This is a genomic window from Methylobacterium sp. 285MFTsu5.1, from assembly GCF_000383455.1.
GTDB lineage: Bacteria > Pseudomonadota > Alphaproteobacteria > Rhizobiales > Beijerinckiaceae > Methylobacterium.
In genome coordinates, this window is the sequence record NZ_KB911275.1 from 168,855 (window position 1) to 224,609 (window position 55,755).

General features: G+C 71.1%; 51 protein-coding genes (2 of these 51 running past the window's edge). 24 read left to right on the top strand and 27 right to left on the bottom strand.

The genetic code is table 11. From position 1 onward, the window contains the following. From H288_RS0112430 to fliI, 3 genes are all read right to left on the bottom strand, one after another. Positions 1-140, bottom strand: partial view of a lysylphosphatidylglycerol synthase domain-containing protein gene (locus H288_RS0112430; protein WP_020092903.1) — the 5' end (the start) only. Its footprint begins 928 nt before the window's first position; only the first 140 of its 1,068 coding nucleotides appear in the window; its start codon is at positions 138-140; its stop codon lies beyond the left edge, outside the window. A gap of 143 nt (positions 141-283) precedes the next feature. Further along, positions 284-691: a flagellar export protein FliJ gene (gene fliJ, locus H288_RS0112435; protein WP_012322462.1), complete on the bottom strand. Its 408-nt coding sequence runs from the start codon at positions 689-691 to the stop codon at positions 284-286. Between the two features lie 149 nt (positions 692-840). Further along, entirely contained in the window at positions 841-2,193 is a 1,353-nt protein-coding gene (gene fliI / locus H288_RS0112440) for a flagellar protein export ATPase FliI (protein WP_020092905.1), read from the bottom strand. A 419-nt stretch (positions 2,194-2,612) separates the two neighbouring features. On the opposite strand from fliI, the gene H288_RS0112445 reads away from it, so the two are divergent. Next, a complete protein-coding gene (locus H288_RS0112445; RefSeq protein WP_010683835.1) occupies positions 2,613-3,314 on the top strand; it encodes a response regulator transcription factor CtrA in 702 nt (233 codons plus the stop codon). An 82-nt stretch (positions 3,315-3,396) separates the two neighbouring features. Here the strand turns inward: H288_RS0112445 and H288_RS0112450 are convergent, their stop codons facing one another. Both H288_RS0112450 and cysS read right to left on the bottom strand, forming a co-directional pair. After that, complete coding sequence (locus H288_RS0112450) at positions 3,397-4,188, bottom strand: trypsin-like serine protease (RefSeq protein WP_020092907.1); 792 nt, start codon at positions 4,186-4,188, stop codon at positions 3,397-3,399. A 119-nt stretch (positions 4,189-4,307) separates the two neighbouring features. Beyond that, entirely contained in the window at positions 4,308-5,705 is a 1,398-nt protein-coding gene (gene cysS / locus H288_RS0112455; protein ID WP_020092908.1) for a cysteine--tRNA ligase, read from the bottom strand. Positions 5,706-6,015: 310 nt separating this feature from the next. Here cysS and H288_RS0112460 point away from each other — a divergent pair, with 310 nt between their 5' ends. Beyond that, positions 6,016-6,363 carry a hypothetical protein gene (locus H288_RS0112460; RefSeq protein ID WP_020092909.1) on the top strand — a complete coding sequence of 116 codons (348 nt, stop codon included), beginning with the start codon at positions 6,016-6,018 and terminating at the stop codon, positions 6,361-6,363. 62 nt (positions 6,364-6,425) lie between these two features. Here the strand turns inward: H288_RS0112460 and H288_RS0112465 are convergent, their stop codons facing one another. Next, positions 6,426-6,938: a CreA family protein gene (locus H288_RS0112465; protein WP_020092910.1), complete on the bottom strand. Its 513-nt coding sequence runs from the start codon at positions 6,936-6,938 to the stop codon at positions 6,426-6,428. 160 nt (positions 6,939-7,098) lie between these two features. Between H288_RS0112465 and H288_RS0112470 the strand changes: the two genes are divergently transcribed. The 4 genes from H288_RS0112470 (at position 7,099) to H288_RS0112485 (ending at position 12,495) form a co-directional block, all read left to right on the top strand. After that, the gene (locus H288_RS0112470; protein WP_020092911.1) at positions 7,099-8,190 is read left to right on the top strand and encodes a DUF2865 domain-containing protein; all 1,092 of its coding nucleotides are present in this window, start codon (positions 7,099-7,101) and stop codon (positions 8,188-8,190) included. 79 nt (positions 8,191-8,269) lie between these two features. After that, complete coding sequence (locus H288_RS0112475; protein WP_020092912.1) at positions 8,270-10,402, top strand: OmpA family protein; 2,133 nt, start codon at positions 8,270-8,272, stop codon at positions 10,400-10,402. A gap of 91 nt (positions 10,403-10,493) precedes the next feature. After that, positions 10,494-11,702 (top strand): MFS transporter, encoded by a 1,209-nt coding sequence (locus H288_RS0112480; protein WP_020092913.1) that lies wholly within the window; start codon positions 10,494-10,496, stop codon positions 11,700-11,702. A gap of 16 nt (positions 11,703-11,718) precedes the next feature. Further along, the gene (locus H288_RS0112485; RefSeq protein ID WP_020092914.1) at positions 11,719-12,495 is read left to right on the top strand and encodes a class I SAM-dependent methyltransferase; all 777 of its coding nucleotides are present in this window, start codon (positions 11,719-11,721) and stop codon (positions 12,493-12,495) included. A gap of 4 nt (positions 12,496-12,499) precedes the next feature. On the opposite strand, the gene H288_RS0112490 is transcribed toward H288_RS0112485, so the two are convergent. Further along, entirely contained in the window at positions 12,500-13,840 is a 1,341-nt protein-coding gene (locus H288_RS0112490; RefSeq protein ID WP_020092915.1) for a glutamate--tRNA ligase, read from the bottom strand. Between the two features lie 147 nt (positions 13,841-13,987). Between H288_RS0112490 and H288_RS0112495 the strand changes: the two genes are divergently transcribed. Continuing rightward, positions 13,988-15,265 (top strand): FAD-binding oxidoreductase, encoded by a 1,278-nt coding sequence (locus tag H288_RS0112495; protein WP_020092916.1) that lies wholly within the window; start codon positions 13,988-13,990, stop codon positions 15,263-15,265. Between the two features lie 12 nt (positions 15,266-15,277). On the opposite strand, the gene H288_RS0112500 is transcribed toward H288_RS0112495, so the two are convergent. Continuing rightward, positions 15,278-15,748 carry a hypothetical protein gene (locus tag H288_RS0112500; protein ID WP_026604891.1) on the bottom strand — a complete coding sequence of 157 codons (471 nt, stop codon included), beginning with the start codon at positions 15,746-15,748 and terminating at the stop codon, positions 15,278-15,280. Then, positions 15,745-16,155: a hypothetical protein gene (locus H288_RS0112505; protein ID WP_020092918.1), complete on the bottom strand. Its 411-nt coding sequence runs from the start codon at positions 16,153-16,155 to the stop codon at positions 15,745-15,747. Before H288_RS0112505 ends, H288_RS0112500 begins: the two co-directional genes overlap by 4 nt. A 237-nt stretch (positions 16,156-16,392) precedes the next feature. Between H288_RS0112505 and H288_RS0112510 the strand changes: the two genes are divergently transcribed. The 3 genes from H288_RS0112510 to H288_RS0112520 are packed head-to-tail and all read left to right on the top strand — an operon-like array spanning position 16,393 to position 19,344. Next, positions 16,393-17,004: a TadE/TadG family type IV pilus assembly protein gene (locus tag H288_RS0112510; RefSeq protein ID WP_020092919.1), complete on the top strand. Its 612-nt coding sequence runs from the start codon at positions 16,393-16,395 to the stop codon at positions 17,002-17,004. After that, entirely contained in the window at positions 16,983-17,648 is a 666-nt protein-coding gene (locus H288_RS0112515) for a TadE/TadG family type IV pilus assembly protein (RefSeq protein WP_020092920.1), read from the top strand. The genes H288_RS0112510 and H288_RS0112515 overlap by 22 nt, the downstream gene beginning before the upstream one ends. Continuing rightward, entirely contained in the window at positions 17,620-19,344 is a 1,725-nt protein-coding gene (locus tag H288_RS0112520; RefSeq protein WP_081636474.1) for a pilus assembly protein TadG-related protein, read from the top strand. Before H288_RS0112515 ends, H288_RS0112520 begins: the two co-directional genes overlap by 29 nt. A gap of 47 nt (positions 19,345-19,391) precedes the next feature. On the opposite strand, the gene dksA is transcribed toward H288_RS0112520, so the two are convergent. The 4 genes from dksA to H288_RS0112540 form a co-directional block, all read right to left on the bottom strand. Beyond that, positions 19,392-19,811, bottom strand: a complete 420-nt coding sequence (gene dksA / locus H288_RS0112525; RefSeq protein WP_012322444.1) for an RNA polymerase-binding protein DksA — start codon at positions 19,809-19,811, stop codon at positions 19,392-19,394. Between the two features lie 182 nt (positions 19,812-19,993). Beyond that, positions 19,994-21,001, bottom strand: a complete 1,008-nt coding sequence (locus H288_RS0112530) for a hypothetical protein (protein WP_020092922.1) — start codon at positions 20,999-21,001, stop codon at positions 19,994-19,996. Between the two features lie 2 nt (positions 21,002-21,003). Further along, entirely contained in the window at positions 21,004-22,377 is a 1,374-nt protein-coding gene (locus tag H288_RS0112535; protein ID WP_020092923.1) for an MBOAT family O-acyltransferase, read from the bottom strand. A gap of 127 nt (positions 22,378-22,504) precedes the next feature. After that, positions 22,505-23,752 (bottom strand): Hsp70 family protein, encoded by a 1,248-nt coding sequence (locus H288_RS0112540; RefSeq protein WP_020092924.1) that lies wholly within the window; start codon positions 23,750-23,752, stop codon positions 22,505-22,507. A 244-nt stretch (positions 23,753-23,996) separates the two neighbouring features. Here H288_RS0112540 and H288_RS0112545 point away from each other — a divergent pair, with 244 nt between their 5' ends. After that, positions 23,997-25,493 carry an ATP-binding protein gene (locus tag H288_RS0112545; RefSeq protein WP_020092925.1) on the top strand — a complete coding sequence of 499 codons (1,497 nt, stop codon included), beginning with the start codon at positions 23,997-23,999 and terminating at the stop codon, positions 25,491-25,493. 63 nt (positions 25,494-25,556) lie between these two features. On the opposite strand, the gene H288_RS0112550 is transcribed toward H288_RS0112545, so the two are convergent. Next, on the bottom strand, positions 25,557-25,985 hold the full coding sequence (locus H288_RS0112550; protein WP_020092926.1) for a flagellar assembly protein FliX: 429 nt from the start codon (positions 25,983-25,985) through the stop codon (positions 25,557-25,559). Positions 25,986-26,225: 240 nt separating this feature from the next. Between H288_RS0112550 and H288_RS0112555 the strand changes: the two genes are divergently transcribed. The 3 genes from H288_RS0112555 to H288_RS0112565 are packed head-to-tail and all read left to right on the top strand — an operon-like array spanning position 26,226 to position 28,207. Beyond that, positions 26,226-27,362: a flagellar basal body P-ring protein FlgI gene (locus H288_RS0112555; RefSeq protein WP_020092927.1), complete on the top strand. Its 1,137-nt coding sequence runs from the start codon at positions 26,226-26,228 to the stop codon at positions 27,360-27,362. A gap of 25 nt (positions 27,363-27,387) precedes the next feature. Next, the gene (locus H288_RS0112560; RefSeq protein WP_020092928.1) at positions 27,388-27,747 is read left to right on the top strand and encodes a rod-binding protein; all 360 of its coding nucleotides are present in this window, start codon (positions 27,388-27,390) and stop codon (positions 27,745-27,747) included. Then, complete coding sequence (locus H288_RS0112565) at positions 27,734-28,207, top strand: hypothetical protein (protein WP_020092929.1); 474 nt, start codon at positions 27,734-27,736, stop codon at positions 28,205-28,207. Before H288_RS0112560 ends, H288_RS0112565 begins: the two co-directional genes overlap by 14 nt. Here H288_RS0112565 and H288_RS0112570 read toward each other — a convergent pair. The 5 genes from H288_RS0112570 to H288_RS0112590 all read right to left on the bottom strand — a co-directional run bounded on the left by H288_RS0112570 (position 28,204) and on the right by H288_RS0112590 (position 33,862). Continuing rightward, entirely contained in the window at positions 28,204-28,539 is a 336-nt protein-coding gene (locus H288_RS0112570; RefSeq protein ID WP_020092930.1) for a hypothetical protein, read from the bottom strand. The two genes, H288_RS0112565 and H288_RS0112570, sit on opposite strands and share 4 nt — an antisense overlap. Before the next feature lies 1 nt (position 28,540). Then, positions 28,541-28,801 (bottom strand): hypothetical protein, encoded by a 261-nt coding sequence (locus tag H288_RS0112575; protein WP_020092931.1) that lies wholly within the window; start codon positions 28,799-28,801, stop codon positions 28,541-28,543. A gap of 147 nt (positions 28,802-28,948) precedes the next feature. Then, positions 28,949-30,556 (bottom strand): hypothetical protein, encoded by a 1,608-nt coding sequence (locus tag H288_RS0112580; RefSeq protein ID WP_020092932.1) that lies wholly within the window; start codon positions 30,554-30,556, stop codon positions 28,949-28,951. Between the two features lie 2 nt (positions 30,557-30,558). Beyond that, complete coding sequence (gene flgK, locus H288_RS0112585) at positions 30,559-32,442, bottom strand: flagellar hook-associated protein FlgK (RefSeq protein ID WP_020092933.1); 1,884 nt, start codon at positions 32,440-32,442, stop codon at positions 30,559-30,561. Positions 32,443-32,476: 34 nt separating this feature from the next. Continuing rightward, a complete protein-coding gene (locus H288_RS0112590; protein ID WP_020092934.1) occupies positions 32,477-33,862 on the bottom strand; it encodes a flagellar hook-basal body complex protein in 1,386 nt (461 codons plus the stop codon). Between the two features lie 310 nt (positions 33,863-34,172). On the opposite strand from H288_RS0112590, the gene H288_RS0112595 reads away from it, so the two are divergent. Both H288_RS0112595 and H288_RS0112600 read left to right on the top strand, forming a co-directional pair. Next, positions 34,173-34,640, top strand: coding sequence for a BLUF domain-containing protein (locus H288_RS0112595; protein WP_020092935.1), 468 nt, complete (start codon positions 34,173-34,175; stop codon positions 34,638-34,640). 7 nt (positions 34,641-34,647) lie between these two features. Further along, complete coding sequence (locus tag H288_RS0112600; RefSeq protein ID WP_020092936.1) at positions 34,648-35,106, top strand: response regulator; 459 nt, start codon at positions 34,648-34,650, stop codon at positions 35,104-35,106. Between the two features lie 51 nt (positions 35,107-35,157). Here the strand turns inward: H288_RS0112600 and H288_RS0112605 are convergent, their stop codons facing one another. Then, entirely contained in the window at positions 35,158-36,771 is a 1,614-nt protein-coding gene (locus H288_RS0112605; protein ID WP_020092937.1) for a peptide chain release factor 3, read from the bottom strand. Between the two features lie 185 nt (positions 36,772-36,956). On the opposite strand from H288_RS0112605, the gene H288_RS0112610 reads away from it, so the two are divergent. Then, positions 36,957-38,486, top strand: coding sequence for a DUF1800 domain-containing protein (locus H288_RS0112610; protein WP_020092938.1), 1,530 nt, complete (start codon positions 36,957-36,959; stop codon positions 38,484-38,486). Continuing rightward, a complete protein-coding gene (locus tag H288_RS0112615) occupies positions 38,483-39,670 on the top strand; it encodes a DUF1501 domain-containing protein (protein ID WP_020092939.1) in 1,188 nt (395 codons plus the stop codon). Before H288_RS0112610 ends, H288_RS0112615 begins: the two co-directional genes overlap by 4 nt. Positions 39,671-39,929: 259 nt before the next feature. Here the strand turns inward: H288_RS0112615 and H288_RS0112620 are convergent, their stop codons facing one another. Then, a complete protein-coding gene (locus H288_RS0112620; RefSeq protein ID WP_020092940.1) occupies positions 39,930-40,976 on the bottom strand; it encodes a low specificity L-threonine aldolase in 1,047 nt (348 codons plus the stop codon). A 222-nt stretch (positions 40,977-41,198) separates the two neighbouring features. Here H288_RS0112620 and rpsU point away from each other — a divergent pair, with 222 nt between their 5' ends. Continuing rightward, positions 41,199-41,534 (top strand): 30S ribosomal protein S21, encoded by a 336-nt coding sequence (gene rpsU, locus H288_RS0112625; RefSeq protein ID WP_012322424.1) that lies wholly within the window; start codon positions 41,199-41,201, stop codon positions 41,532-41,534. Positions 41,535-41,819: 285 nt separating this feature from the next. On the opposite strand, the gene H288_RS0112630 is transcribed toward rpsU, so the two are convergent. After that, positions 41,820-42,212: a response regulator gene (locus tag H288_RS0112630; protein WP_026604893.1), complete on the bottom strand. Its 393-nt coding sequence runs from the start codon at positions 42,210-42,212 to the stop codon at positions 41,820-41,822. A gap of 320 nt (positions 42,213-42,532) precedes the next feature. Here H288_RS0112630 and H288_RS0112635 point away from each other — a divergent pair, with 320 nt between their 5' ends. Beyond that, entirely contained in the window at positions 42,533-43,318 is a 786-nt protein-coding gene (locus H288_RS0112635) for a class II glutamine amidotransferase (protein ID WP_020092942.1), read from the top strand. 101 nt (positions 43,319-43,419) lie between these two features. After that, the gene (locus H288_RS0112640; RefSeq protein ID WP_020092943.1) at positions 43,420-44,853 is read left to right on the top strand and encodes an NAD-dependent succinate-semialdehyde dehydrogenase; all 1,434 of its coding nucleotides are present in this window, start codon (positions 43,420-43,422) and stop codon (positions 44,851-44,853) included. A 39-nt stretch (positions 44,854-44,892) separates the two neighbouring features. Here the strand turns inward: H288_RS0112640 and H288_RS0112645 are convergent, their stop codons facing one another. Beyond that, entirely contained in the window at positions 44,893-45,099 is a 207-nt protein-coding gene (locus H288_RS0112645; protein WP_020092944.1) for a SlyX family protein, read from the bottom strand. Positions 45,100-45,471: 372 nt separating this feature from the next. On the opposite strand from H288_RS0112645, the gene H288_RS0112650 reads away from it, so the two are divergent. Further along, positions 45,472-46,947 (top strand): PAS domain-containing methyl-accepting chemotaxis protein, encoded by a 1,476-nt coding sequence (locus H288_RS0112650; protein WP_020092945.1) that lies wholly within the window; start codon positions 45,472-45,474, stop codon positions 46,945-46,947. A 17-nt stretch (positions 46,948-46,964) separates the two neighbouring features. On the opposite strand, the gene H288_RS0112655 is transcribed toward H288_RS0112650, so the two are convergent. The 3 genes from H288_RS0112655 to H288_RS0112665 form a co-directional block, all read right to left on the bottom strand. Next, positions 46,965-48,119 (bottom strand): GGDEF domain-containing protein, encoded by a 1,155-nt coding sequence (locus H288_RS0112655; RefSeq protein WP_020092946.1) that lies wholly within the window; start codon positions 48,117-48,119, stop codon positions 46,965-46,967. Positions 48,120-48,414: 295 nt separating this feature from the next. Further along, positions 48,415-52,485 carry a Pls/PosA family non-ribosomal peptide synthetase gene (locus H288_RS0112660; RefSeq protein WP_020092947.1) on the bottom strand — a complete coding sequence of 1,357 codons (4,071 nt, stop codon included), beginning with the start codon at positions 52,483-52,485 and terminating at the stop codon, positions 48,415-48,417. 111 nt (positions 52,486-52,596) lie between these two features. Beyond that, on the bottom strand, positions 52,597-53,184 hold the full coding sequence (locus tag H288_RS0112665) for a histidine phosphatase family protein (protein WP_020092948.1): 588 nt from the start codon (positions 53,182-53,184) through the stop codon (positions 52,597-52,599). A 96-nt stretch (positions 53,185-53,280) separates the two neighbouring features. Between H288_RS0112665 and H288_RS0112670 the strand changes: the two genes are divergently transcribed. Together H288_RS0112670 and H288_RS0112675 are read left to right on the top strand one after the other, a co-directional pair. Then, positions 53,281-54,273 carry a polyphosphate kinase 2 family protein gene (locus H288_RS0112670; protein WP_020092949.1) on the top strand — a complete coding sequence of 331 codons (993 nt, stop codon included), beginning with the start codon at positions 53,281-53,283 and terminating at the stop codon, positions 54,271-54,273. Positions 54,274-54,289: 16 nt separating this feature from the next. Then, positions 54,290-55,444 (top strand): AAA family ATPase, encoded by a 1,155-nt coding sequence (locus tag H288_RS0112675; RefSeq protein WP_020092950.1) that lies wholly within the window; start codon positions 54,290-54,292, stop codon positions 55,442-55,444. Positions 55,445-55,499: 55 nt separating this feature from the next. Here the strand turns inward: H288_RS0112675 and fabI are convergent, their stop codons facing one another. Next, a protein-coding gene (gene fabI / locus H288_RS0112680) for an enoyl-ACP reductase FabI (RefSeq protein WP_020092951.1) crosses the window boundary here: on the bottom strand, positions 55,500-55,755 show its end. 569 nt of this gene lie beyond the right edge of the window; 256 of the gene's 825 nt are visible here — the last part of the coding sequence; its start codon lies off the right edge, out of view; its stop codon occupies positions 55,500-55,502.

The window sequence follows — 55,755 nt, forward strand, 5'->3', positions numbered from 1 at the left end:
CGGTGGGGCGGGATCGCGAGGATCGCGGCCCAGATCGCCGCGAGCGAGGTCGTCTTCAATTCCTGGTAGAGGAAGTAGCCCGATATCACGACGGCCGCGAGGCCGATCAAGGGCCAGATGAACTCGCTGATCTTCTTCATGAACACCGACGCCCTGGGGAGAGCCCCTGATGCGCCGGCACGCGACGCGCTGCAAGCGGCATGGCGCCGCCGCGATCCCCCTTGTCAGGTGATCGTGACGGTTTCGTGCCGCGGAAGCCGGCCGAGCGGTCCGACGGGCCGCGTCAGCCCCGGGCGCGGTTGAGGCCGATCCCGTCCATGGCGGCCTGATCGCGGGCCGATTCGGCAGCGCGCTCGGCGGTCCGCTCGCGGTCGTTCAGGATCTCGACCTTCTTGAGCTCCTCGAACGCCTCGCCCAGCTCGGCCTTCGCCTCGGCGAGCTGACCCTCGAGCGCCTGGGCGGACTGGATCATGTTGTCCCGGCGCGTCGCCGCGGCCCGGGCGTAGGTCGGGTAGGCGAAGTGACCGACGTCGGTGATTCCGGCCCGGGCCTCCTCGACGGCGACCTCGCGATCGAGCTCCACCGCCATGCGCTGGAAGTCGGCCATCATCATCTCGATCTGGGTCACGCGCCGGCGCTTCTCGTCGACCTGGAAGCGGCGCAGGCGGATCAGCGTGTCACGCGATTTCATCAGGACGCTCACTCCACGCAACGCTTGAGGCCGCGCCCGGGATCGTGCCCGGACCGAGCCTGTGTGCGAGCCTGCCCACGGCAAACCCGCCCGGATCCCCCACGTGCACCATGATCGCGCCGAAGCGTTAACGCCCCGGCCCATGGTGCCTAGGCCCTGCCGACGATCTCGGTGAGCCGTGCGTAACCATCGCCGATGGACGTTGCTTCTTCCTTACCCTGCCCCAGAAAAGCCTCAAGATCGGGCATGAGCGCGACCGCCTCGTCGACCTCCTGGGAGGAGCCCGCCCGGTAGGCGCCGAGCCGGATCAGCTCCTCCATGTCGGCGTAGGTCGACAGCAGCCGCCGCGCCCGCCGCACGACCGGGAGGTAGGCCGGGTCGCAGGAGCGCGGCATGGTGCGCGAGACCGAGCGCAGAACGTTGATCGCCGGGTAGCGCCCGCGCTCCGCGATGGCGCGCTCCATGACGATGTGACCGTCGAGGATGCCCCGCACCGCGTCGGCCACGGGCTCGTTGTGGTCGTCGCCCTCGACCAGGACGGTGAACAGGGCCGAGATCGTGCCCTGCCCCACCCCTGGACCGGCGCGCTCGAGCAGGCGCGGCAGCTCCGAGAAGACGGTCGGCGTGTAGCCCTTGGCGGTGGGCGGCTCGCCGGCGGCGAGGCCGATATCGCGCTGGGCCATGGCGAAGCGCGTGATCGAGTCGATCATGCACAGGACCTTGGCGCCCTGATCGCGGAAGTGCTCAGCGACCGACAGGGTCACGTAGGCCGCGTTCCGGCGCATCAGGGCCGGCTCGTCGGAGGTCGCCACCACGACCACCGAGCGCGCGAGCCCCGCGGCGCCCAGATCGTCCTGGAGGAATTCCTGCACCTCGCGGCCGCGCTCGCCCACGAGGCCGATCACCGCCACATCGGCGGCCGTGTAGCGGGCCAGCATCGACAGCAACACGGACTTGCCGACGCCGGACCCGGCGAAGATGCCCATCCGCTGGCCCGCGCACATGGTCAGGAAGGTGTTGATGCACCGGACGCCCAGATCGAGCGGTCCGCCGACGCGTGTGCGGGCGTGGGCGGGGGGCGGGTCCGCGCGCAGGGGGTAGACGTCGGGCCCCTGCACAAGGGGGCCCAGCCCGTCGACCGGCCGCCCGAGGGCGTCGATCACCCGGCCGAGCCAAGCGCCGGAGGGCCGGATCGCGCCGGCCGATTCGTCGCGGACATAGGCGGGGCAGCCGCGCCGCACGCCCTCGAGCGAGCCGAACGGCATCGCGAGCGCCCGATCGCCCTGGAACCCGATGACCTCGCAGGGCACCAGCCCGTGGCCGTTAGCACCCTCGACGTCGACCCGGCCACCGAGTCGCATCGCGGCCACAGGTCCGGCGACCTCCACCAGCAGGCCGCGGATCGCCACGACCCGCCCGAACGTCTCCAGCACCTCGATCCGCTCGAGGGCGGCCTGCGCCGACGCGAGCGAAGCAACGGATCTTGCCGGATCCTGTGTCATCGGCCTGGCTCTCAACGCTTCGTTTACCGGCCTCCTTAACACTGCGGGTCACGGGCTCGTAGCGGCTCGATCCGGGGCGCGACCACAATCGCGCCCGACGAAGTCGTACCGGTGTGTCCGACGGACAACACCGGGGATCGAACCGTTGCGCAGGAAGTACTTACGCCGAAGGGGGCGAGCGGCCTGGACGGGGGCGGATCGGAATCGGGGCCGAGGGCGAGGCCGGAGGAACGGTGTTTCTCCTGTCAAGCTCGCGGAACTTCGAACGAGACGCTTGCGGGCAGGAATCAGGTTTTGTTAACGATTAATCCATAGCGTTCCACGTCAAGAGCGACGGAGCGCCCGTCCACAGGCCGGTGGCGGGCGAAGGCTGGGACGTGTCTGCGCGCTGATGCGGCCGGCGGGGCTGGGGACCGACGATGCGGGTACTTTTGATCGAGGACGACAGCGCGACCGCGCAGAGCATCGAGCTGATGCTCAAGTCCGAGAACTTCAACACCTACACCACCGACCTCGGGGAAGAGGGTGTCGATCTCGGTAAGCTGTACGATTACGACATCATCCTCCTCGATCTGAACCTGCCCGACATGTCGGGCTACGAGGTGCTCCGCTCGCTGCGCGTGGCGAAGGTGAAGACCCCGATCCTGATCCTCTCCGGCATGGCCGGCATCGAGGACAAGGTGAAGGGCCTCGGCTTCGGCGCCGACGACTACCTCACCAAGCCGTTCCACAAGGACGAGCTGGTGGCGCGCATCCACGCCATCGTGCGCCGCTCGAAGGGCCACGCCCAGTCGGTCATCACCACCGGCGACCTGATCGTGAACCTCGATCAGAAGACCGTCGAGGTCGGCGGCGCCCGGGTGCACCTCACCGGCAAGGAGTACCAGATGCTGGAGCTCCTCTCGCTCCGGAAGGGCACGACGCTCACCAAGGAGATGTTCCTGAACCATCTCTACGGCGGCATGGACGAGCCCGAGCTGAAGATCATCGACGTCTTCATCTGCAAGCTGCGCAAGAAGCTTGCCAACGCCAGCCAGGGCAAGAACTACATCGAGACCGTCTGGGGCCGCGGCTACGTGCTGCGCGAGCCGATGGACGGCGAGGAGCGCATGGCGGTCTGATCCGCCGGTCGCACCGTCTCGTGAAAAACCCCGCGCGGTCCGGCCGCGCGGGGTTTTCGCGTTCCGGCGGTGTCCGCAGCCCTCACCGCGTCCCGGTGGCCGAGAAGACCTGCGCGGCGGGCGCGATCACCACGTAGCCGCCGCAGGGCGCGGCCCGGCTGATCACCGCGCTGGCGACACCCCAGATGTACGTGCCGCGGCGATCCTGCGCGACGACCGGGCCGCCGGAATCGCCGAAGCAGACCCGGGCACCGTTGGCCCGCGCGATGGTCAGCCCGGTGCTGCTCGCCGCCACCGGCGTCAGCGTGGCGGTGCGCAGGCGCCCGACCGTCCGGCCGGAGAGGCCGGCGCCGGCGATGCGCAGGCTCTTGGGGACCCGGCCGGGATCCGCCGCCAACGGAACCGGCCGCCGGTCGCGCACCGGCTCGGTCAGGCGCAGGACCGCGAGGTCGAGGGAGAGGTCGGAGAGGCTGACGCCCGACGCCTCATTCGGCAGCATCTCACCAGGATCGGGACTGTAGCGGGCCGCGACCCGCGCCCCGTAGACCGGCCGCGCCGGCTCGCTGCCCCGGAAGAACACCACGAGCGCGCCCAGCGGATCGCCGTTCACGCAATGGGCCGCGGTGAGCACGAGATCCGGCGCGATGAGCACGCCGGTGCAGCGGGTCAGCTTCAGCGCCTCCTCGGGCTGGGTGATCGTGCCGATCGCCACGGTGGCCTGCGCCAGGGCATCCCGGCCGGCGGCCGAGCCGCCGTCGATCGCGGCGGCCGGGCCCGACAGGCCCAGACCGAGGGTGAGCGCCGACGCGGCGGCGGCGCGTCGCGCCCCGATGGTCCGGAAGGTCGTCCCGAAGCTGGTCCCGAAGCTGATCACGTGCTGCTCATCCCCGCCGCGAGCCCCCGGACCACAGATGCCGCCCGCGCGGCGCCGCGCAAGCCGGCGCGAGGACGCGGCCGCCGTCACGTCCGTGTCATCGGCGGCCGGCTCGGCGATCAGCGCGCCACCGTCCAGGTCGTGGTGCCGTCCTTGTTGTCCTTCACGGCGACGCCCATCGCCGCGAGAGCGTCGCGCGCCCGGTCCGAGGCGGGCCAGTCCTTGGCGGCCCGCGCCGCCCGCCGCTCGGCGATCAGCGCCTCGACCGCCGCGACGTCGACCCCGGACGCCGCGACCTGATCCTGCTCGCGGTCGCTGCGGGTGCGCGCGAGGAAGCCCAGCAGGTTCGCGCCGGCGCGGAGCGCCCCGGGCTGCGCCTCCGCACCGCTCCCGAGCCGGTGCAGCTCGTTGATCGCGGCCGGCGTGTTGAGGTCGTCGCAGAGCGCCTCGACGACCCCGGCGGGGATGTCGGGCGCCGAGGGCGCGTCCCCGGCGGCGTTGTACCAGCGATCGAGCACGCGGGCCGATTCCTCGAGGCCGCGCAGGGTCCAGTCGATCGGCTGCCGGTACTGGGTCTTGAGCATGGTGAGGCGCACGACCTCGCCCGGCCAGTCCTTCAGCACGTCGCGGATGGTGATGAAGTTGCCGAGCGACTTCGACATCTTCTCCCCCTCCACCTGGAGGAAGCCGTTGTGCAGCCAGACGTTGGCCATCACCGGCGTGCCGAAGCAGCAGCGGGACTGCGCCACCTCGTTCTCGTGGTGCGGGAAGATCAGGTCGATGCCGCCCGCGTGGATGTCGAACGTCCGGCCGAGATGCTTGGCCGACATGGCCGAGCACTCGATGTGCCAGCCCGGGCGGCCGGCGGCGGCGATGCCGGCCGGCGACGGCCAGGACGGCTCGCCGGGCTTCGCCGGCTTCCACAGGACGAAGTCGAGGGGCGAGCGCTTGTAGGGGGCGACCTCGACCCGGGCCCCCGCCTCCATCTCGTCGAGGGGCCGCTTCGACAGGCCGCCGTAATCCGGCATCGAGGGGACGTCGAACAGCACGTGGTCCTCCGCCACATAGGCGTGGCCGGCCCGGACCAGGGCCTCGATCATCGTCACCATCTCGGCGATGTGGTCGGTGGCGCGGGGCTCGACGAAGCGGGCTCGCGCGCCCGGCACGTTCACGTCCTCCGGCATGAGCACGCCGAGGTCACGCACGTCGCGGTGGAACTGCGCCAGCGTCCCGTCGGTGAGTTCGCGGATGGTGATGCCGCGCTCTGCCGCCCGGGCGTTGATCTTGTCGTCCACGTCCGTGACGTTGCGCGCGTAGGTGACGTGCTCCGGCCCGTAGAGGTGGCGCAGCAGGCGGAACAGCAGGTCGAAGACGATGATCGGCCGGGCGTTGCCGATATGGGCGGCGTCGTAGACCGTCGGTCCGCAGGCGTAGACGCGGACATGCTGCGGGTCGATCGGCGCGAACGCCTCCTTGGCGCCGGTGAGCGTGTTGTAGAGCCGCAACATCGGCGCCATGAAACCCTTCCCTTCTCCGGCGCCGGGGATGACGTCCGGCCCGGAGCCGTGGCCGGAAATCCGGCCCTGCCTTCAACGACCTGAGGGCCCCGCGCGGCGAAGAGCGGCCGAAACGTGGCGGATCGGCCAGCCCCGGCACGGCACCCTGTTGCATCGCGGCGACGGCGCGGCCCGCGCGATGGGGCTAACCCAAAAGCGTGAGGAATTCGAGATGGCTTGCGCGCCATGCGGGTAAGGCTTCCTTAACCGCGCCGTCGGACCGTCCGGGCCACGATCCTCACGCCACAGATCCTGTGCCCAAGGACAATCCATGCGACGCTCGGCCGTTGGTTCCCTCGCTCTCGCCACCGTTCTCGCCTGCGCGGGCCTGACCCACGCCGCGCTGGCCGGCACCGACGGCGAGACGCCCGCGAAGGCGCCGGTCCGTGTCGAGAAGACCTTCCTGATCCCGTCGAGCGACGGCTACGGCGTCGGCGAGTGCCTGACGACGCCGGGCAGCGCCTGCGGCCAGGTGGTCGCCAACGCGTGGTGCGAGGCCCAGGGCTACGCCGCGGCGAACTCCTACGGCGTCGCCGCCGCCGACGAGTATACCGGCGCGATCAGCCAGCCGGTCCCGGCGCCGTCCGAGCGCCCGATCCGGATCACCTGCCAGGACTGAGCCGACCGCGGACGGCCCGTCGCCGGGCCGCCGCGCGGAAAGCTCGCGTCACCGGGTGCCGCTCACTTCATGAAGTCGGCGCATTTCTGCGCCGGTTCGGTGCCCCAGGGCGCCAGCGGCACCGCCGAGGTCGAGTTCTTCGGCGAGCCCTGAATGACCTTGTCCGAGTAGACCATGTAGATCAGCGTGTTGCGCTTCGCGTCGCAGCCGCGGACGATCTGCATCGACTTGAAGATCAGCGACCGGCGCTCGCTGAACACCACCTCGCCCTGGCTGAGCTTGCCCTTGAAGGCGATCGGGCCGGTCTGCCGGCAGGCCAGCGAGATGTCCGAGACATCCTCGGCCAGCCCCAGCGTGCCCTTGATCCCGCCCTTCTCGGGTTGGGTGTACCAGCACGACACGCCCGAGACCGCCGGATCGTCGACGCCGTAGACCACGAGCTTGTCGTTGGGCGTCAGCGGGCGCCAGACCGTCGACTTGTCGAAGATCCGGTCCGGCTCCTGCGCCGCGGCCGGACCGGCCGCTGCCAGGCCCAGTGCGAGAAGCCCAACATAGGTGAGACTCCGAAACAACATCGCCGGTCAATTCCCCCTCACGCTTGCGGGCCGGATGTAGGAGGGGTGTCGCGGTCTTGCGAGGGGGCGTAGAATGGCCCCGCTTCCGTCCCGAAGCGCGGATGCGCGCGGGCTCCGGATACTCCGGATCGCCGCGCACCCGATCAACGCGATGCAGCCTATGCCTCACCGCCCGATCGTCCGTACGCTCGGCCGCCTCATCCTGAGCGCGGCCATAGCCCTCGGACTGTCCTCTCCGCTCGCGACCTCCGCCAGCGCGCAGGAGGCCGCGCCCGCCCCGGCGCCCGCCGAGGCGCGGCCGGCGCCGCAACTGCCGTCGCCGCAGTGCCGGCGCTACCGGGCTGAACTGGCCTCGCTCCAGAGCGGCGCCAGCACGACGCGCGCGCTCAACGACGAGATCGGTCGGCTCGAAGCCTATTTCCGCGGCCTGAACTGCGAGGGCGGCAAGTTCCTGTTCTTCGACACCCGGCCGCCCCAGTGCGGCGCGGTGGAGCAGCGCATCCGCGCGCTCAAGGCCACCTACGGCGGCGCCGTGATCGACGACAGCGGCGCCCGGAAGCGGGAGCTCCAGGGGCTGGTCGCGTCCACCTGCCCGCCGCGCGAGGCCTATGCCGGCTCCGGTGAGGCCTACGGCCGGGGCGGCCCGCAGATGGTCTGCGTGCGGACCTGCGACGGCGGCTACTTCCCGATGAAGAACCTGCCAGAGGGCCGCGGCGGCGCCGACGAGATGTGTCAGGCGCTCTGCCCGGGAACCGAGGCGCAGGCCTATTCCATGCCGTACGGCGACGACGCCCTGAAGCACGCCGCCACGGTGAAGGGCAGCCGAGCCTACACGAACCTCGCCAACGCCTTCAAATTCCGCAAGGAATTCGTGCCGAACTGCTCCTGCAAGCCGGAGGGCAAGTCCTGGGCGCAGTCTCTGGTGAAGGCCGAGAGCATGCTGGTCCGGCACAAGGGCGACATCTTCGTCACGCCGATGCAGGCCGAGGCCCTGTCCCGGCCGAAGGTGCGCCTGACCCTTGTCGGCCGGGCCGACCGGACCGCGGCGGAGCTCGCCGCCGACGCCGCCGGCCGCGCGGGCGTCGACACGAAGGGCGGCGCGGGACCCGGCCGCGACGATGCGGTGAAGATCCAACCTGCCGCGGCCGACGGCACGAAGGCCGCGGAGGCCGCGGAAGCCAAGCCGGATCACGTTGCCGTGCGCATCATCGCGCCCGACGTCATCGCGGTGCCCCAGCGCCTCACCCCCTGAGACTTGTTTCGCGCCGACGGGCGCGGAACCATACGCGACGTCCGGTGTTCGGCTCGGCCTGAACCGACACGAGACCGCGATGCGCCTGCTCCGCCTGATCCTCCTCACCGGCACGGTGCTGCCGGGCCTGACGCTCGTGCAGCTCGCAGACGCCGCGCCGGGCCGGATCCAGGTGGCGCAGGGCGGACCGGAGGAGCGCGGCCCCCGCGGCGGCGAACCCCCGCACGGCGGCCCGCGCCCCGAGCGGCCGCCGCAGGAGCGTCCCGGCCCGCCGCCGGGCCCACCGGCCGTGCGCGAGCGGCCCGAACCCCGGCCGGAGCGGGCGCCGCCGCCCCCGCGCGAGCGGCCCGAACCGCCCGCCCAGCGCCAGCCGCAGGCCGAACCGCCTCCGCGGGAGCGCGCGCCCGAGCGCCGGCCGGAGCCGCCGGCGGCCCGTCCCCCGGCGCCGGACCGGCAGGACCGCCAACCGGAGCGGCAGCAGGACCGACAGCAAGACCGGCGGGATCAGCAGCCGGACCGTCCGGACCGCGGGCCGCAGGATCGGCCCGGCCCGGGGCGGTCCGAGCGTCAGCAGGCGCCGGATCGCGAACAGGCTCCGCCGCCCCAGGGGCGGCCCGCGCCGGAGCGTCCGCCGGCCCCGCCGCAGCAGCGCCAGGCGCCCGACCGGGATCGCCCCGGTCCCGACGACCAGCCGAACCGTCCCGCGCAGCGCGACGCGGCCCCCGACCGGTCCGCGCCGGATCGCGGACCGCCGGGTCAGCGTCCGGGCGGTCCGGGTGCGCCCGGCGACCGGTCTCAGCCGCCGAACGCGCCCCCCGGCGCACCCGGTCGACCGGCCCAGCGCCCAGACGCGCAGCCCGACAACCGCCTGCCCGAGAACCGCGCCCAGCCGAATGGCGGTCCCGGCGCCGAGTCCGGCCGGCCGCAGGCGCCCAACGCCGCTCCGGGCGTTCCGGGACGGCCGTTCCAGCCGCAGGGAGCCCAGCCCGAGGGACGGGCGCCGGCCCAGCCCAACGGTGCTCCCGGCGCCGAGCCCGGACGGCCGGTGCCGCCCAACATGGCCCCCGGGATTCCGGGACGGCCGTTCGTGCCGCCGGGCCAGGCGCCCGCCCCCGGACAGGCCCCACCGCCCGGCGGACCGCAGCCCGGGACGGCCCCGGCACAGCCGGGACAGCCGCCCGCGGGCGGCCCGGGCGGTCCGGCCGACCCGAACGCCTTCAACCGGCCGGGACAGCCCGGCTACGTCCCCGGCGGTTTCCGCCAGAACGACGGCGTGCGCGACTTCGATCAGGTCCGCACAGACCGGCGCGAGTTCCGGGAGGATGGCCGGACCTATTACCGGGAGCCGGGCCGCATCATCGTGCAGGACCGCGACGGCTACCTGATCCGCCACGACGAGAACGAGCGCTTCCGCACCCTCGACCCGCGCGGCTACCGGTTCGAGCGGCAGGGCGCGGACTTCTACAGCTACGTCGACCGGCCCGGCGGCGAGCAGATCGTCACCGTCACGAACGATGACGGTCGGATGCTGCGCCGCTACCTCCGCTACCGCGACGGTCGCGAGCTCGTCCTGATCGACAACAGCTACGCCGGCCCGCTCCGCCCGATCTACGAGGACGTGGTGGTGCTGCCGCCGCCGGAGATCCGCATCCCGCGGGACCGCTACATCGTGGATTACGCCCAGGCCGATGAGGCGGAGGTCTACGAGGCGCTGACGGCGCCGCCCGTGGTGCAGGTCGACCGCCGGTACACGCTGGACCAGATCCGCTACAGCCCGGACCTCCGCGCCCGCCTGCGCTCGGTCGACATCAACACGATCACCTTCGACACCGGCTCGTTCACCGTCACGCCCGATCAAGCGGCCAAGCTGTCGGTGATCGCCGGCGCGATGAACCGCGCCATCCAGGCCAACCCGCGGGAGGTGTTCCTGATCGAGGGCTTCACCGACGCCGTCGGCTCCGCGCTCGACAACCTGTCGCTGTCGGACCGGCGCGCCCAGTCGGTGGCGACCGTGCTGACCGAGCAGTTCCGCGTGCCGCCGGAGAACCTGACCACCCAGGGCTACGGCGAGCAGTACCTGAAAGTGAACACGCAGGGCCCGTCGCGGGAGAACCGCCGCGTCGTCGTCCAGCGGATCACGCCGCTGCTGCAGCAGGGGCAAGGTCAGGGGCAGGGCCAGGCAGCGCCTCCGCCGCCTCCGCCGCCGCGCTAGGGCGGCCGCCGCGCGGGCCTGTCCTGCGCGGCAGTTGACCGTGCGGCCACCGCGCCTCACCACCGGTTGAGGACAGCGGCGCGGGACGGTCATGGACAGCGAGGCGGAGGACGGGCTCATCCGGTCGGGCACACCGGTCTTCCGCCGCACGGCTTTGGCCCTGGCGGCGGCCGGCTTCTCGACCTTCGCGGTGCTCTACGCGGTCCAGCCGCTCCTGCCGATCTACGCGGAGGATTTCGGCGTCTCGCCAGCCGCGAGCAGCCTCGCCCTGTCGCTGCCCTGCGGGCTGCTGGCGGTGGCACTTCTCGTCGTCAGCCCGCTCTCGGAGATCTGGGGGCGCAAGCCGGTGATGCTGGCCTCGCTGGTCGCCTCGGCAATGCTCACGGTCGTGGCCGCCCTGGTCCCCGGCTGGTACGGCTTCCTGGCGCTGCGCGCGCTCACCGGGCTGACGGCCAGCGGACTCCCGGCCGTCGCCATGGCCTATCTCGCCGAGGAGATGGACGCCAAGGCCATCGGCCTGTCGATGGGCCTGCTCGTCGGCGGCAACGCGCTGGGCGGCATGTCGGGCCGCCTGATCAGCGGCGTGATGGCGGACTTCGTCAGCTGGCGCGCCGGGCTCGCGGTGATCGGCGGCCTCGCGCTCGCCGCCGCGCTGGCGTTCTGGCGCTGGCTGCCGCCCTCGCGCCGCTTCGTGCCGCGCCGGCTGGCCTGGGCGGAAGTCCCGGGCAGCTTCGCCCACCATTTCCGCGACGCCGGCCTGCCCTGGCTCTTCGCCGAGGCGTTCCTGCTGATGGGCGGCTTCGTCTGCATCTACAATTACATCGGCTTCCGCCTGCTGGACCCGCCCTACGCGCTGAGCCAGGCGGTGATCGGGATGATCTTCTCGGTCTACCTCGCCGGTATGGTCAGCAGCCCGGTCACCGGCGAGCTGGCGAGCCGCTTCGGCCGCCGCCGTGTCCTCTGGGTCGCCACCGCCGTCGGCCTGGCCGGCATCGTGATGACGCTCTCGGACCGCCTGCTGCTGATCCTGGCCGGCATCGTAGTGACGACGGTAGGCTTCTTCGGCGCCCACGCGGTCGCGAGCAGCTGGGTCGGGCGGCGGGCGCTGCGCGACAGGGCCCAGGCCTCGGCGATCTATCTCGGCCTCTACTATCTGGGCTCGTCGGTCCTCGGGACCGCGGGCGGCTGGTTCTTCGCCCATTCCGGGTGGAACGGCGTGGTGCTGTTCGTGGGCGGGCTGTACGGTCTGGCGCTGATGATCGCCCTGCGGCTGTCCCGCCTGAAGCCGCTCGCGACCTGATCCGGGAGATCCGCCGATGAACGCCCGCAGCCACGCCCGACACGTCGTCGACCAGTTCGGCGCGCAGGCCTCCGCCTACGTGACCAGCGCCGTGCACGCCGCCGGCGCCGATCTCGACCGGATCGGCGAGCGGGTCCGCGCGCGACCGGGTCTGCGGGTGCTCGACCTCGGCTGCGGCGGCGGCCACGTCGCCTTCGCGGCGGCCGCCACTGGCGCCGCCGTCACGGCCTACGACCTGTCGGCCGAGATGCTGGCGGCGGTCGCGGCCGAGGCGGCCCGGCGGGGGCTCGACCGGATCGAGACCCGGCAGGGCGGCGCCGAGGCCCTGCCCTTTTCCGACGCGAGCTTCGACGCCGTCCTGACCCGCTACAGCGCCCACCACTGGCGCGACGTGCCGGCGGCCCTGGCGGAGGCGCGACGAGTGCTGCGGGCGGACGGGTTCCTCATCGTCAGCGACATCGTCGCGCCCGAGGATCCGCTGCTCGACACGCACCTGCAGGCGCTGGAGCTGCTGCGCGACCCCTCGCACGTGCGCGACTACCGGGTCTCGGAATGGCGGGCCCTGCTGGAGGCGGCCGGATTCGCGCCCGGCGACGCGACGCCGAGCCGGCCGCGCATGGAGTTCGCGAGCTGGATCGCCCGGATGCGGACGCCAGAGACCCACGTCGCGGCGATCCGGGCGCTGCAGGTCACCGCGCCCGCGGAAGTCGAGGCGCATTTCGCCATCAAGGCCGACGGCAGCTTCCTGCTCGACGCCGCGCTGATCGAGGCGCGCCCGAAGCCCGGCCGCTGATCGCTCAGGCGGTCGCGCCGGAGAGCCGGCACGCCGCCCGCTCCCGCCCGATCAGCGGCAGCAGGCCGGCGAGGTCCGGCCCGTGCTCCAGGCCGGTGAGGGCGAGCCGGAGCGGCATGAACAGGCCGCGGCCCTTGGCCCCGGTGCGGGTCCGGATCTCGGTCGTCCACGCCTTCCAGGTCTCCGGGCCGAACGGCTCGGGCGGCAGGGTCTCGCGGGCGGCCGCGATCACGGCGGGCTCGGTGAGCACCGGCTCGACGGGACCGGCCACGACCCGCCACCAGTCGGCCGCCTCCGCGACGCGCCCGAGATTGGCCCGCACCGCGACCCAGAACGCCTCGGCCCGATCCTCCGGGATCCCCAGAGCCGCGAGGCGCGCGGCCGCCTCCGGGTACGGCATGACGTGGACCAGGCGGGCGTTAAGGCCGTCGAGCTCCGCCGGGTCGAACCGGGCCGGCGCCCGCGAGATCTCGCCGAGATCGACGAGGCTCGCGAGGGTGTCGAGGTCGGGCACCGCCCGCACCGATTCGGCCGAGCCGGTGAGGACCGCCAGCGAGCGCACCGCCGCGGGCTCGTAGCCGGCCTCGCGCAGGCCGCGCAGCGACAGGTGGCCGAGGCGCTTCGACAGCCCCTCCCCGTCGGCCGTCGTCAGCAGGTTGTGGTGGCCGAAGACCGGGATGGGCGCGCCCAGGGCCTCGAAGATCTGCACCTGCACGCCGGTGTTGGTGACGTGGTCCTCGCCGCGGATGACGTGGGTGATCCCGAGATCGGCGTCGTCCACCACCGACGGCAGCGTGTAGAGGTAGCTGCCGTCGGCGCGGATCAGCACCGGGTCCGACAGGGACGCGCAGTCGACATGGGCCGGCCCGCGGACGAGGTCGTCCCAGCCGACGGTCCGCGCCTCGAGCAGGAACCGCCAGTGCGGCCGGCGGCCCTCGGCCTCCAGCGCCGCCCGCTCCTCGGCGGTCAGCCGCAGCGCCGCCCGGTCGTAGATCGGCGGCTGGCCGCGGCCGAGCTGGCGCCTGCGGCGGCGCTCCAGCTCCTCCGGCGTCTCGTAGCAGGGGTAGAGCCTCCCCGCTGCGCGCAGGCGGTCGGCGGCGGCGTCGTGCTGCGCCGTGCGGTCGCTCTGCCGGGCGAACAGGTCGGGCACGATGCCGAGCCACGCGAGATCCTCGCCGATCGCCTGGGCGAAGGCCTCCGTGGAGCGCTCCGCGTCGGTATCGTCGAGGCGCAGCAGGAAGCGGCCGCCGGTCCGGCGGGCGAACAGGGCGTTGAGCAGGGCCGGCCGGGCATTGCCGATATGGAGATACCCGGTCGGCGAGGGTGCGAAGCGGACGAGAGTCATGGCCCGCTCTCTAGCCGATCTGCGCGGGAATGTGCGCGGGACTTCGCGATCACACCGGCCGGATGCGCCGCCCCGCGGCGCCCGCTACCCAGGACGCGGGAAACCCGGCAGAAGGGCGCGCGTGGTGCGGTGCAGGATGTGAGCGGCATGGCGACGGACGAGACGGCCGACATCGTGGTGGTCGGCGGTGGGATGGTCGGCCTCGCCAGCGCCATCGCGCTGAGGGACCGCGGGCTCGACGTGGTGCTGCTGGATCCCGGCGAGGCGCGGGCCCGGACCTCCTACGGCAATGCCGGCGTGGTCAGCCGCGGCTCGATCCTGCCGATGTCGAGCCCGGCCCTGTGGGGCAAGCTCCCGGCCTACCTGCGCAACGCCGATCGCGGCCTGCGGCTGCACTACGGGCATCTCCCGCGGATCGTGCCCTACACGGCGCACTTCCTCGCCGCCGCGCGCGCCTCGCGCTGGCGCCGCGCCGCGGAGGCGCTGCTGCCGCTGACCAGCGCCGCCTATCCGGCCCACGAGCGGCTGGCGGCCCGGGCCGGGACCGGCGACCGGCTACAGCGGACGGGTTGGATCAAGGCCTACCGCACCGAAGCGGCCTTCGCGTCCGCCGCCCTCGAGCGCGAGATCCTGGCCGGGCACGGGGTCGCCTTCGACATCCTCGACACCGCGGCGCTGCGCGCGCTCGAGCCGGCGCTGGTGCGGCCCTACGCGCGGGCCATGCTGCTCACCGAGACGGGGTCGGTCCGCGAGCCCGGCCGGCTCATCGAGGCGTGCGAGGCCCTGTTCACCGGTTTCGGCGGCCGCCGCCTGCGGGGCAGCGTCGCCCGGCTGGAGCCCCAGGCGGACGGCTGGCGCGTCGATCACGACGGCGGCGCGGTGCGGGGCCGACAGGTGGTCCTCGCGGCCGGCGCCGCGTCCGGGGCGATCGCCCGGACCCTGGGCTACCGTTTCGCCGTTGCGGCCGAACGCGGCTACCACCGCCACTACGCCCTGCATCCGGACAGCCCGCCGCTGACCCGGCCGATCCTCGACACGGGCGCGGGCTCGATCCTGTCGCCGATGGGCGAGCACCGGGTCCGGGTCCTGTCCGGTGTCGAGCTCAACGCGCGCGCCGCCGCTCCCGACCACACCCAGATCGATGCGGCGTCCCGGGAGGCGGCCTCCACCCTTCGGCTCGGCGGCCCGCTGGACAACGCGCCGTGGCTCGGCTCCCGGCCGTCGACCCCCGACGGGATGCCGGTGATCGGCCGCGCCCCCCGGCACGACGGCCTGCTCTTCGCCTTCGGCCACGGCCATATCGGCCTGTCCACCGGCCCGATCACCGGCGAGATCGTCGCCGACCTCGCCACCGGCCGGGAACCGGCCGTGCCGGTCGCGGCCTTCGCGCCGGAGCGGCTCCTGCGCTGGCCGCGGCTGCTCTGAGAGCCGCGTCCCTCAGCGCCAGTCGTAGGGGTTGTAGGGCTCGAGCGCGGCCTCGACCTTCCGCAGGATATCCGGCTGGCGCTGGAGGTCGGCCTCCCGGGCGAGTGCCCGGAGGAAGGCCTGCGGGCCGTGCTCCAGGTCGCGCGTCAGGCCGCTGTAGCGGTCGGCCGGCTCGACATGGGCGGGATTGACCGCGACGCGGTAAGCGAGGCCGCAGGTCGGCGGGTCGATCCCCAGGCGATAGCAGATCCGCACCCGGGCGAAGGGGACGTCCGGGCGGTAATCGACCCGGTAGCCGCCGAGACGGAAGGCGCCGCCGGTCGCGCGCTCGGCATAGGCCAGCGTCCGCGCCACCGTGGTGAAGCCGGCGGTGCGCCGGTCGCGCACGAGGTCGATCGCCGCCCGTTCCGTGGGCACGAAGGATTGCGCGCAGGCCGGGCCGGACACCAGCGCGACCAAGAGTGCAGGGACGGCGAGTCTCATGGCTTCTTCATGCAGACCGCGACGGGCTGGGCATCCTTGGCGGCCTTGGCGGTCATGTCGAGGCAGCCGACCGTGGACACGCCGTCCGTGACGGTCACCGACGGCACAACCGCCATGCCTCGGCAGTAAGCGCCAATCAATTCCTCGTCACGGCGGCACGCCACGTCGAGGCGCACCTGGCTGTTCAGGGACGGTCCCGGCGGCCCGGCCGGTCCGGCCGGGCCCGGGTCGCCCGCGGGGCCGCGGGCGCCGGTGGCGCCGTTCACCCCCGCCGGCCCGGCCGGCCCCGCCGGTCCCCGATCACCCTTCGCACCGGGAGGTCCGGCCGGTCCCGGCTTCGGGGCATCGCAGGCGGCGAGCGCGAGCGCCACCGCGCCGACCACGAGCGCGATCAGGGGGGATCTCATGGGGTTCTCCGGCAGGCCTGCGCGCGGGGAACTGGCGCGCGCAGGCGGTGCGTCAACAGCGCGTCGCCGACACGCCGGCCCTATTACAACCAAAAGTAGTGGCCCTTTGATAACCCTGGTCTAGTCGATCGGATTAAGAGTTTCGCAAAAGCTTGGCGTCACATCGGATGAGATGTCTACTTCCGAGTGATCTGCTCGCATATGAACAGCCGAGGACTTGTAGGAACGCAGGTCAGAGTGACGCCAGGTTGCCTTCTGGCGCGCCTCGGGCGCGACACCGGGGGCGCGGCCGCGGTGGAGTTCGCCCTCGTGGCCCTGCCCTTCCTGGCGCTGTGCGGCGCGATCATCCAGATCGTGTTCCAGATGTGGGCGACGCAGAATTTCGATCGCGCGCTCCAGAACGCGGTCCGGACGATCTTCACCGGCCAGTTCCAGCTCGACACAGCGGGCCAGACCAATCCGGCGACCGTGCTCGCGACCCTGAAGGCTAGGATGTGCGGATCGGCCGTCAGCCCCGTGCCCACCGTGTTCAACTGCCAGAACGTCAAGATCGACGTCGCGACCTCGAGCAGCTTCGCGAGCGCGACCGCGAACAAGCCGATCGACACCGCCACGGGCACGTGGAGCACGAGTTTCGGCTCCAACTACAAATGCGCCTCGCCCGGGACGATCGTGATCGTCACCGCGGCGGTGCCGTTCCCGACCTTCTTCAACCTGATGGGCCTCAACACGAAGCAGTTCACCAGCGGATCCGCGGAGGGATCGAGCCTGCTGACCTCCACGGCGGTGTTCCGCACCGAGCCCTACCAGATCGTCGGAGCGAGCCCGTGCCCGTCCTCACCGTCCTGACCCGGCGGGCGGCACGGCTCCGGCACGACAGGCGCGGCGGCGCGGCCGTCGAGTTCGCCGTCATCCTGCCGATCCTGCTCGCGATCTGGGCGGGCATGACCGAGGTGACGCACGCCATCGACGAGTGGCGCAAGCTGACGCAGCTCGGCCGCACCGTGGCGGACCTGACGGCGCAGGGCGACACACAGAACCCGATCAGCACCACCGTGATGAACGACATCCTCGCCTCCGCCACGGCGGTGATGCGCCCGTTCGACACGTCGAAGGTCAAGATCGTGGTCAGCGCGATGGGCACCGACGCGAAGGACCCGAGCGGTCCTCCGGTGGTCTGCTCCAGCGTCGCCAACACCAATGGGACCGCGCGGAGCCCGGGCCCCGCGCCCAGCCTGACCGTGCCGGACGGCTACCGGATGCCGGGCATGCGCTACGTCCTGGCTGAGGTCAGCATCAGCTACACGCCGATGATCGGGAGCGCGCTGGTCAAGCTCGCCAAGGGCGTGAGCAACACGATCACGTTCACCAGCAGCGCGCCGTGGCCGACCCGCGGCGGCCAGGCCTACGGCACCAGCACCTACACGGAAGTCGTCCTGCCGGACGACAAACAATCGAACTGCGATGGCACGAAGATCGTTCGCAAAACCTGACGGCCGCCCCGAGCGGCGCCGCGACATCCTGCGCGACCGCGGCGGCAACGTCGCCCTGCTGTTCGCGTTCCTGAGCGTGCCGATGGTAATGGTCGGCGGCGCGGCGATCGATTACGGCTTCGCCACGCGGCTGGAGACGAAGCTCCAGGCCGCGGCCGACGCCACGGCGCTGCTGCTCTGCCAGACGCCGCTGACGACGTCCGAGACCGAACTCAACGCCCTGGCGCAGACGACAATGACCGGTGCCATGGGGGCGGCGAGCCTCGTGGTCGACCGGCTGGCCATCACCAGCAGCCCGCGCAAGATCACGCTGACCGCTCACAAGCAGTCGACGACCTTCTTCGGCGGCCTGACCGGGACCCAGCGCATCAACCCGGGCGCCGTCTCGCAATGCGCCACGCCGCTGCCGAAGACTTTCGAGATCGCGCTCGTGCTCGACAACACGGGCTCGATGGCCGCCTCGAGCGGGGGACAGTCGAAGCTTCAGGCCGTCCAGACGGCCGCGACCGACTTCGTCAACTACGTCTACACCAGCCCAGCCTTCTCCAGCGCGAGCAAGATCTCCATCGTGCCGTTCGCCGCGTCTGTGGCTGTCAATCCAGCCACCTATCGTTACGCGACCTGGATCGATCAAGCTGCGCAATCCAGCTATCACTGGCTCAACGTCAACGGCCTTCAGGGCACGGGCATCACCAATCGCTTCGACATCTTCTCGAAGTTGCAGGCGGCCAACTCCGGCTGGGCCTGGGCGGGATGCCTCGAAACACTGCCCTATCCCCTGAACGTTCAAGATGGCGCACCGACCGCGAGCAACAAAGATTCTTATTATCTCCCGCTCTTCGCCCCCGACGAGCCGGGTGACGGCTCGTCGGAATATAGCGAATACTCGACCAAAAACTCATCGAGTATCAGCTTCAACAGCTATATCGACGATTATACGAACAGCCCCGATTGCCCCAAGCCGACCCGGGACACGTCATTCTCGACGGCCGAGGCGCGTGCATGCAAGTATCTCAGCCCCCGCGATCCGTCGCCCACCTCGCGAAACCGCTACACGGGTATTCCCAACGGGCCGAATTTCGGCTGCACGACCCAGCCGCTTCAGCGACTGACCAGTGATACCACGACGCTCAAGAACCTGATCAACCTGATGGTAGCCTCAGGCTCGACCAATATTCATGAAGGTTTCATGTGGGGATGGCGCACGCTTTCCCCGAACAGCGTGTTCGCAGACGGCGCGCGCTACTCCTCGAACAGCGCCAATTCCGACCTCAGCACGATCAACAAGATCATGATCCTCATGACAGACGGGGAAAATACCTGGCCCGTAAATTCGAACCCGTCCTACAATAAATCCATGTACTTTCCCTTCGGATATTTTACGAACGCCGATGGATCGAACCCGAATTCGCGGCTTCCGCCCAGCAATCAAAATATTTCGAATGCCCGCACAGCGCGGGATGCGCTCGACAAACTGACAGCCCTCGCGTGCAGCAACGCGAAGACAAATAATATCTCGATCTACACGATCGGCTTCAGCGTCCCGGCGGATCCGATCGACTCGGCCGGCCAGACGCTGCTGCGGAACTGCGCCTCGTCACCGGACCAGTTCTACCTCGCCAACTCGTCCGACGACCTGATCAAGGCCTTCAAGTCGATCCAGGCCAGCATCGGCGCGCTGAGGCTGACTCAGTAGGCGCCGCGCCGGCGCTGCGCGGGATCCGGCGCGCGGGCCGGACCCGGTCAGTCGTCGCGGTAGACCCGCTCGCGGCGCTCGTGCCGCTCCTGCGCCTCGAGGGACAGGGTGGCGATCGGGCGCGCGTCGAGGCGGCGCAGGGAGATCGGCTCGCCGGTCTCCTCGCAGAACCCGTAGGATCCGTCCTCGATTCGGGCCAGCGCCGCGTCGATCTTGCCGGTGAGCTTGCGCTGGCGGTCCCGGGCCCGCAGCTCGATCGCCCGGTCCGTCTCGGAGGACGCGCGGTCGGCGAGGTCGGGGTGGTTCTCGTTCTCGCTCTGCAGAGCCACCAGCGTATCCTGCGCCTCGCGCAGGATGTCGTTCTTCCAGCTCAGCAGCTTGCGCCGAAAATATTCGCGCTGCCGGTCGTTCATGAAGGGCTCGTCGTCGGACGGGACGTAGCCGTCCTCCAGCTGCACCTTCGCCATGCGTCACCCTCGCTGGATGGTAAACCGCCCACCAGGGGATGGCCGGTGTGCGGCGATAACGTGAGGTGCCGTATAGTCGAGGTGCCTCATCGCCACAACGCACACGGATGCAGGGGCTGTAACTGGCTGTCACTGCATCGCCGCGTGCGGCAAACAGGCCACGGTACAGATGTTTTACGCTGTCATCTGGTCCGCAACCGTACGATCGCCTCGGCGATCTCGGTCGTCAGGCTCCGGGCGATCGGCAGCCTGTAATGGGTCTGGTCGAAGAACTGGTCGGGATCGGCCGCCGCGGGGCGGCCGTCGCGCCAGTCGACCACCGTGCTGAGCGCGTGGGTCGCCAGCACCGTGTGCACCTCGGCCCGGCAGGCCGCCTCGGCCCGCGCCCGAGGGCTGCCGGGCGGCGGCTCGCCGCGGGCGTAGACCGGCGGGAACACCACCACGACCGGCGTCTCCGCCGGGATCCGGGTCAGTTCGGCGCGCAGGCGCGCCGCGATCGGAAACGGGCCGCCGTGCCGCGGCTCCGGCTCGGGCCCGACCGGCTTCTCCAGCGCCGCCTTCTTGGCGGGATCGACGCCGAAGCCCTGGCTCAGGTAGTTGCGCTCGTAATCCCACCAGCCGTCGGCCGCGGCGGTCTTGCGGCGCGGGTTCAGGAGCCAGCCGATGCGGTTGACCGTCTCCTGCGCGGCCGAGAAGCGGATCAGCCCGCGCAGGTAGGCGGGCCAGTCCCCCACGAGCCAGTAGGGAAAGCCGTGCTCGCTCGGGAAGGACGGGTCGTCCGCGCACCAGAACGCGTCAGCCGAGAGCACGATCGCGGCGGGGCGGGCGTGGTGCTGCAGGTACCATCCCAGCAAGGCGAACTGCTCGGACGGGCCGGTGGCCGGCACCGAGAGCTGGAGGAACGGGATGCCGGTGAGCCGGGTCAGTGCCGCCGGCTCGATGAGCTGGATGTGCGAGTTGCCGATCACCACGCCCGCGTAGGCCGGATCGCGGCCGCGGACGGCCGAGGCCGTGCGGGGCCCCTGCGGCCGCACGGCCCCCCGGGACAGCAGCGTCGAGCGGCCGGTATCGTAGGGGTCGACCAGCACCGCGAGGGCCAGGTAGCCCGCGAAGAGGCCGACCATCGACAGGGCCAGGGCGCGGGCGAAGCCGCGCCAGTCCCTGTCGGTCGTGGGGGGTGCGGGCGCCATCCTCAGAACTGGAAGTAGATGAACTCGTAGTTCGCATCGTCGCCGATCTTCAGCAGGACGAGCACGAACAGCAGCGCGAAGCCGAAGGCGAGGAGCCGGCGCGGCGGCAGCCGGTGCACCGCGTTCCAGGCGGTGGGCCCGACCGTCGCGACCAGGGCGGCGATGGCGATGGTGCGCCACTTGAAGCCGGAGCCCCTCGGCGCGAGCCCGAAGAGTCCTTTGAAAATCGCGAGGGCCGCTTCGAAGCTCGTCGCGCGGAAAAGAACCCAGGTCAGCACGACGAACAGGCTGGTGAGCGCCCAGCCGAGCGGCGCGGGGATCGCGATCCGGGCCCGGCGCGCCAGGACACCGGCCCCGAGGCCGATCCCGTGCAGCGCCCCCCAGGCGAGGAAGGTCAGGCCGGCCCCGTGCCAGAGGCCGCCGAGCGTCATCGTGGCGACGAGCGCCCCGACCTGCCGCGGCAGCCCGCGGCGGTTCCCGCCCATCGGGATGTAGAGGTAGTCGCGCAGGAAGCGCGACAGGGTCATGTGCCAGCGCCGCCAGAAGTCGCGGAGCGACGTGGCCCGGTAGGGCGCGTCGAAGTTCTGCGGCAGGACGAGGCCGAACAGCAGCGCGATGCCCAGCGCCATGTCGGTGTAGCCGGAGAAGTCGAAGTAGATCTGGAACATGAAGCCGAGCGTCGCCTGCCACGCCTCGACCACCGTGACGGCCTTGCCGGCAGCGGCGGCCTGGAACACCGGGTTCACGTATTCCGCGAGCGGATCGCCGAGAAACACCTTCTTGGCGAGGCCGACGGTCAGCAGCATCAACCCGCGGGCGAAGCGCTCGGCGGCGTCGGGCCGCGCGTAGGGCGCCTCGTCGAACTGGTGCATGATCTCGCTCCAGCGCACGAGCGGGCCGGCGAGAACCTGCGGGAAGAACGCGATGTAGAGGGCGTATTTCACGAGCCCGAAGCCCGGCGCCCGGCCGGCCCGCAGGTCGGCGAGATACATGATGTGGTGGAAGGTGAAGAACGAGATGCCGAGCGGCAGGGCGAGACCGAGCCGCTGCGCTTCCAGGCCGGGGATCAGGTTGGCGAGGTCGGCCGCGAAGTCGAGGTACTTGAACACGCCGAGCAGCGCGAGGTTGGCGGCGATCGCCGCCGGGATCAGCCAGCGGCCGGGCCACCGGCGATAGGCGCGCGCCACGCACCAGTTCGCCAGGATCGAGCCGGCCAGCAGCGGCACGAACCGGACGTCCCACCAGCCATAGAACACGAAGGACAGGGCGACGAGGAGCGGCAGCCGCCACGCGGGCGCGGCGCGCGCCACCAGCCCGTGCAGGATCAGCGCGGCCGGCAGGAAGGCGAGGAGGAAGACGAAGGAGTTGAACAGCATCGGGCGAGGCGGCGCGGAGGAGCCCGGATGGGCCGCCGTTGTCTCCGAGCGGGAGGGACCGCCTTGTCGAGGATCAAGGCCGGCCCGTCAATCGCCGCAGAGGCGGCGCGCCCGGCCGGGCGCGGCCTCACGCTCCGCGGCTGGCCGCCTCGATGGTCAGGCCCAGTCCCACCGAGCCGAACGTGTCGCCCTCCACCACCCGGGCGGCCGGCAGCGCGGCCCTCAGCGCGGCGCGCAGGTGCGGCAGGCCGGTGGAGCCGCCGGTGAGGAACAGGGCGTCGACCCGGTCGGCCGTCAGCTCCGCCTGCGCGAGGCAGCGCGCGATCCGGGCCGCGACGGCGCGGGCGAGGTCCCCCGTCTGGGCGGACAGGGTCGCGCGATCCACCGGGACCGCGAGCCCGGGCTCCAGGAGGCCGAGGTCGAGCAGGGTCGCGTCCTGTTCGGACGCCGCGATCTTGGCGCTCTCCACTGCCCCGGCCAGGGCGTGACCGCGCTCGCCCTCCACCGCCTCGCGCAGCCGCGCGAGCAGGTCGGGCCGGGCGCCGTCGCGGATGACCTCGTCGATCTCGCGCAGGGTCTTCTGATTGTAGAGGCGGTTGATCGCCGACCACGTGGCGAGGTCGTGGTAGTAGGCGTTCGGCACCGCGAGGTCGCCGCGGCGCATCGGGCTTCCGAGGCCCAGGAGCGGCATCACCGTTCCGAGGCTGAGCTGTCGGTCGAAATCGGTGCCGCCGATCCGCACCCCGTCGTTGGCCAGGATGTCGCCGGCCCGGTCCGGCCGCCCCCGCCGCTCCGGCGCGAGGCGCACGATGGAGAAGTCCGAGGTGCCGCCGCCGATGTCGGCGACGAGGGCGATCTCCTCCGCGCGGACCTGGCGCTCGTAGTCGAGTGCCGCGGCGATTGGCTCGTACTGGAACGAGACCTCCCGGAAGCCGACGTCGCGGGCGATGTCGCGCAGCGTGTCCTCCGCGCGGCGATCCGCCTCCGGGTCGCCGTCGACGAAGTGGACCGGGCGGCCGTGGACCACCGTGTCGAGGCTCTGGCCGCTGGCGGCCTCCGCCCGCGCCTTCACGGCGGTGAGGTAGCGGGCGATGACGTCGCGCAGGCGCAGCCGCTGGCGGCCGACCGGGGTCGCCTCATCCATGAGCGGCGTGCCGAGCACGGATTTCAGCCCGCGCATCAGCCGGCCGGACCGGCCCTCGACATAGGCCGCCGTGGCGGCCCGGCCGATGATCGGCTCCCGTCCGAGCTCGAAGAAGATCGCGCTCGGGATTGTCCGGTGCGCGCCCTCCAAGGGCAGCAGCGTCGGGCCGTCCGGGCCAAGATGCCCGAGCGTGGTGTTCGACGTGCCGAAATCGAGGCCGCAGGCCGCCATCGTGTTGTGGATCCGGGACTGGAGAGAAGGGCCGTGGGCCTACAGGGCCGCCATGTCGGGGTCCAGGGCGGAAGAGCGGAGCCCGGGGCTCCCGCAAGGGGGTTGACGGCCCGATCGCGCACCGGCGGCGGAGCCACGCCGCGGACCGACGCCCGCATGCGGCCCACACGCGGCCCACATGCGGGAAGCGTGGACAGTGCCGCGGCGGCACACCCGGACCCGCCGGGCCGTGCTATGAGGCCCCATGCGTTCCGACATCGATCTCGGCCTGACCGGCGAGCGCCCCGCGCTCCTCGACCTCACCGAACTGCTCGCCACGCGGCTCCTGGTTCAGGGCAATTCCGGGTCCGGCAAATCGCACCTGCTGCGGCGGCTGCTCGAGCAGAGCGCCGGCCTCGTGCAGCAGGCGATCATCGATCCGGAGGGCGACTTCGCCAGCCTCGCCGACCGCTACGGCCACGTCGTGGTGGAGGCCGACGGCGACGACGTCGCCCTGCAGCGGATCGCCGCCCGGGTGCGGACCCACCGGGTCTCGGTGGTGCTGTCGCTGGAGAATCTCGACGCCGACGGCCAGATGCGGGCCGCCGCCGCCTTCCTGGGCGGCCTGTTCGACGCCGACCGCGACCATTGGTACCCGATGCTGGTGGCCGTGGACGAGGCGCAGCTCTTCGCGCCCGCGGCCGCCGGCGAGGTCTCAGACGAGGCCAGGCGCCTGTCGCTCGGCGCGATGACCAACCTCATGTGCCGCGGCCGCAAGCGCGGGCTCGCCGGCATCATCGCCACGCAGCGCCTCGCCAAGCTCGCCAAGAACGTCGCGGCCGAGGCCTCGAACTTCCTGATGGGCCGGACCTTCCTCGACATCGACATGGCACGCGCCGCCGACCTCCTCGGGCTGGAGCGCCGGCAGGCCGAGACGTTCCGTGACCTACCGCGCGGGCATTTCGTGGCCCTGGGACCGGCCCTGTCCCGGCGCCCGCTCACCATCGCGGTCGGGCCGACCCAGACCGTGAGCCGGAGTTCCTCGCCGGTCCTCGTGCCGCTGCCCGACGCCCTGGAGGATGCCCGCGCGCTGATCCTCACAGCGAGCCCCGCCGAGACCGTCGCGCCGCTGGCGCCGCGGCCGAAGCCGCGCCCCGCGCCGGCGCCAGACGTGCTCGTCCAGCTCGCCAATTACCGTCCGCCGGCTCCGGCGGAGGAGCCGGAGGAGGAACCCATGGACCCGGAGGCCCGCGAGGCGGCGCTCGCCGAGGTGCTGGCCTCCGTGCTGGCGGATGCCGACGCCGCCGCCTGCACTCCCGCCACGCTCTACCAGGACTTCACGGTCCGCTGCCGGATCCGGCGCCTGCGCGGCGACACGATGAGTCTGCCCGAGTTCAAGCGGCGCCTCGCGGTCGCGCGGGCCGAGGCCGGCGGCGCGGTCGCGGACAATTCCGGCTGGGAGCAGGCCCAGGCGATCGCGGCCGGCCTGCCGGACGACCTCGCCGGCCTGTTCCTCGTGGTCGCGCGGGCCGCCATCGAGGGCGCCCCCTGCCCCACCGACACCGTGCTGGCCGAGGCCTACGGCACCAGCTCGGGCGGCCGGGCGCGGCGGATGCTGGCCTATCTCGAGGAGCGCGGCGCCATCGTCACCCGCAAGGACCTGCGCGGCGCACCGATCATCGCGGTGCCGGATCTCGGCGTCGAGACCGGACCGGGCGAGCCGCAGATGCTGCCGACGGGCCCGAAGCGGCGGGCGGGGTAGCGGGATCGGGCGCTCGCCGGGCGCGGTACCGGGATGCGCCCAGGGTCAGGGGCGGAAGCCCGGTCAGACGCGCCGGGCCATCTCCAACTTGGCGAGTTCCACCGCGGCGCGCAGTTCGATCTCGGCCATCAGGCCGTCGAGCCGGGGATCCCCCGAGAGGCCGGCACGCTCGTTCAGGCGGCCGGCGATGGCGCGCAGATCCTGCGGCGCGACGCGGCCGCCGAGCAGTGCCGCCTTCAGCCGGTCGAGGCCGTCGAGGAGGTCCTGGCCGCGCTGGGCGGAGCGCCGCCGCCGCTCCTGGGGCGTGTCGGCCTCGGCCTGGAGAAGCAGGACCGCGTCGAGCCCGGCGAGCGTCGCGGCGGCGGCCGGCGCGCCGGCAGACGTCGTCGACGACGGGGCCGCGCCGAGGCTGAAGGCTGCGCCGCCCTCGGGCTTCCGGGCGGACGCGACACCGCCGGCGCTCTGGATCGGCTGGCGAGTCTCGACACGCATGATCCGGTTCGCGTTGCTCCAAGCGCCCCCGCGCAGAACCGGAAATTCGGCCGCCAGGGTTAAGCGCGGGTAAACAAGCCGGCAGAAGCTGCCGGGTCGGCAGGTTCGGTGCCGGCACCGCGAGGCGCGAGGCCAGACCTGGCCCGGAAAAACTTTGTTTTCTTCAATGGCTTGCACAGATCTGGCGGCTGGCACGACCCTGGCAGGATGGGGGCAGGTCCGTCACGGTCGAAACACGGCATGCGCCCGCGTCACGCGTTCAGTCCTCTCCGGTCTCTCTCGGTCGCCCTCGCGGGCGCCCTGCTTCTCGTCGCGCTGTCCGTGCCGGCGCTCGCCCTGTCGCGCGTCAAGGATCTCGCCTCCATCGAGGGCGTTCGCCAGAACCAGCTCGTCGGCTACGGCATCGTGGTCGGCCTCAACGGAACCGGCGACACGCTGAACAACATCCCGTTCACCAAGCAGTCGCTTCAGGCCATGCTGGAGCGCCTCGGCGTCAACACCCGCGGCGCCACGATGCGCACGCAGAACCTCGCCGCCGTGATGGTGACCGCGAGCCTGCCGCCCTTCGCCGCGCAGGGCACCCGGATCGACGTGACGGTCTCGTCGCTGGGCGACGCCAAGTCCCTCCAGGGCGGCACCCTGCTGGTGACGCCGCTGCTCGGCGCCGACGGCGAGGTCTACGCCCTGGCGCAGGGCTCGGTGGCGATCGCCGGCTTCGCCGCCGAGGGCGATGCCGCGAAGATCACCCGGGGCGTGCCGACCAACGGCCGGATTTCCAACGGCGCCAATATCGAGCGCGAGATCGCCTTCAAGCTGAACGACGCCCGCTCGCTGCGTCTGTCGCTGCGCAACCCGGATTTCACCACCTCGAAGCGGATCGCCGCGGCGATCAACGACTTCATGGGCGCCGACACCGCCGAGCCCACCGACCCGGCCACCGTCACGATCCAGATCCCGTCCCGCTACAACGGCAACATGATCCGCCTCATCACCGAGGTGGAGCAGCTGAAGGTCGAGCCTGACCAGACCGCCCGGGTCGTGGTCGACGAGCGTTCCGGCATCATCGTCATGGGCCGGGACGTGCGCGTGTCGACGGTGGCCATCGCCCAGGGCAACCTCACCGTCACCATCACCGAGCAGCCGCAGGTCAGCCAGCCGGCGCCGTTCTCCGACGGACGCACCGTCGTGGTGCCGCGCACGGGGGTGAAGGTCGATACCGGGGACGGAAACAAGCTCGCCCTGGTGAAGGAGGGTGTTAGCCTGCGCGAGCTGGTCGACGGTCTCAACGCCCTGGGCGTCGGCCCGCGGGATCTCATCTCGATCCTCCAGGCGATCAAGGCCGCGGGCGCGCTCCAGGCCGATATCGAGCTGATGTGACCGAACGGACGCGAAGGGACGATCCATGCTGCAACTCGCCAGTCTCGCGGCCAGCGCCGCCGCCAGCGTCGGAACCTCGGTGGCCGGGAGCGCCGTCGACGGGATCATCAAGACCGCCAACAAGGCCAAGGCCTTGAAGACGGCGACCGAGTTCGAATCGATGTTCCTGGAGAACAGCCTCGACCGGCTGACCCAGTCGGAGGGCACCGACGGGCCGCTCGGCGAGAACGGGACCGGCGGCGGTGTCTACCGCTCGATGCTGACCAAGGAATACGCGAAGCAGATCGTGAAGAGCGGCGGAGTCGGCATCGCCGATTCGGTTTTCCGTGAGATCATGAAGATGCAGGGCGCGGCGAGCGAGGGAGCGATCCATGCAAAGGGCTGAACCGCTGCGCGTCGGGGACCGGATCACCGCCGAGGCCCTGGTGGCGGGCGTGCTCGGCAACATGGCCGCGCTGGAAGCCGTGCTCGCCGAAGAGGCGGCCTACGTCCGGGAAGGGCGACTGCAGGAGGGCGTCGCCGCGGCCGAGCCGAAGGCCGCGCTGGCCGCCGCCTACATGCAGGGTCTCGAGGTCGCGAAGGCGAACGCCGTCGCACTGAAGCGCTTCCATCCCGACGGGGTCGAGGCCCTGCGCACCGCCCACCGGCGGTTCACCGCGGCCGTGGAGGCGAACCAGACGGTGCTCGCCAGCGCCAAGACCGTCTCGGAAGGGCTGATCAAGACCTTGGCGGAGGAGATCGGCCGGGCACAGCTCCCCTCCGGCTACGGGCGGCAGACGCCAGCGCCGTCCCCGTACGGCCGCGGCGTGCGCAGCGGGCCGCTGGTCCTCTCGCGCAACCTCTAGGGCCCGCCCGGACGGCGGCCGGCGCCGATCCGGACGTAGGTCCGCACCTCGCCGAGATCGGTGTCGACGCGGTTGTCGACCGCGATGCGGCCGGCGACAACTGGCGCTGCCGCGACGCCGCTCCCCGCGGCCAGATCCGCCCCCGCGACGACGCGGCCCGAGACGCGGAGGCAGCTGCCGCTCCCCGGCAGCCGCACGAAGCCCTGGCCCTTGGACGGGCACGGCACCGGCCCCGGGATCACGGGCAGATCCCGCAGGTCGAGGGCCTCGGCCGGGCCAGCGCCGGCCACGATCGCCGCGAGGGCAGCGCAGACCGGGATCCGGCCGCGCATCTCAGGCGGCCTGGCGGGCGAGATCCCGGTGAAGCAGGTCGATGTAGTGCTCGACCTCGCCGACGAACCCGTCGAGGTCGGGCTCGTGGATGCGCAGGCGGGCGAGGTCCCGCAGCAGGATGTCGAGGGCGATGGCGCGCTCTTCGGGATGCACGTAGCCCGCGAGGTAGGTGTCGACGGCCTGCTCGACCAGGACGATCGCGCCGCTACGCGGGACGGCTCCCAGGCGGAGGACGAGTTCGATGGGTCCGGACAGCGCCATGCCGACCTCTCCTCAATCGAATGACGGCGCGTGGGCGCGACCGCACGCTGCGCTTCATTCCCGGAAAGCGGCAAGACTATGGTGAACCCGACACGTCGCGAGATTTTTCGAGCGTCAGGCGCGCGTTGACCGGTCTCGGCGATCAGCTCAGCTGATGTAGTTCACGAGGGAGAGCTTCGAGAGCGTCGCGGTCACCTGATAGCTGGCCTGGAGCCGGTTCTGCACGTCGAGCAGCTTGGTGATGACCTCCTCGGGGGAGATCTGCTCGATCCCGTCCAGGGTATTCTGGACGGTGTTCTGGAGCGCCTTGTTGGTCGTGCCGGCATTCGAGAGCCGCGTCGACGCGACGGTGAGCTGCGTGACCGTGTCCTGGACGCTCGGGGTCTGGTTGGCGGACGAGAGCAGGCTGCCGGCCTTCGTCGCCACCGTCTGGTAGGTGTTGTAGGTGTTGGCGTCGTTCGTGGTGGGCAGGCCGAAGGCCATGGTCGCCAGGCCGGCGAGCACGTTCTGGACCGCGGGATCGTTGGCGCGGGCGCCTGTCCCGACGCTCCCGGTCGCGCTCACCTGGACCGACTGCGTGTCGATCGCCGAGGTCGGCTGCGGGACTGCCGGCGGCGCGGGCTGCGTGTAGGTGTTCTCGCCCTGGTACCACAGCACCGTGTCCTGAGGCGTGGCCGCCCTGTAGCCGACCGGGGTGGTGCCATCGTACAGGATGCGCTGCGGCATCACGCCCGACCCCGACGGGCCGCCTTCCGCCGCGCCGGAGAAGAAGTTCGACGCGGTCGCCGCGGTGGCGTTCACCGCCAGCGTGCTGTTGGCCGCACCGGTCAGCGCGTTGCTCAGTGTCGCCGACAGGTTGGCCATCGTCTGGGCGGGCGTCGAGCCGATGGCGAAGTTGGTGATCGATTTCGGGTCCGCGCTCGTCGCGGCCGTGAGCGTGATCGTCGTGGAGGTGCCGTCGGCCATCTTCAGCGCGAACGACACGGTGTCGCCGGCGCTCGGCTGCGTCGTCATGCTGAGGCTGAAGCTGCCCGGGCTCGTGGCCGTGCCCGCCGTGTAGGTCGCGCCGATCGCCGAGCCGGTCGTGGTCGGCGCGCCCGCCAGGGTGAAGCCGAATTGCCCTCGGGTCAGGTTGTTCGACTCTTCGGTGACCCGCACGCTCGTGGCCGGGCTGGCCAGAGTCTGCGTCAGGCGGCCGTTGCCCCCCGCGCCGAGCTCGGCGGTGACCCGCTGCGAGATCAGGGTCGAGAGGCCGTCGAGCGTGTTGCCGCTCGCGTCGGTCGTGCCGTTGAGGATCTTGCTCGAATCGACCACCGGCTGGGTCGTGGTGTCGGTGCCGCCGAACAGGTAGTTGCCCGCCGCCGATTCGTTGAGCGTGTCGAGCGCCGTCTGCAGGTTGGCCAGCGCCGTCGACCGGCCGGAGACCGAGTTCGCCGCCACGCTCTGCAGGCCGTTCTGGAGCATCGTCCCGGTGGAGGTGCCGAGGGTCGCAACCTGCGTCAGGCTCGTGACCGCGAGGTCGGTCCGGGTCTGCGCGGCGGTGATTCCGGCGGCGTAGCCGGAGAGCGCGCTCAGGGTGGCCTGCGCGGACAGAGCCGTCGACCGCCCGGAGCCGAGGCCGCCATAGGTCTGCGAGACCTGACCGCTCGAGAGCTGGTTGGTCAGGTCGTTGAGCTGGCTCTTCAGCGCCTGGAGCTGAGAGGCGTTGCGGTTGGTGATGTAGGAGCCGGCCGCGAAGGGCGTGATCGTCGTCATGATCAGATCTGCAGCAGCTGGTTGAGCATGTCGCGGGCCGCGGTGAGCACCCGGGCGTTGGCGCCGTACGCGGTCTGCAGGGCGATCAGGTTCGACATCTCTTGGTCGATGTTGACGCCCGCCCCGGCGGAGAACCGGCTCTGCGCGGTGGAGAGCGCCGTCTGCTGGGTGGCGTCGAGAGCGGCGGCGTTCGACGCGTTGGCCCCCTGCGTGGACACGATGTCCTGCGCGAAACCGATCACGGTGGCGCTGTAGGGGGCCGAGACGCCGCCGATGCCGCTCGACGACGAGAAGGTCTGCTGGTTCGCGGTGAGCGCCGTGAACAGCTTCTGGGCGCGGGCGCCCGACGTGCTCGTGTCCGTGGCGCTCGTCGCCGTCAGCGCGGCGGTGTTGCCCGCCAGCGCGCCGTTGACCGTGATGCGCTGGGCGAAACCAGTGAGCTGCGAGCCGCCGTCGAACGTGCCGGTGTAGAGCTTGTTGCCCGTACCGTCGACGAACATCGCGAGCGACGGGTTGCCGGTGTTCAGGTCCGACGCCGAGACGGCCGTGACGCTGGCGCTCGCCGCGCCGGCGACCTTGCCGGCCGCCCCCAGCGTCAGCGTCGCGCTGGTGGCGGTCGAGGAGACCGGACTCGCCGACAGTGTCGGCAGCTTGTAGGTGCTGCCGGAGGCGTTGAACGTGGCGAAGGCGGACTGGATCGCCGCCGCGTAGGTGCCGGGCCCGCCGCTGGCATTGAAGGTCAGCGTGAGGCCGCTGGCATCCGTGGTCTGCGCGGCGGGCACGACCGCGCCGCTGGAGGTCGCGGACGCCACCAGCGTCACGTTGCGCACGGCCCCGGTGTTGTCGGTGACCGGGAAGGTGATCGTGTTCCCGGGCTGCATCGTCGAGACGCTGATCTGCGTGTCGGTCCCGCTGTACGTCCCGGTGGTCGCGGTATTCGTGAGCGCCTTCGAGAGGCCGGCCGCGAGATCGTCGAGCTGCCGCTGCGCCTGCGGCAGGGTCTGGTCGCGCATCTCGATCTCGGCGGCCAGGCTGCCGGACCGCAGCACGCCGGGGGCGCCGAGGTCGATCTTGCCGCCGCCCGGCAGCGTCGCCGTGATGGTTCCGACCGTCCGCTGGGCGGGGTCGGTCGCGTAGCTCGCGGTGGGGCTGAGCACGCCGCGTCCGTCGAAGGTCAGGGTCGCGGCGTTCCCGCGGTCGACCAGCGTCACGCCCGACTTGGTCATGACCGAGACCGTGCCGTCGCGCTGCTGGACCGTCTGCACGTCCATGTAGCTCGACAGGCTGTTGATCGCCTGGTCGCGCTGGTCCTGAAGATCGGTCAGCGAGGTGCTGTCAGTGGTGTTCTGGATCTTGCCGTTGAGCGTCGCGATGTTGGACAGGATCGTGCTCGCCGCGCTCGTGTCGGTGCCGAGCTGCGACTCGAGGCCGGTGCGCAGGTTCTGCACCGTTCCGGCGGCGCTGTTGATGAGGCTCGCGACGGCCGCGGCATTGCCCAGCACCGTCGTGCGGGCGGCCGCCGAGGTCGGGTTCGCGGCGAGTTCCTGGAGCGATTGGGTGAAGGTGTTCAGCGTCCCGTCGAGGGAGGTAGCGCTGCCGGGCACGCCGTAGAGGGCGTCGAGCTGGGCGGCGATGCCGGACTTGGTGCCCGTGTAGGCGGCCCCCGAGGTCTCCAGCCGGAGCTGGTTCAGCGCCGCGGCATCGAAGCTGCGGGTGATCGTGCCGGCGGCCACGCCGGAATTGTTCGTCCCGGTGGCGACAGTCGAGAGCGTGCGCTTGACGTAGCCCGCCGTCCCGGCATTGGCGACGTTCTGCGAGACGATGTTGATCGCCGCCTGGGTGGCGGCGAGGCCTGCGCTCGAGGTGGAGATCGCATTCAGCGACATGTCACGGCCTCCGCGGCTCGAATCGCACCCTCACTCAGCGGATCACGTTGAGCAGATCAGACATCATCGTCTGGGCCGTCGACATGACGCGCGTGTTCGCAGAGTAAGCCTGCTGGGTTACGATCATCTTAGAGAATTCGGTCGCAATGTCGGTGTTCGATTGCTCGTTGCTCGCGCCCGAGATCGTGCTGCCGTTGAGGCCCGCGAGCGGAGGCCCCGAATCGACCGTCTGGAGATAGTTCCCGTTCGTATCGGCCTTCAGGCCGTCGGCATTGGCGAACTGGACGACGCCGACCGAGGCGAGAGCCACGACCGAACCGTTGGAGAAGGTGCCGTTGACCTTGCCGTCCGGACCGACGGCCACGCTTGTGAGCGTCCCGGAGCTGTTGCCGTTCTGCGTCAGCGCGTTGGTCGTCGCCGCACCGGTCGTGTCGGCATACTGCGTCAGGCCTGAGGCGCTGAGATTCATGTTGAGGCTGGGGAATGTGTAGTCACCCATGGTGATCGGCCCCAGCGGGATCGGGTTCGTCGAGGGCGAGGTGAGCTTCCCGGTGGAATCGAAGGTGAAGGCCGTGCCCACGTTGTTCCAGTCGGACGTCGTGAGCGCGCTCGGGTTGGTGGAGTAGTACAAGTTCCACACGGCCGGCTGAGCCGGCGTGGTCGTCGCGTCCTGGACCTTGGCCCAGCGGGTCGTCAGTGTGAGCGGCGCGCCGGTCGACGTGTAGACCGGCAGCGACGGGCCGGCGATGCTGTTGCTCATGAAGGTCGAGACGGCACCGGTCTGGGTCGAATCGACCTTGACGCCGGTCTGCCCCGATCCGGAGGTCACGACGGCCGCGGTATTCTGATTGTAGAGATCGGATCCCGACGTCGCCGAGGCCGACGTGCTCGGCGTCGAGGGCAGGTTGGCGGCGTAGGTGATCGTCGTGGTGGCCTGCGCCGGCAGCGCCGAGTTGCCGATCTTGATCGGACCGATGCTGGTCGTCTGACCGGTGATCGGATCGAGGTTCGATCCGGTCAGGTATCCGCCGGCGCCGTTGACGAGATAGCCGTCCTTGTCCTGGGCGAAATCGCCCCGGCGCGTGTACAGGCTCGTGCCGCCGAAGGATGTGGCGCCGTTCGCGTCGCCGGTCTTCTGCACGACGGTGAAGAAGCCCTGGCCGTTGATGGCCATGTTGGTGGGCACGCTCGACGAGACCACGTTGCCGGCCAGGGTGTTGGTGAGCTGCGACTGGGGCAGCACCGAACCCGCGACCTCGCGGCCCGGCGTCTTCTCGGACATCAGGTCGACGAAGCTGGTGTCGATGCGCTTGTAGCCGGTCGTCTGCGAGTTCGCGATGTTCCCGGAGATGTTGCTGATGGCGTAGGACTGCGCCTGGAGTCCGGAGACCGAGGTCTGCAGGGCGGTGAAAAGATCCATGGCGAACGATCCCGATGCGCGCCGCACTGGCCCGCAGGCCGGTCCGGCCGCAACCGGCATGCCAGGGCTAAGTCCTTGATAATCCTGGACCGGATTGTCGACGACCCGGCAGGGTTGACCGGTCACGGCCGCGCGCCCGGCAGATCCTGCCGGGTCGGTCCCGCGGGCGCGGAGATCCGGACCGGAAGTCCCGTCCGCCGCGTTTACGCGGTGTTATTCGACACGCGCGAAGATGCCGCCGGGCCGGGGCCACGCGCGGTGCGTCCTGTCCGGAAGCGCTGAACGGGTACGGATTGCGGATCTCGGGATCATGCGGGCGAAACGGACAAGCCTCGTCCACATCATCTACTTCTCGCGTCTCAACCTGTCGTCGGACGCGGCGAAGAGGTCCGAGCAGATCAGCGATATCGGTCGCATCGCTCAGAAGAAGAACGAGTTCGCGGTGATCACGAGCTTTCTGGTCATCGAGGGGAACTTCGCCTGCCAGGTCATCGAGGGCGAGCGCACATCCGTGCACGAGACCTTCGACCGGGTGAGTGCCGACAGCCGGCACCGCGAGGTCCAGATCAGCGAGTGGCGGGAGATCACCAAGCGCGAGTTCGTCCACTCGTTCAAGAGCGCGCAGCGCACGGCCGGGAACGACACGCTGTTCGCCAAGGCCAACCTGCTCCCGATGCTCCAGCGCGGAACGCCGAAGGCGTCCGCGATACACGGGCTGTGCCTGTCGCTGCAGTCCGACGCGATGTCCCGTCAGGGCATCGACCACCTCTTCATCTGAGCCGCCGATGTCCGAGAGCGATACGCCCCCGATTCTCATCGTCGACGATCAGGAGAAGCTCCTGCGGCTGATCGTGATGCTGATGACCCGCATCGGCTTCCCGGACGTCGAGGGCGTCACCAACGCGCCCGAGGCGCTGGAGCGGATGCGGCAGCGCCGCTACGCCCTGGTGATCTCCGATCTCGACATGGAGCCCATGGACGGGCTCACCCTGCTGCGCGAGATCCGCGCCGACGACGCGCTGATGAACACGCCCTTCATGCTCACCGAGTCGTCCTTCGACTTCGAGGACATCAACCTCGCCCACCAGGCGGGCGCGGACGCCTTCATCCTCAAGCCGTTCGACATGGCGGTGCTGAAGACCAAGCTGAAGCAGGTCCTCAACCGCAAGCCGCGCAAGCGCGAGGCGCCGATCGCGTCCGAATCGACCCTGAGCGTCGAATTCCCGATGCTCGGCAAGTTCTGACGCCGCGCACCCCTCGCGGGCCCGGCGACGCGGAGGCGCCGCCGAAGCGCGTCACGCCGCCCGCTTCTGGTAATCCTTCACGTCGGTGAAGCGCACGGCCGGGTAGCGCTCCTCCTCGTAGCGGAGCGAGAAGGCCGTGGTCGCCATGAAGACCGGGGCACCGTCGAGGTCCTTGGCCATGGCCGAGCCGTGCGAGTCGATGAACTTGTCGAGCTCGGCCTCCGAATCGGACGACACCCAGCGGCAGACCGAGAATCGCGAGGTCTCGTAATCCACCGGCAGGCCGTACTCGGCCTGGAGCCGCTCCTTCAGCACGTCGAGCTGCAGCGCGCCGACCACGCCGACGATCGCCTGGCTTCCGTCCTGCGGCACGAACACCTGGACGACCCCCTCCTCGCCCATCTGCTGGAGCGCCTCGCGCAGCTTCTTGGCCTTCATGGCGTCGGTGAGCTTGATCCGGCGCAGGATCTCCGGCGCGAAGCTCGGGACACCCCGGAACACGATATCCTCGCCCTCGGTGAGCGTGTCGCCGATCCGCAGCGTGCCGTGGTTCGGGATGCCGACCACGTCGCCGGCATAGGCCTCGTCGGCGATGGCACGGTCCTGGGCGAAGAAGAATTGCGGCGCCGAGAGCGAGATCGGCTTGCCGGTGCGCACCAGCCGGGCCTTCATGCCTCTGTTGAGCTTGCCCGAGCAGACCCGCATGAACGCGATCCGGTCCCGGTGATTCGGGTCCATGTTCGCCTGGATCTTGAACACGAAGCCGGTCATCCGCGGCTCGGTCGGCTCGACGAGGCGCTTGTCGGCGTCCTGGCCCCGCGGCGGCGGCGCCACCTTGGCCAAGCCGTCGATGAGGTCGCGCACGCCGAAATTGCGCAGCGCCGAGCCGAAGAAGACCGGCGTCAGGTGACCCTCGCGGAACGCGTCGAGGTCGAACGGCTTCAGGCCGCCCTCGGCGAGTTCGACCTCCTCGCGCCACGCGTCGGCGGCGCCGTCCTCGGTGAGCAATTCGTCGAACAGCTTGTCGTCCGGGCCGGACACCGCGACCATCCCGGCATCCTCGGCGGCGTCGAGGCGGCGGACACGGTTGCCGCCGAGCTCGTAAGTCCCGGAGAAGTTGCGGCCGGTGCCGATCGGCCACGTGACCGGGGCGACGTCGAGGGCCAGCGTCTTCTCGATCTCGTCCAGAAGCTCGAACGGGTCGCGCGCCTCGCGGTCGAGCTTGTTGACGAACGTGACGATCGGGATGTCGCGCAGGCGGCAGACCTCGAACAGCTTGCGCGTGCGCGCCTCGATGCCCTTCGCGGCGTCGATCACCATGACGGCCGAATCGACCGCCGTCAGCGTCCGGTAGGTGTCCTCCGAGAAATCCTCGTGGCCGGGCGTGTCGAGGAGGTTGAAGACGCAGTCGCCGTACTCGAAGGTCATCACCGAGGTGACCACCGAGATGCCGCGCTCCTTCTCGATGCCCATCCAGTCGGAGCGGGTCGAGACCCGGTTGCGCTTGGCCTTCACCTCGCCGGCGAGCTGGATCGCGCCTCCGAACAGCAGAAGCTTCTCGGTGAGCGTGGTCTTGCCCGCGTCGGGGTGGGAGATGATCGCGAAGGTGCGCCGCCGCGACACCGGATCGGCCGGCCTCGCCTCGGTCTTGGTCTGCATCAGCATGGAGCGAACGCTCTGGGTCGGCGGAACGTGGTGGTGCGCGGCGCGGCACTCGCGCGGTCTCGGGATCGTGTAGCGGCAAGCCCCGATATTGGCAAAGACGGCGGCAGAATGGGGCCTCCTTTCAGGCACCGTACAGGGGCGCGACACCACGCTTCCCCGGTCGATCCACGCTTCGCGAGGCCCCGATGTCGCGCGCCGCAGCACGCTGCTGTCTGGTCACCGCTCTGCTGTTCGCCTCCGCGGGCCCCGGGCCCCGCGCGGCCGAGGCGCCGCAGCGCGCCGCAGCGGCCGACGCCGCCTTCCTCGATGCCCTGACCTGGGGCGCCACGCCCTCGGCCTTCGCGCAGCTCACCGCGGAGGGGCGGACGCGCTGGCTACACGATCAGCTTCACCCGCCCGCCGAAATGCGCCTGCCCCCCGACGCCCAGGCGCAGGTCGACGCGCTGACCCCGCCGGGCAGCCTGTTCGAGCGAGCCCAGGCCCTGGACGCGCAGGCCAAGGCGGCGAAGGACATCGCCGATCCCGAGGCCAGGAAGGTTGCGCAGCAGGCTTTCCAGGCGACGCTCAACACGGCCGCGCGGAACGCCGCCTCCGTCTGGGTACTGCGGGCGCTCTACAGCCCCGACCAGCTGCGCGAGCGGCTGACGTGGTTCTGGTTCAACCGGCTCAACGTCCACCAGGGAAAGTCGACGCTGCGCGCCGCCGTGGGCGACTACGTCGAGACGGCGATCCGCCCGCACGTGCTCGGGCGCTTCCGCGACCTGCTGATGGCGAGCCTGCGCCACCCGGCGATGCTGCGCTACCTCGACAACGACGCCAACGCCGCCGGCCGCCCGAACGAGAACTACGCCCGGGAGATCATGGAGCTGCACACGATGGGTGTCGGCTCCGGCTACACGCAGGGCGACGTCGAGGCGCTGGCCCGGATCCTGAGCGGGGTCGGCATCGACCTGAAGCCCGAGAACCCGAAGCTCCGCCCCGAGCGCGCCGCCGACTTCCGCCGGGACGGCCTGTTCGCGTTCAACCCGAACCGGCACGATTACGGCGACAAGGTCTTCCTCGGCACGCGCATCCGGGGGCGCGGCTGGCCCGAGGTCGAGGAGGCGGTGGACCTGATCGCCCGCAACCCCGCCACCGCGACCAACGTCTCCCGGGCGCTGGCGACCTATTTCCTCGGGCAGGCATCCGACGACGCCCTCATCGCCCGACTCGCCGCCGTCTTCACGCGGACCGACGGCGACATCGCCGCGGTGATGGAGGCGCTGGTGCGCGAGCCGGCCTTCACGGCCGAGCGCGGCGGCACCTTCAAGGACCCGGTGCGCTACGTGTTCTCGGCCCTGCGCATGGCCTACGACGGGCGCGTGATCCGCAACGCCGGCCCGGTGCTCGGCTGGCTGAACCGCCTCGGCGAGGGCCTGTTCAACCGCTCGACGCCCGACGGCTACCCCCTCGACGCGGCCGCCTGGAGCGGGCCCGGGCAGCTCGCGACGCGGTTCGAGATCGCCCGGCAGATCGGGTCCGGCTCGGCCGGCCTGTTCAAGCCGGCGCTGCCCGATCAGGCCGAGGAGCCGGCCTTTCCGGTGCTCGCCAACGGGCTCTATTTCTCGGCGCTGTCCGGCACCCTGTCGGCGGCGACGCGCGCGGCCCTCGCCCAGGCGGTCTCGCCGCAGGACTGGAACACCCTCTACCTCGCCTCGCCGGAGTTCATGCGATGAACCGTCGCGACCTGATCCGCGCCTCGGCGGCGCTCGGCCTGTCCACGGTGGCCGGCCGCGTCTGGGCCGCCCCGAAGGCCGACGCGCGCCTCCTCGTGGTGTTCCTACGCGGCGCCTACGACGCCGCCAACGTGGTGATCCCGACCGGCAGCGACTTCTATTACCGGTCGCGGCCAAACCTCGCGATCCCGAAGCCCGACGCGTCGGACCCGAAGGCGGCGCTGGCGCTCGACGCCGACTGGAGCCTGCACCCGGCTCTGCGCGACACGCTCCTGCCGCTCTACGCCAAGGGTCAGGCCGCCTTCGTGCCGTTCGCCGGCACCGACGACCTGACCCGGAGCCATTTCGAGACCCAGGACACGATCGAGATGGGCCAGACGGTCGGCGCGGCCCGCGACTACAATTCCGGCTTCATGGCCCGGCTCGCCGCGGAGCTGACCCGGGTCCGGCCGATCGCCTTCACCGACCAGATGCCGCTCATCTTCCGGGGCGGCGAGACGGTGCCCAACATCGCCATCAACGGGGTCGGCAAGCCCGGCATCGACGACCGGCAGGCCCGCCTCATCGCGGCGATGTACAGCGACACCAAGCTGGCCGCCGCCGTGACCGAGGGGTTCCGGGTGCGCGACGCGGTCTACCACACGATCTCCGATCATGCCGGGCAGGCCGACCGCGGGGCGGTCTCGCCCAAGGGCTTCGAGCTGTCGGCCCGGCGCATCGGCCGCCTGATGCGCGAGAACTTCAACCTCGGCTTCGTCGATGTCGGCGGCTGGGACACGCACGTGAACCAGGGCGCGGGCACCGGCTACCTCGCCGACCGACTCGGCGAGCTGGGGCGCGGACTCTCGGGCTTCGTCGAGGAGATCGGGCCGGGCTGGTCCGACACGGTGGTGGTGGTGCTGTCGGAGTTCGGACGCACCTTCCGGGAGAACGGGAGCCGCGGCACCGATCACGGCCACGGCAGCGTCTACTGGATCCTCGGCGGCGGCGTCCGGGGCGGCCGGATCGCGGGACCGCAGGTGCGGGCCGACGAGGCGCACCTGTTCCAGAACCGGGACTATCCGGTGCTCACCGACTATCGCGGCCTGCTGGGCGGCCTGTTCCGGCGGCTCTACGGGCTCGACCAGGCGAGCCTGCGGCGGATCTTCCCCAGCGCGGACCCGGCGGATCTCGCGCTGCTGTAGGGAGCGAGCCGTCGCAGCGTCGCGCCGTCCCAGCACTCGCGAGCCCGGGCTCTCAGCCCCTCCGTCATCGCGAGCGCAGCGAAGCGACCCAGGGCCGCACGAGTTCGGCAGGCGTCGCGCGACGCTGGGTCGCTTCGCTGCGCTCGCAAGGACGACCAAGCGCATGTCGTGCCGACGTATCGATGCTCCTCAGCGGATCTCGACATCAGCGCGCGAAACACCTTCAACGGGTTGGCTCCGCGCCCCTCTGTCCGCGCGCTCAGGCCGCGGCGGCCGCCAGGGCGCGCAGGTCGCCGACCAGCTCGTCGACCCGCTCCGTCCGGGCATCCCAGGCGAACATGAAGCGCGCCCCGCCGCCGATGAAAGTGTAGAACCGCCAGCCCCGGGCGCGCAGGCCCTCCATCGTGGCCGCCGGCATCGTCAAGAAGACCGCGTTCGCCTCGACGGGAAACAGCGCTCGCACCCCCGGCAGCCCGCCGACCGCCTCGGCGAAGCGGCGGGCGCAGGCGTTGCCGTGGGCCGCGTTCCGCAGCCACGCGCCGCTCTCCAGCATGCCGACCCAGGGGGCCGCGAGGAAGCGCATCTTCGAGGCGAGCTGGCCGGCCTGCTTGCAGCGGTAGCCGAAATCCTCCGCGAGCGTGGCGTCGAAGAACACCACCGCCTCGCCGGCATGCATGCCGTTCTTGGTGCCGCCGAAGCACAGGACGTCGATGCCCGAGCGCCACGTCATGTCGGCGGGGCTGCACCCGAGGCTCGCGCAGGCGTTGGCGAAGCGCGACCCGTCCATGTGCAGGGCGAGGCCCAGCTCGCGGCAAGTCGCCGACAGGGCCCGCAGCTCGGCGAGGCTGTAGACCTGCCCGGTCTCGGTGGGCTGCGTGATCGTCACCACGCGCGGCCGCGGGAAGTGGATGTCGCTGCGGTTCTGCGCCAGCCCGCGGATCGCCTCCGGCGTGAGCTTGCCGCCCTCGGTCCGGACGGTCAGCAGCTTCGAGCCGTTCGAGAAGAATTCCGGCGCGCCGCACTCGTCGGTCTCGACATGGGCCGAGTCGGCGCAGATCACGCTGTGGTAGGACTGGCACAGCGCGGCCAGCGCCAGCGCGTTGGCGGCCGTGCCGTTGAAGGCGAAGAACACCTCGCACGGGGTCTCGAACAGGTCCCGGAAGGCGTCGGCCGCCCGGGCGGTCCAAGCGTCCTCGCCGTAGGCCGGGGCGTGGCCGCGATTGGCCGCCTCCATCGCAGCCCAGGCCTCCGGGCAGATGCCGGAATAGTTGTCGCTGGCGAATTGCTGCGAGTCGTCGTGTCTCATCCGCGCAACCTAGCACGGCGCAGGCGCGGATGGATCGCGCGGACAGGTTGGAACTGGTGCGCGCTTGGTGTAATAGCCCCGTCAAGGCGTGAGCTCCACGCCGATTCGGAAACCGACGTTCCCGTCCCTCCCGGGTTCAAACCGGGCGAGGGACGTTGCCGGTTTCCAGATCGGCGGCGGGCCGCGTGAACCCAGAACTTCAGGTCCAGAGGATCAAGTCCGTTGCAGGTACTCGTTCGCGACAACAACGTCGATCAAGCGCTCCGCGTCCTCAAGAAGAAGATGCAGCGCGAGGGCATCTTCCGCGAGATGAAGCAGCGCAAGGCTTATGAGAAGCCGTCCGTGCGCAAGGCTCGCGAGAAGGCCGAGGCCGTCCGCCGCGCCCGCAAGCAGGCCCGCAAGACCGCGATCCGCGAGGGCCTGATCGCCGCGCCGAAGCCGAAGCCCCGCTTCCCCGCCGGCGGCCGTCGTCCCGGCTTCCCGTCGCCGTCCGCCGCGCAGGGCCAGGGCGGCAACGCCGCCGGTCAGACCCCGGTCAGCCCGGCTCCCGCCGCCTGAGCGACACCACGTCAGTCATGAGAGAGCCCGGCCTGCGCGCGCAGGGCCGGGCTTTTTCTTTGCGTCGCGTCCGGATGAAGGCGCCCGGGCACGCGAGCCGCACGTGGCGCGGGTCCCCTCTCCACCCGAGTCGAGCTTGCCCCGAGTCGGGCTTCTCGGGACGGATCTCGGGCAGGCCCGAGATCCGTCTGGAGAGGGGGAAGGTCGCGCCTGTAGCGCCGAGCCGAGGCCCTGCGCTCGCGATGACGTGAAGAGCTTCGAGCGCTAAGCGCTCAGGCCGCCAGCTCAGGCCGCCTTGGCGGCCATGGTGGCGTGCTCGGCCTGGACCAGCACGTCGAGGGCCCGCCAGGGCTTCTGCATGTAGACCGCCTGATCGGGGAGCCGCGCATCCCGGCTCGCGCCCGAGGTGACGACCACGCGCACGTCCGGCCACCGCCGCTTGACCGCCTGCGCCAGCGACACGCCGTCCATGGCGCCCGGAAGGCGCACGTCCGCGAAGAGCAGCGCCACGGTCACGTCGGACCGCTCCAGCACCGAGAGGGCCGCCTCGGCGCTCTCGCAGGCGATCACGCCGAGATCGGTCTCCTCGAGCACCGCCGTCGCGAGATCGCGCACAGCCGCATCGTCCTCCACGACGAGCGCCACGGGGGCGGAACTATCGGGCGTTGCGCGATCCATCAAAGTCTCCTGCTGCCGGTGCCTTGCCCCGCGTCGGGTGGCCGCCTGTACGGCGAGCTTCTGATTCCCCGATTCGGCCATGCTGATCCTTCATGAGGCGGCTCACAAGAGTCGCGTCGCTCCGGAGGCGAATGCCTGCCCTGCGGACAGGCGGCACCATTTTCATGCGGAACGCACGAAAATGGCGCAGTTTCCGGGCGGTTAAGAAACTGTTCACTGGAGTGGACCGACTGTTAACGTCCTGCGGCGGAACGTCTCCACCCGCGCGGGGCGTTTCGCCGGATCGAACGCGGCCCAGAGCTGAAGGATCATCGTCCGACATGTGCCGTTTCCTCGCCTACAGCGGTGAGCCGGTCTTCCTCTCCGACCTCGTCTGCGCGCCGACCCACTCGCTGGTGCACCAGTCGCTGCACGCCGACGAGGGGAAGACCGAGACCAACGGCGACGGTTTCGGCATCGGCTGGTACGCCGAGCGGCCCGAGCCGGGTGTCTACCGCGACATCTCCCCGGCGTGGTCGGACGAGAACCTCGTGAACCTCTGCGGGCAGGTGCGGGCGCGGACGTTCTTCGCGCACGTGCGCGCCTCGACCGGGACGGCCACCGCCCGGGCCAACTGCCACCCCTTCGTGTTCGGCCGCCACCTGTTCATGCACAACGGCCAGATCGGCGGCTACCACCGGATCAAGCGGCGCCTCGAGGCGCTGATCCCGGATTCCTACTACGACCATCGCCGCGGCAGCACCGACTCGGAGGCGATCTTCCTCCTGGCGCTCGCCAACGGCCTTGAGGCGGACCCCGTCGGCGCGATGGCGCGGACGCTGAAGACCGTCCGCGAGTTGATGGAGTCGGCGAATGTCTGCGAGCCGCTGCGCTTCACCGCGCTGCTCACGGACGGCGAGACGCTGACCGCCTATCGCTGGGCCTGCGACGGCCGGCCGCCGAGCCTGTACTACCGCGAGGGGCCGGGCGGCATCGTGGTGGTGTCGGAGCCGATCGACGGCTGCCGCGAGGGCTGGCGGGTGGTCCCGAAGGGCGCGACCCTGCGCGCCCGCCACGGGACCGCGACGCTCGTCGAGGCGCCGGAGCCCGCCCGCGCCGCCGCCTGAATACAGACGGCCCCAGCCATGCCGCCGCGGGGATTGCCGGGGCGCGCCACATCGCCACATTCCGCCTGCGGCCGATGGTGCGGCCGAGCGGGAATCGACCGATGTATCCGGATACCGAGCTTCACATCGCCGGGCGCTGGCGCGCGGGTGCCGACCGGGACACCCTGGGGGTCCTGAACCCCGCCACGGGCGAGACGATCGGCCAGTGCGCGGTCGCCACCACGGCGGATCTCGACGAGGCCCTGGCGGCTGCCGCCCGCGCCTTCCCGACCTGGCGCAAAGTCGCGCCCTTCGAGCGCGCCAAGATGATGCGCAAGGCGGCCGACCTGCTGCGCGCCCGGGTCGACGAGATCGCCCGGATCATGACGCTGGAGCAGGGCAAGCCGCTCGCCGAGTCGCGTGTCGAGACCCTGGCGGCGGCCGACATCATCGACTGGTTCGCCGAGGAGGGTAAGCGCGCCTACGGCCGCGTCATCCCGGGCCGCGCCGACGGCGTGCTGCAGGCGGTGGTCCGCGAGGCGGTCGGGCCGGTGGCCTGCTTCACGCCCTGGAACTTCCCGATCAATCAGGCGGTCCGCAAGATCTCGGCGGCGCTCTGCACCGGCTGCACGGTGATCCTGAAGGGCCCGGAGGACACGCCGGCGAGTTGCGCCGCCCTGGTCCGCGCCTTCCTGGATGCGGGCATCCCGGGCGACGCGCTCTCGCTGGTCTACGGCGATCCCGAAGCCATCTCGGCCTACCTGATCCCGCACCCGGTCATCCGGAAGATCTCGTTCACCGGCTCGACCGTGGTCGGCAAGAAGCTCGCGGCGCTCGCGGGCGAGCACATGAAGCGCGCCACGATGGAACTCGGCGGCCACGCCCCCGCGATCGTGTTCGGCGACGCCGACGTGGAGAAGGCGGTGGCCGTCCTGGCCCCCTCGAAGTTCCGCAATGCCGGCCAGGTCTGCGTCTCGCCGACCCGCTTCCTCGTGCACGATTCGGTCTTCGATCGCTTCGTCGAGGGCTTCACGACCTTCGCCAAGTCGGTGAAGGTCGGCGACGGGCTCGATCCCGAGACCAAGATGGGACCGCTGGTCCACGGGCGGCGCCTCGACGCCGTCACGGCGCTGGCGGCGGACGCCGAGTCGAGCGGCGCGACGCTGCGGGCGGGCGGCAAGCGCATCGGCAACCAGGGCAACTTCTTCGAGCCGACGGTCTTCACCGAGGTGCCGCTGACCGCCCGGATCATGAACGAGGAGCCCTTCGGCCCCCTGGCGATGATCAACCGGTTCTCCGACGACGAGGAGGCGCTCACCGAGGCCAACCGCCTGCCCTACGGGCTCGCGGCCTACGCCTACACCCGCTCCGCCGAGCGCGCGGCGCGGGTGTCGAATGCGGTCGAGAGCGGCATGATCTCGATCAACCACCATGGCCTCGCCCTGCCCGAGACGCCGTTCGGCGGCGTCAAGGATTCGGGCTACGGCAGCGAGGGCGGCCCGGAGGCCCTCGACGCCTACCTGGTCACCAAGTTCGTCACGCAGGCGAATTTCTGACGCACCGGCCGGCGCGCCGCGGCGCGCCGGCCCCTCCCCTCAGTAATGCGGCGGCGGCGGTTCCGGCCCGCGCGGCGCCGCGCGGGCGGCCGCCTCCTCCACCTGCTCCCGCAGCGCGTCGAGCTGCCGGACGAGCCGGTCGATCACCCGCCACTGCTCGGTCACGGTCCGGTTCAGATCCTCGATCGTCGCATCCTGCTCGGTCAGGCGCATCTCCAGGCGATCGATCCGTGTCGCCTCGTCCATGTCGGGTCTCCAGGCAGTGCCGTGTCGCGAGCTGTCCCCGCCCCGATCGTCTCGGACCGCCGGCGCTCGACGCTCCTCCTAACGCAGGCCGCGCGCCGAACAACCCGACGGACCGCCTCCAGCCATGACCAGTCGAGAACGTCCATCAGTCGATGCATAGGCTCGAAGACCGATAATGGCGCAAAAGTGATTTATATCTCGGTTATCTTTGTCGTTTGTATAAATGCATTTTGCGACGATCGACTGCGCTCCTACAACTTTCTCGAACTCTCATTGAGCCCGTTTCATGACGAGAGCACGCCATTGACGGATTTTTAAGCGCGTCTCCTCATGATCGTCCGCACTTTACAGATCAGGCGGGCACGGGCTCCGATGGCGATGTTTGGTTCACGCGACGATGCCCTCCTCGCGGCGATCGACCGGACGATGGCGCGGGTGGAATTCGACCTCGACGGCACCGTCACCGACGCGAACGCCGTGTTCCTCGACCTCGTCGGCTACACGCTCGACGAAGTCCGGGGCCAGCATCACAGAATGTTCGTGCCTGAGGCCGACAGGTCCGGTCCGAACTACAGCGCCTTCTGGGACCGGTTGCGCGCCGGTCAGCACGAGGCGCGTGCCTTTCCGCGGGTGACGAAAGCCGGCCACACCGTGTGGATCCAGGGCTCCTACAACCCGATCCTCGACCGCCGCGGCAAGCCCACCAAGGTGGTCAAGCTCGCCACCGACATCACCGCGGAACGCGCCCGCAACGCGCTCCACGCCGGTCAGGTCGAAGCGCTCAACCGTTCGCAGGCGGTGATCTGCTTCGCCCTCGACGGGACGATCACGGACGCGAACAGCAACTTCCTGTCCACGATGGGCTACACGCTGGAGGAGATCCGCGGGCGGCATCACCGCATGTTCATGGCGCCGGCGGAGGCGGCCAGCCCGGACTACACGGCGTTCTGGGCCGCGCTCGGCAACGGCCAGTACCAGGCGGGCGAGTTCCGGCGGATCGGGAAGGACGGCCGCACCGTCTGGATCTTCGGCGCCTACAACCCGATCCTCGACGCCGACGGCAAGCCCTGCGCGGTGGTGAAGTTCGCTACCGACGTGACCCGGCAGGTCGAAGACCGCCAGCGCCGGGCCGAGGGGCAGCGCGCGATCGACGCCGACATCGCGGCGATCCGCGATTCGATGAGCCGGGTGGTCCGGCAGGCGGACGAGACCGCGGAGGCCTCGAGCCGGACAAGCCGCAACGTCGATGCGGTCGCTGCGGGTTCGGAGGAGTTCGCCGCCTCGATCGAGGAACTCAGCCGTCACGCGATGCAGGCGAAATCCTCCGTCGATCTGGTCGTTTCCCGCGCCGAGGAGGCGGGGGCGATCGTCGTGGGGCTGACCGGCGCCGCGGACCGGATCGGGGCGGCGGTGAGCCTGATCCGGTCCATCGCCGACCAGACGAACCTGCTGGCGCTGAACGCCACGATCGAGGCCGCCCGGGCCGGAGCGGCCGGCAAGGGTTTCGCGGTCGTCGCCGCCGAGGTGAAGGCGCTCGCCGAGCAGACCGCCAAGGCCACCGGCGAGATCGGAACCCAGATCGCCGCCGTGCAGGCCGAGACCTCCCGAGCCGTCTCGGCGATCGACGGGATCGGCGCCACGATCGAGCAGCTCAGCGCGATCTCGCTCAGCGTCTCGTCGGCCGTGACCGAGCAGGCCGCGGTGACCCGCGACATGACGGAGAACATGCAGTCGGCGGCGCAGGGCGTCGCGGCGATCCATACCGCCATGGCGGAGATCGCCTCCTCGGCGAGCGTCGTGGACGCCTCGGTGCGCAAGGTCTCGGAGGCGGCGCGCGCCCTCGCGTGAGCCGGCCCGGCAGGGCCTCAGGCCGCGCGAGTGGCGACCGGATCGGCCACGGAGATCCGGTCCCGTCCGCCATTCTTGGCGGCGTAGAGCGCGGCGTCGGCCCGCTGCATCAGCAGGTCGAACGCGATGCCGGGGCGCGCCTGCGCGATCCCGATACTGACGCTGACGCGCAGGGCCGGAAGCTCGGGAACCGCGAGTTGCGCGAAGGTCTGGCGGAGCTCCTCGGCTCGGGCCAGAGCCTCGGCGGGCGAGACGTCCGGCAGGAGGCACGCGAACTCCTCACCGCCGAGGCGGCCCAGCAGGGCCTCCCGCGGCAGCAGGGTCGACGCCATGGTGCAGAAGCCGATGAGCACCGCGTCGCCGACCCCGTGGCCGAAGCGGTCGTTGACGGCCTTGAACCGGTCGAGGTCGAACAGCAGCAGGGCGGCGTCGCCGTGCCGCGCCATCGCGTCCGCGGCGGCCCTGGCGAAGGCCCGGCGGTTACGCACGCCCGTCAGCGCGTCGGTGGAGGCGGCGATGCGCTGCTCCCGCTCCGCCCGCTCCTTGACCAGCGCCATGAAGGTGAAGGCCGAGGCGATCGAGAACATCAGGGTGACGAAGCACAGGATCGCCACCCAGTGCGACGCGAGCGGGCTGAGACCCGGCTGTGGGGGCGCCACCAGCGTCGCGGGGATCCGCACGATGTAGAAGCTGCCGTGCAGTCCCAGGATGGTGGCGGCGGCGATCCGGGAGGCGAGCCGCTCGGCGCGACCGCGCCAGATCTCCGCGGCCGCGGCGCAGCAATAGAGCGCCGCGGTCCCCGAGGCGTAGATGATGCGGGCCTCGATCGACGCGTAGAAGGTCGGGATCAGGCACAGGACGCACCAGCCGAGGGCGCCGGCCATGGCGATGCCCACCCGCGGCTCCCGATGCTCGAAGGAGCGGACGCCGCTCCAGATGAGGCCGTAGGCGGCGAGCACCACGGCATTGGCCAAGCCCACCGAGATCAGGTCGGGGATCTGGTTGCGCAGCGCGAGGCCGGCCGATCCGGCCGCGCCCACGAGATGCGCCGCGCCCCAGTAGGCGAGCACCCGGGATTCGGGCGCCTGCCGCCACGAGGCCATGAAGAGCGTGCCGACCAGGAAGGTCGTCGCCGCGCTGACGACCAGCAGGGTGGCGGGATCGAGTTGCACGGACGCCTGTCTATCCTCGACCCGGACGTTAGCCGCCCCCGCCCCCGTGTCGCACTATGGCCGAGCAACGATACGCGCCGGCAGAGTATATCGCTCTATCTTGCCGGAAGCCACTGTAAGCTAGATTAGAACGGCCAACCGGGACGAGGGTGCTAGTACACCGGCATATTCGTCCCGGAGCTTGCCGGGTCTCCCGTGCTGAGTGCCGCAGGGTCGCCGACTCTGACCTCGGCGCGGGCCCGCCCCCGCACGGCCCCGGAACGCCGGGGCCGGAACGCGCGGTGCGGCCCGCCCGTCAGGCGCGGTGGATCACCGGGACCGCGGGCGCGCCCTCCCACTCGGTGTTGGCGGGGATCGACTCGCCCTTCATGACGATGGTGAGCGGGCGCAGCCGGGCGAAATCGCCCACCTTGGTGTCGTAGAGCACGGTCGAGAACGCACCCACCGAGACGCCGCGCCCGACGACGACGCGGCCGATCTTCATGATCCGGTCCTCGTAGAGGTGCGTCTGCAGTGCCGAGACGCGGTTGATCGTGGCGTAGTCGCCGATGGTGACGCAGTCGAACTCGGTGATGTCGGTGGTGAGCATGCAGACGCCCTTGCCGACCTTCACGCCGAACAGCCGGAGCACCCAGGGCAGGAAGGGCGTGCCCTGGAGGTGCTCGAGCAGCACCTTGCCGGCGAGCCCCCAGTAGGCCACCGCGATCGCCTCGGTGCGCATCGCCCACCACGACCACATCGGCTGCATGCCGGGCTTGTAGACGCCCATCAGCAGCCACTTCATCGCGATGACCGCCGAGGACTGGATCAGCGCGATGGCGACGCTCGCACCGACGAAGCTGTAAGCCAGACCCCACCAGTCCTGCTCCAGGATGGCCGGGTAGAAGTACCAGTCGATCGCCGTGATCGCGAGGGTAATGTAGAGCATCGGCGAGAACGAGGTCGCGAAGGCCTCGAAGACGCCGCGCCGGATCTTCGGCCACGCGCCGGGCTCGTAGGTCTGGGCGGTCGAGCCGAGATCGACCTTCTGGCGGGCCGGCAGCCGGATCGGCGGCGAGCCGAACCACGTCTCGCCGGGGCTCATCGCGGCGTTCTCGGGCGGCTTCGACTTGATGCCGATGAGAACGTCGTCGGGGATGACGGCGCCGGGCGGCACAACGGCGTCGTTGCCGACGAAGACCCGGGCGCCGGTGCGCACCGGCTCCAGGTGCATCCAGCCGCGCCGGATCTCCTCCTCGCCGTACACCACCTCGTCGGCGATGAAGTTCTTCGCGCCGACCTCGGCGAGGTCGTAGCGGCCCGCGAGGTTGGTCGAGATCTCGGCGCCGTGGCCCATATTGGCGCCCATCAGCCGGTACCAGGCCCGCATGTAGACGGTCGCGAACAGCGACGAGAGCGTCTCCAGGGTGACCTCGACGGCGAGCGCCAGCGACCATTTCCGCAGGTAGAACAGCGAGTGGACCGAGTAGGTGCCGGAGCGGGTCCGCGGCAGCACCACCCAGCGGATGCCGGCGATCAGCAGCACCGTGCCGGCGGTCATCAGCATGGCGGTCGGCCAGGTGAGGATCGGCAGGTACCAGTGGTAGTCGATGTCGGTGATGTCGGAGAGCGAGTCCGAGATCTGGTCGAAGATGAAGAAGGCCGGGAAGATCGGCAGCAGACCCACCGCGGGGATCGCGCCGAGCAGCACCACGTAGGCCGCCATGAACGCCGCGCGGCGCGCGAAGGAGGCCTCGGCGGGGGCGGGCAGCTCCGTGGGGTCGGCCATCCCGACCTTGCGGCCGGGCGAGCCGTCCCACCGCTCGGCCGCGCCCACCCGCGAGCCCGTGGGGATCGTGGTGAGGTCGGCGATCTCCGCCTGCGGCCCGATCACCGCGTCGTGGCTGATCACGCAGGAGGTGCCCACCGCCGCGTCCGCGCCGATCTCGACCCTGCCGATGACCAGCTCGTTGCCGACGATCTCCGCGTTGGCGATGACGAGGCGGCCGCCCAGGGACGCGCCGTCCCCGATGGTCAGGAGGTCGGCCGCGCCGATCTCGATGTCGGAGATGAGCGTGTCGCGTCCGACCTTCGCACCCATCAGCCGGAGGTAGACGGCGATCGCGGGCGAGCCCTGGAGCCACTTCACGTGGACGAGGGGCGCCAGCCGCTGCGCGAGCCACCAGCGATAATAGTAGGTGCCCCAGAGCGGGTACCGGCCCGGCTTGGTCCGGCCGAGGATCAGCCACTTGCCGGCGACCGCCGCGACCGCGGTCACGCCGTTGATCGCCACGTAGACGAGGAGCAGTACGCCGAGTTCGGCGAAGAAGCTCAGGCCTCCGCCGGTGAGCAGCAGGTAGGTCACGAACATGCCGAGCCACTGCGCGGTGGCCAGCGCGATCACGAAGGGCAGCGCGACCAGCTGCCCGAGGCCGCACAGCGCCCGGCGCAGCAGCGGCGGCGGCGCGAAGCTCAGGTCGCGGGTCGCGGCCCCGGCGCCCATGCCGCCCGTCCGGGCGATGAGCGCGTCGGCCATCGCCCGCACGGTGCGCAGGGCGTAGACGTCCGGCAGCGTGATCCCGGCCAGCGGCGGGTTCTCGCGCACCGCCGAGACGAAGCGCGCGGCGAGCAGCGAATGGCCGCCGAGATCGGCGAAGAAGTCGCCCTCGAGGGCGATCGGCTGGTTGCCGAAGATCTGCTTGGCGGCGGCGACCAGGGCCGCCTCGGTCTCGTTGGCGGGCGTCTCCTGCTCGCCGTCGGCGGCGACCACCGTGAGCGGGGCGACCTTGAGCGCCTTGCGGTCGACCTTGCCGGACGTGAGCCGAGGCAAAGTCTCGGCCACCTCGAAATGGCCGGGCACCATGTAGGGCGGCATCTGCCCGGCGAGGGTCCGGCGGAGGGCGGCGGCGTCGATGGACCGGCCGCGCTCCGGGATCAGGAAGGCGACGAGGCGGTCGACGCCGTCGTCGTTCCGCAGCACGACGGCGGCCTGGTTGACGTCGGGCGCCGCCCGGATCCGGGACTCGATCTCGCCGAGTTCCACGCGGAAGCCGCGGATCTTCACCTGGTCGTCGATCCGGCCGTGGAACACGATCCGGCCGGCGGCGTCGAGGGAGACCGCGTCGCCCGAGCGGTAGAGCACCGGGTCGGTCCCGTCCGACGCGAACGGGTTGGCGATGAACTTCTCCGCCGTCAGCTCGGGACGGGCGAGGTAGCCGCGCGCCACGCCGGGACCGCCGATCAGCAGCTCGCCCTGCTGGTCTCGGCCGAGCAGGGTCAGATCCTCGCCGGCGACGTAGACGGAGTAGTTCGGGATCGGGCCGCCGATGGTCACCGGCTCGCCGGGCCGCATCTCGGCCGCGGTGGCCACCACGGTGGCCTCCGTCGGGCCGTAGGTGTTGAACAGCTGGCGGCCGCCGGTCGCCCAGCGGGCGATCAGCGGCTCGGGCAGCGCCTCGCCGCCGAGCAGGACGAGGCGCACTCGCGGCAGGTCGCCGGAGATCATCGCCAGGAGCGTCGGGACGGTGTCGAGCACCGTGATCCCCTCGGCCTCCAGGATGCCGGGGAGCGATTCCAGGTCGCCCATCATGGCGGGGCTCGCCACGAACAGGGTCGCGCCCACGAGATACGGCACCCAGATCTCCTCCATCGAGAGATCGAAGGCCACCGAGGCGCCCTGGAAGACCACGTCGTCGGCGCGCATCCCGTAGAGGGCGTTCCCGGACCGCAGGAAGTGGCAGATGTTGGCGTGGCTGATGACGATGCCCTTGGGCACGCCGGTCGAGCCCGAGGTGTAGATCAGGTAGGCGGGGTGCTCGGGCGTCAGCCCGGCCGCGCGCGGATCGGGCAGCGGCGCACCGGCGGGCGTCCCGGAGTCGAGATCGGCGGGCGTCAGGGCCGGGGCGACGTCGGGCGCCGCCGCGGCGAGCGCCGGGGAGACCAGCAGCGCCTTCGCGCCCGCGTCGGCGAGGCACACGCCCACCCGGTCCGCCGGCGCCTCGGCGTCGAAGGGCAGCCAGGCCGCGCCCGCCATCGTGATGCCGATCTGCGCCACGAGGAGGTCCGGGCCACGGGCCATCCAGAGGCCGACGATGTCACCCGGCCCGATGCCGCGATGGGCGAGGCCGGCGGCGATCCGGCCGGCCCGGGCGGCGACCTCCGCGTAGGTCAGGTGCGGGTGAACGCCCCCGGCGCCGACGCCGGCGCCGTCGACCAGGCAGGGATGATCGGGCCGGGTCTCGGCCGCGTGCAGGAAGATCTCGGCCAGGACCTCGTCGCGGATGAGGTCGGGCCGGTGGTCGCCGCGCAGGATCGCCGCCGCGGCTCCGAGAGGCGCGGGCTCCCCGGCCGTCGGTCCGGGCCGGGTCTTCTCGGCGACGTCGCTCATCCGCTGCTCCGCTGGCCGCCCGCTCGGGCCGGCGCCTGTCCTGGCCGCCGCCCTATAGCCTGCCGATCATGCCGTTATCGAGGCGGCTTTGCACTGCGCCGGCGCACGGGATCAAGCCCAGCGCCAGCCACCGGGCTCGAGGATCAGGACCTCGCCCTGGCGGATGCCCAGGCGGGGCGCCGCGTAGACGTCGAGGTGGCCGAGGGCGACCAGCGCGGCCCGCGCGACGCCGCCATGGGCGACGATGACCGTGTCCCGCTCCAGCCCCGCGATCATCGGCCCGACGCGCTCGACGAGGCCGGCATAGCTCTCCGCGCCGAGACCGGGCGGGCGGTAGTGCCAGCGGTCTCGGTCGCGGCCGGCGGCCCCGGCCGGGTCGCGGCGGCGGATCTCCGCCCAGGTGGAGCCTTCCCAGCTGCCGAAACCGATCTCCCGCAGGCGCGGGTCGACGCGGTACGCCTCGGGCGGCAGGCCGAGTGCGCCCCGCAGGATCTCCATGGTGCGCCGGGTGCGCTTGAGCGGGCTCGCGACGAAATCGGCCTCTGCCAGGGCCGGCCCCGCCGCGGCGGCGAGGCGCTCCGCCACGGCCGCGGCCTGTGCCTCCCCCTGGGCATTGAGGTCGGTGTCGCGCCCGCCCTGGAGGCGCCCCTCGGCGTTCCAGGCGGTCTGGCCGTGCCGGATGAAGTAGATCGTACCCAACCGTCTCAACCCCGTCCTGCACAGGCGTCCGGAACAGCCTGGACTACCGGCCGTTCTCGCCGGCGGTCGGCAATATCCGGAACTAGGTCCTGCCCCATGTCCAAGAAGCACGGCAAGCATCATCGCGGCCACAAACGCGGTGACGGCATGACAGGTGAGGCCGATCTGCATGGCGCCACCGTGGATCACCGCCCGTCGACGGCCCGCTGGGCCGGCAGCGTCGACAGCGTGGCCGAATCCGTCCCGGCGGCGCTCGGCCGGCACGGGCCGGTACCGATCCGCCCGGCGCCCGGCATCGTGGCGGTCGAACCGGGGGCGCCCTTCGATCTCGGCACGGTCGATCCCGACGACGTCGGCGGTCTCGACAAGGACTGGGCGAAGGACGCCCTCGCCCAGGAGCGGGCGCGCATCGTCGCCCTCCAGGAGCGCCTCTACGCGGAGCGCGCCAGGAGCCTCCTGCTGGTGTTCCAGGCGATCGACACGGGCGGCAAGGACGGCACGATCCGGTCGGTGCTCAAGGGGGTGAACCCCCAGGGCTGCGCGGTGGCCTCGTTCAAGGTGCCCTCGAGCGAGGAGCTCGATCACGACTTCCTGTGGCGCTACCACGCCCGGGTGCCGGGGCGCGGCATGATCGGTGTGTTCAACCGCAGCCACTACGAGGACGTGCTCGTCGTGCGGGTGAAAGGCCTCGTGCCGGATGCGGTCTGGCAGAGCCGCTACGGCCGGATCAACGATTTCGAGCGCCTGCTCACCGAGTCGGGCACGACGGTCGTGAAGTTCTTCCTGCACATCTCCAAGGCGGAGCAGAAGCGGCGCCTGGAGGCCCGGATCGCCGACCCCGAGAAGCACTGGAAGTTCGACCCGGCCGACCTGGTCGAGCGGAAATCCTGGGACGCCTACCAGCAGGCCTTCGCGGACGCCCTCGGCCGCTGCTCGACGCCCGAGGCGCCCTGGCTGGTAGTGCCGGCCAACCACAAGTGGTTCCGCAACTACGTGATTGCCCGGACCGTGGCGGATACGCTGGAGGCCATGGACCCGCGATTCCCCGAGGCCGCCAAAGGCATCGCGGATCTGACGGTCCCCGACTGACGCGGGAGAATCCGGGATGCTGGTGGTTCGAGAGGTCGCGATCTCGGGCTACCGCTCGCTGCGGCGGATCGGCTTCCCGGTCGACGCGCTGTCGGTCTTCGTCGGCGGCAACGGCACCGGCAAGACCAACCTCTACCGGTCTTTGGAGTTGCTGCAGGCCGCCGCCCGGGGCACCCTCACCCGCGACCTCGCCGCCGAGGGCGGCATGGACTCCGCCCTCTGGGCCGGCCGCCGGCGGCAGGGCGAGGCGGCGCGGATCCGCCTGTCGGCCACCCTGCGCCACGACACGATCGGGCAGGAATTCGTCTACGCCGTCGAGATCGGGCTGGTGCAGCAGGTCGGCGGGACGACCTTCGGCGCCGCCTTCCGGAAGGAGCCGCAGGTCAAGGCCGAGCGCCTGACGGTCCGCACCCGCGGCCGCGCGGCCGTGATCCTCGATCGCGACGGGCGGAGCGGCTTCGTCCGGGACGCGGAGGGCCGCAAGCGCACCCTCGGCGGTGACCTGCTGCCGACCGAGACCGCCCTCGGCAGCCTCCTCGACGCCACCGGCCATCCCGAGATCGCCGTGGTCCGCCTCGCCCTGGCGGGGTGGCGCTTCCACCACGATTTCCGGACGGATGCCGAGTCGCCCCTGCGCCGGCCCTGCCTCGCGGTGACGACGCCGACCCTCGCGTCCGACGGCGCGGACCTCGCCGCCGTCTTCGCCACCCTGGCGCATATCCGGGAGGACACGACCGAGATCGACGAGGCCGTCGACGGCGCCTTCCCGGGCGCGGCGCTCGTGCTGCCGGAGCCGGGCCGTCACGCGCGCTTCGGCCTGCGCTTCCCCGACTTCCCGGGCCGGACCTTCGATCCTCCGGAACTGTCGGACGGCACCCTGCGCTACCTCGCCCTGGCCGGCGCGCTGCTCGGCTACCGGCTGCCGCCGTTCATCGCGCTGAACGAGCCCGAAACCAGCCTGCATCCCGATCTCATGGATCCGCTGGCTCGGCTGATCGCGCGGGCCGCGGAGCGCACGCAGGTCTGGCTCGTCACGCACTCGGAGCGGCTGGCGGCCGGCATCGCGGAGCACGGGAAGGTCCGGCCGCGCACCGTCATCAAGCGCGACGGCGAGACCTGGATCGACGGGCTCACGCTCTCGGGGGAGTTCGACGAGGCGGAGGACGCGTGAGCCATGCCGGGCCGCTCACGCCTCAGGTCCGGGCGGCCGCGACGACCGACCCGCCTCAGTCCTTGTCGAGGGTGAGATCCGGCGCCTCGGGATTCTTCATGCCGACGACGTGGTAGCCGGCATCCACGTGGAGGATCTCACCGGTCATGCCGGCCGCCATGTCGGAGACGAGGTAGGACGCGGTCTCCCCCACCTCCCCGATCGTCACGGTCCGGCGCAGGGGCGCGTTGTACTCATTCCACTTCAGGATGTAGCGGAAATCGCCGATCCCGGAGGCCGCGAGGGTCTTGATCGGGCCGGCCGAGATGGCG

What these genes read in the sequence shown, in the direction of transcription:
- fliJ (WP_012322462.1), bottom strand. Translation starts at nt 691, where the DNA reads ATGAAATCGCGTGACACGCTGATCCGCCTGCGCCGCTTCCAGGTCGAC.
- fliI (WP_020092905.1), bottom strand. Translation starts at nt 2,193, where the DNA reads ATGACACAGGATCCGGCAAGATCCGTTGCTTCGCTCGCGTCGGCGCAG.
- H288_RS0112445 (WP_010683835.1), top strand. Translation starts at nt 2,613, where the DNA reads ATGCGGGTACTTTTGATCGAGGACGACAGCGCGACCGCGCAGAGCATC.
- cysS (WP_020092908.1), bottom strand. Translation starts at nt 5,705, where the DNA reads ATGGCGCCGATGTTGCGGCTCTACAACACGCTCACCGGCGCCAAGGAG.
- H288_RS0112460 (WP_020092909.1), top strand. Translation starts at nt 6,016, where the DNA reads ATGCGACGCTCGGCCGTTGGTTCCCTCGCTCTCGCCACCGTTCTCGCC.
- H288_RS0112465 (WP_020092910.1), bottom strand. Translation starts at nt 6,938, where the DNA reads ATGTTGTTTCGGAGTCTCACCTATGTTGGGCTTCTCGCACTGGGCCTG.
- H288_RS0112470 (WP_020092911.1), top strand. Translation starts at nt 7,099, where the DNA reads ATGCCTCACCGCCCGATCGTCCGTACGCTCGGCCGCCTCATCCTGAGC.
- H288_RS0112475 (WP_020092912.1), top strand. Translation starts at nt 8,270, where the DNA reads ATGCGCCTGCTCCGCCTGATCCTCCTCACCGGCACGGTGCTGCCGGGC.
- H288_RS0112480 (WP_020092913.1), top strand. Translation starts at nt 10,494, where the DNA reads ATGGACAGCGAGGCGGAGGACGGGCTCATCCGGTCGGGCACACCGGTC.
- H288_RS0112485 (WP_020092914.1), top strand. Translation starts at nt 11,719, where the DNA reads ATGAACGCCCGCAGCCACGCCCGACACGTCGTCGACCAGTTCGGCGCG.
- H288_RS0112490 (WP_020092915.1), bottom strand. Translation starts at nt 13,840, where the DNA reads ATGACTCTCGTCCGCTTCGCACCCTCGCCGACCGGGTATCTCCATATC.
- H288_RS0112495 (WP_020092916.1), top strand. Translation starts at nt 13,988, where the DNA reads ATGGCGACGGACGAGACGGCCGACATCGTGGTGGTCGGCGGTGGGATG.
- H288_RS0112500 (WP_026604891.1), bottom strand. Translation starts at nt 15,748, where the DNA reads ATGAGACTCGCCGTCCCTGCACTCTTGGTCGCGCTGGTGTCCGGCCCG.
- H288_RS0112505 (WP_020092918.1), bottom strand. Translation starts at nt 16,155, where the DNA reads ATGAGATCCCCCCTGATCGCGCTCGTGGTCGGCGCGGTGGCGCTCGCG.
- H288_RS0112520 (WP_081636474.1), top strand. Translation starts at nt 17,620, where the DNA reads ATGGCACGAAGATCGTTCGCAAAACCTGACGGCCGCCCCGAGCGGCGC.
- dksA (WP_012322444.1), bottom strand. Translation starts at nt 19,811, where the DNA reads ATGGCGAAGGTGCAGCTGGAGGACGGCTACGTCCCGTCCGACGACGAG.
- H288_RS0112530 (WP_020092922.1), bottom strand. Translation starts at nt 21,001, where the DNA reads ATGGCGCCCGCACCCCCCACGACCGACAGGGACTGGCGCGGCTTCGCC.
- H288_RS0112535 (WP_020092923.1), bottom strand. Translation starts at nt 22,377, where the DNA reads ATGCTGTTCAACTCCTTCGTCTTCCTCCTCGCCTTCCTGCCGGCCGCG.
- H288_RS0112540 (WP_020092924.1), bottom strand. Translation starts at nt 23,752, where the DNA reads ATGGCGGCCTGCGGCCTCGATTTCGGCACGTCGAACACCACGCTCGGG.
- H288_RS0112545 (WP_020092925.1), top strand. Translation starts at nt 23,997, where the DNA reads ATGCGTTCCGACATCGATCTCGGCCTGACCGGCGAGCGCCCCGCGCTC.
- H288_RS0112550 (WP_020092926.1), bottom strand. Translation starts at nt 25,985, where the DNA reads ATGCGTGTCGAGACTCGCCAGCCGATCCAGAGCGCCGGCGGTGTCGCG.
- H288_RS0112555 (WP_020092927.1), top strand. Translation starts at nt 26,226, where the DNA reads ATGCGCCCGCGTCACGCGTTCAGTCCTCTCCGGTCTCTCTCGGTCGCC.
- H288_RS0112560 (WP_020092928.1), top strand. Translation starts at nt 27,388, where the DNA reads ATGCTGCAACTCGCCAGTCTCGCGGCCAGCGCCGCCGCCAGCGTCGGA.
- H288_RS0112565 (WP_020092929.1), top strand. Translation starts at nt 27,734, where the DNA reads ATGCAAAGGGCTGAACCGCTGCGCGTCGGGGACCGGATCACCGCCGAG.
- H288_RS0112570 (WP_020092930.1), bottom strand. Translation starts at nt 28,539, where the DNA reads ATGCGCGGCCGGATCCCGGTCTGCGCTGCCCTCGCGGCGATCGTGGCC.
- H288_RS0112575 (WP_020092931.1), bottom strand. Translation starts at nt 28,801, where the DNA reads ATGGCGCTGTCCGGACCCATCGAACTCGTCCTCCGCCTGGGAGCCGTC.
- H288_RS0112580 (WP_020092932.1), bottom strand. Translation starts at nt 30,556, where the DNA reads ATGACGACGATCACGCCCTTCGCGGCCGGCTCCTACATCACCAACCGC.
- flgK (WP_020092933.1), bottom strand. Translation starts at nt 32,442, where the DNA reads ATGTCGCTGAATGCGATCTCCACCTCGAGCGCAGGCCTCGCCGCCACC.
- H288_RS0112590 (WP_020092934.1), bottom strand. Translation starts at nt 33,862, where the DNA reads ATGGATCTTTTCACCGCCCTGCAGACCTCGGTCTCCGGACTCCAGGCG.
- H288_RS0112595 (WP_020092935.1), top strand. Translation starts at nt 34,173, where the DNA reads ATGCGGGCGAAACGGACAAGCCTCGTCCACATCATCTACTTCTCGCGT.
- H288_RS0112600 (WP_020092936.1), top strand. Translation starts at nt 34,648, where the DNA reads ATGTCCGAGAGCGATACGCCCCCGATTCTCATCGTCGACGATCAGGAG.
- H288_RS0112605 (WP_020092937.1), bottom strand. Translation starts at nt 36,771, where the DNA reads ATGCTGATGCAGACCAAGACCGAGGCGAGGCCGGCCGATCCGGTGTCG.
- H288_RS0112610 (WP_020092938.1), top strand. Translation starts at nt 36,957, where the DNA reads ATGTCGCGCGCCGCAGCACGCTGCTGTCTGGTCACCGCTCTGCTGTTC.
- H288_RS0112615 (WP_020092939.1), top strand. Translation starts at nt 38,483, where the DNA reads ATGAACCGTCGCGACCTGATCCGCGCCTCGGCGGCGCTCGGCCTGTCC.
- H288_RS0112620 (WP_020092940.1), bottom strand. Translation starts at nt 40,976, where the DNA reads ATGAGACACGACGACTCGCAGCAATTCGCCAGCGACAACTATTCCGGC.
- H288_RS0112630 (WP_026604893.1), bottom strand. Translation starts at nt 42,212, where the DNA reads ATGGATCGCGCAACGCCCGATAGTTCCGCCCCCGTGGCGCTCGTCGTG.
- H288_RS0112635 (WP_020092942.1), top strand. Translation starts at nt 42,533, where the DNA reads ATGTGCCGTTTCCTCGCCTACAGCGGTGAGCCGGTCTTCCTCTCCGAC.
- H288_RS0112640 (WP_020092943.1), top strand. Translation starts at nt 43,420, where the DNA reads ATGTATCCGGATACCGAGCTTCACATCGCCGGGCGCTGGCGCGCGGGT.
- H288_RS0112645 (WP_020092944.1), bottom strand. Translation starts at nt 45,099, where the DNA reads ATGGACGAGGCGACACGGATCGATCGCCTGGAGATGCGCCTGACCGAG.
- H288_RS0112650 (WP_020092945.1), top strand. Translation starts at nt 45,472, where the DNA reads ATGGCGATGTTTGGTTCACGCGACGATGCCCTCCTCGCGGCGATCGAC.
- H288_RS0112660 (WP_020092947.1), bottom strand. Translation starts at nt 52,485, where the DNA reads ATGAGCGACGTCGCCGAGAAGACCCGGCCCGGACCGACGGCCGGGGAG.
- H288_RS0112670 (WP_020092949.1), top strand. Translation starts at nt 53,281, where the DNA reads ATGTCCAAGAAGCACGGCAAGCATCATCGCGGCCACAAACGCGGTGAC.
- H288_RS0112675 (WP_020092950.1), top strand. Translation starts at nt 54,290, where the DNA reads ATGCTGGTGGTTCGAGAGGTCGCGATCTCGGGCTACCGCTCGCTGCGG.